The sequence below is a fragment of the Brevundimonas sp. genome (genome assembly GCF_046299535.1).
Classification (GTDB): Bacteria; Pseudomonadota; Alphaproteobacteria; order Caulobacterales; family Caulobacteraceae; genus Brevundimonas.
Genome location: NZ_JBKBIB010000002.1, coordinates 111,810 through 168,244, shown reverse-complemented (window position 1 = coordinate 168,244; position 56,435 = coordinate 111,810). Strand labels below are relative to the sequence as shown.

Annotated in this window: 50 protein-coding genes, 1 tRNA gene and 1 pseudogene (2 of these 52 cut by a window edge); 17 read left to right on the top strand and 35 right to left on the bottom strand. The window is 67.5% G+C overall.

Annotation, left to right across the window (positions count from 1 at the left end):
• The 8 genes from ACK4FB_RS02310 to ACK4FB_RS02275 form a co-directional block, all read right to left on the bottom strand.
• Positions 1 to 656, bottom strand: partial view of a DUF6999 family protein gene (locus ACK4FB_RS02310; RefSeq protein WP_409747418.1) — the 5' portion only. 295 nt of this gene lie to the left of the window's left edge; 656 of the gene's 951 nt are visible here — the first part of the coding sequence; it begins with the start codon at positions 654 to 656; its stop codon lies off the left edge, out of view.
• The gene (locus tag ACK4FB_RS02305) at positions 653 to 1,444 is read right to left on the bottom strand and encodes an iron-containing redox enzyme family protein (RefSeq protein WP_409747416.1); all 792 of its coding nucleotides are present in this window, start codon (positions 1,442 to 1,444) and stop codon (positions 653 to 655) included. The genes ACK4FB_RS02310 and ACK4FB_RS02305 overlap by 4 nt, the downstream gene beginning before the upstream one ends.
• On the bottom strand, positions 1,384 to 2,523 hold the full coding sequence (locus ACK4FB_RS02300) for a beta-ketoacyl-ACP synthase III (protein WP_409747414.1): 1,140 nt from the start codon (positions 2,521 to 2,523) through the stop codon (positions 1,384 to 1,386). The genes ACK4FB_RS02305 and ACK4FB_RS02300 overlap by 61 nt, the downstream gene beginning before the upstream one ends.
• 40 nt (positions 2,524 to 2,563) lie before the next feature.
• The gene (locus ACK4FB_RS02295) at positions 2,564 to 2,962 is read right to left on the bottom strand and encodes a hypothetical protein (protein WP_409747412.1); all 399 of its coding nucleotides are present in this window, start codon (positions 2,960 to 2,962) and stop codon (positions 2,564 to 2,566) included.
• A 52-nt stretch (positions 2,963 to 3,014) separates the two neighbouring features.
• On the bottom strand, positions 3,015 to 4,250 hold the full coding sequence (locus ACK4FB_RS02290; RefSeq protein WP_409747410.1) for a DUF418 domain-containing protein: 1,236 nt from the start codon (positions 4,248 to 4,250) through the stop codon (positions 3,015 to 3,017).
• A gap of 69 nt (positions 4,251 to 4,319) precedes the next feature.
• On the bottom strand, positions 4,320 to 5,108 hold the full coding sequence (locus tag ACK4FB_RS02285; RefSeq protein WP_409747408.1) for an isocitrate lyase/phosphoenolpyruvate mutase family protein: 789 nt from the start codon (positions 5,106 to 5,108) through the stop codon (positions 4,320 to 4,322).
• A 69-nt stretch (positions 5,109 to 5,177) separates the two neighbouring features.
• Positions 5,178 to 6,284, bottom strand: a complete 1,107-nt coding sequence (locus ACK4FB_RS02280; RefSeq protein WP_409747407.1) for an HAAS signaling domain-containing protein — start codon at positions 6,282 to 6,284, stop codon at positions 5,178 to 5,180.
• Between the two features lie 41 nt (positions 6,285 to 6,325).
• Positions 6,326 to 6,625 (bottom strand): PadR family transcriptional regulator, encoded by a 300-nt coding sequence (locus ACK4FB_RS02275; protein ID WP_409747649.1) that lies wholly within the window; start codon positions 6,623 to 6,625, stop codon positions 6,326 to 6,328.
• Positions 6,626 to 6,838: 213 nt separating this feature from the next.
• Here ACK4FB_RS02275 and ACK4FB_RS02270 point away from each other — a divergent pair, with 213 nt between their 5' ends.
• Positions 6,839 to 10,396, top strand: coding sequence for a class I SAM-dependent DNA methyltransferase (locus tag ACK4FB_RS02270; RefSeq protein ID WP_409747405.1), 3,558 nt, complete (start codon positions 6,839 to 6,841; stop codon positions 10,394 to 10,396).
• Positions 10,397 to 10,961: 565 nt separating this feature from the next.
• On the opposite strand, the gene ACK4FB_RS02265 is transcribed toward ACK4FB_RS02270, so the two are convergent.
• Positions 10,962 to 14,033, bottom strand: coding sequence for a TonB-dependent receptor domain-containing protein (locus ACK4FB_RS02265; RefSeq protein WP_409747403.1), 3,072 nt, complete (start codon positions 14,031 to 14,033; stop codon positions 10,962 to 10,964).
• Between the two features lie 777 nt (positions 14,034 to 14,810).
• Positions 14,811 to 15,542, bottom strand: a complete 732-nt coding sequence (locus ACK4FB_RS02260) for an extensin family protein (RefSeq protein WP_409747401.1) — start codon at positions 15,540 to 15,542, stop codon at positions 14,811 to 14,813.
• Between the two features lie 77 nt (positions 15,543 to 15,619).
• Here ACK4FB_RS02260 and uvrB point away from each other — a divergent pair, with 77 nt between their 5' ends.
• Positions 15,620 to 17,950: an excinuclease ABC subunit UvrB gene (gene uvrB, locus ACK4FB_RS02255; protein ID WP_409747399.1), complete on the top strand. Its 2,331-nt coding sequence runs from the start codon at positions 15,620 to 15,622 to the stop codon at positions 17,948 to 17,950.
• Positions 17,951 to 17,953: 3 nt separating this feature from the next.
• Here uvrB and ACK4FB_RS02250 read toward each other — a convergent pair whose 3' ends face one another.
• Entirely contained in the window at positions 17,954 to 19,672 is a 1,719-nt protein-coding gene (locus ACK4FB_RS02250) for a retron Ec67 family RNA-directed DNA polymerase/endonuclease (protein ID WP_409747397.1), read from the bottom strand.
• 442 nt (positions 19,673 to 20,114) lie between these two features.
• Between ACK4FB_RS02250 and ACK4FB_RS02245 the strand changes: the two are divergent.
• From ACK4FB_RS02245 to ACK4FB_RS02225, 5 genes and pseudogenes are all read left to right on the top strand, one after another.
• A pseudogene (locus tag ACK4FB_RS02245) lies at positions 20,115 to 20,291 on the top strand (DpnI domain-containing protein); the annotation flags it as partial.
• Positions 20,292 to 20,338: 47 nt separating this feature from the next.
• Positions 20,339 to 20,926, top strand: a complete 588-nt coding sequence (locus ACK4FB_RS02240; protein WP_409747395.1) for a DpnI domain-containing protein — start codon at positions 20,339 to 20,341, stop codon at positions 20,924 to 20,926.
• A 47-nt stretch (positions 20,927 to 20,973) separates the two neighbouring features.
• Complete coding sequence (locus ACK4FB_RS02235; protein WP_409747393.1) at positions 20,974 to 21,669, top strand: hypothetical protein; 696 nt, start codon at positions 20,974 to 20,976, stop codon at positions 21,667 to 21,669.
• Positions 21,670 to 22,005: 336 nt separating this feature from the next.
• Positions 22,006 to 22,599 (top strand): hypothetical protein, encoded by a 594-nt coding sequence (locus ACK4FB_RS02230; protein WP_409747392.1) that lies wholly within the window; start codon positions 22,006 to 22,008, stop codon positions 22,597 to 22,599.
• A 123-nt stretch (positions 22,600 to 22,722) separates the two neighbouring features.
• On the top strand, positions 22,723 to 23,820 hold the full coding sequence (locus tag ACK4FB_RS02225; protein ID WP_409747391.1) for a serine hydrolase domain-containing protein: 1,098 nt from the start codon (positions 22,723 to 22,725) through the stop codon (positions 23,818 to 23,820).
• A gap of 4 nt (positions 23,821 to 23,824) precedes the next feature.
• Here ACK4FB_RS02225 and gor read toward each other — a convergent pair whose 3' ends face one another.
• The 8 genes from gor to ACK4FB_RS02185 form a co-directional block, all read right to left on the bottom strand.
• Positions 23,825 to 25,207, bottom strand: coding sequence for a glutathione-disulfide reductase (gene gor, locus ACK4FB_RS02220; RefSeq protein ID WP_409747390.1), 1,383 nt, complete (start codon positions 25,205 to 25,207; stop codon positions 23,825 to 23,827).
• A 252-nt stretch (positions 25,208 to 25,459) separates the two neighbouring features.
• Positions 25,460 to 25,735 (bottom strand): hypothetical protein, encoded by a 276-nt coding sequence (locus tag ACK4FB_RS02215; protein ID WP_409747389.1) that lies wholly within the window; start codon positions 25,733 to 25,735, stop codon positions 25,460 to 25,462.
• A 256-nt stretch (positions 25,736 to 25,991) separates the two neighbouring features.
• Complete coding sequence (rpiA, locus tag ACK4FB_RS02210; RefSeq protein ID WP_409747388.1) at positions 25,992 to 26,678, bottom strand: ribose-5-phosphate isomerase RpiA; 687 nt, start codon at positions 26,676 to 26,678, stop codon at positions 25,992 to 25,994.
• Positions 26,675 to 28,015, bottom strand: a complete 1,341-nt coding sequence (glmU, locus tag ACK4FB_RS02205) for a bifunctional UDP-N-acetylglucosamine diphosphorylase/glucosamine-1-phosphate N-acetyltransferase GlmU (protein WP_409747387.1) — start codon at positions 28,013 to 28,015, stop codon at positions 26,675 to 26,677. The genes rpiA and glmU overlap by 4 nt, the downstream gene beginning before the upstream one ends.
• Positions 28,016 to 28,245: 230 nt before the next feature.
• Complete coding sequence (locus ACK4FB_RS02200; RefSeq protein ID WP_409747385.1) at positions 28,246 to 30,135, bottom strand: acetyl/propionyl/methylcrotonyl-CoA carboxylase subunit alpha; 1,890 nt, start codon at positions 30,133 to 30,135, stop codon at positions 28,246 to 28,248.
• 46 nt (positions 30,136 to 30,181) lie between these two features.
• Positions 30,182 to 32,068, bottom strand: coding sequence for a beta-propeller domain-containing protein (locus ACK4FB_RS02195; protein WP_409747384.1), 1,887 nt, complete (start codon positions 32,066 to 32,068; stop codon positions 30,182 to 30,184).
• Between the two features lie 63 nt (positions 32,069 to 32,131).
• Positions 32,132 to 33,181 carry a DUF3667 domain-containing protein gene (locus ACK4FB_RS02190; protein ID WP_409747382.1) on the bottom strand — a complete coding sequence of 350 codons (1,050 nt, stop codon included), beginning with the start codon at positions 33,179 to 33,181 and terminating at the stop codon, positions 32,132 to 32,134.
• Positions 33,182 to 33,203: 22 nt separating this feature from the next.
• The gene (locus ACK4FB_RS02185; RefSeq protein ID WP_409747381.1) at positions 33,204 to 34,103 is read right to left on the bottom strand and encodes an enoyl-CoA hydratase-related protein; all 900 of its coding nucleotides are present in this window, start codon (positions 34,101 to 34,103) and stop codon (positions 33,204 to 33,206) included.
• Positions 34,104 to 34,169: 66 nt separating this feature from the next.
• On the opposite strand from ACK4FB_RS02185, the gene ACK4FB_RS02180 reads away from it, so the two are divergent.
• Complete coding sequence (locus ACK4FB_RS02180) at positions 34,170 to 34,535, top strand: DUF2200 domain-containing protein (RefSeq protein WP_409747379.1); 366 nt, start codon at positions 34,170 to 34,172, stop codon at positions 34,533 to 34,535.
• A gap of 302 nt (positions 34,536 to 34,837) precedes the next feature.
• Here ACK4FB_RS02180 and ACK4FB_RS02175 read toward each other — a convergent pair whose 3' ends face one another.
• Complete coding sequence (locus ACK4FB_RS02175; protein WP_409747377.1) at positions 34,838 to 36,430, bottom strand: carboxyl transferase domain-containing protein; 1,593 nt, start codon at positions 36,428 to 36,430, stop codon at positions 34,838 to 34,840.
• Between the two features lie 194 nt (positions 36,431 to 36,624).
• Between ACK4FB_RS02175 and ACK4FB_RS02170 the strand changes: the two genes are divergently transcribed.
• Positions 36,625 to 36,942, top strand: coding sequence for a hypothetical protein (locus ACK4FB_RS02170; RefSeq protein WP_409747375.1), 318 nt, complete (start codon positions 36,625 to 36,627; stop codon positions 36,940 to 36,942).
• Positions 36,943 to 36,946: 4 nt separating this feature from the next.
• On the opposite strand, the gene ACK4FB_RS02165 is transcribed toward ACK4FB_RS02170, so the two are convergent.
• The 5 genes from ACK4FB_RS02165 to ACK4FB_RS02145 form a co-directional block, all read right to left on the bottom strand.
• Positions 36,947 to 38,275, bottom strand: coding sequence for a glycosyltransferase (locus ACK4FB_RS02165; RefSeq protein ID WP_409747373.1), 1,329 nt, complete (start codon positions 38,273 to 38,275; stop codon positions 36,947 to 36,949).
• Positions 38,276 to 38,338: 63 nt separating this feature from the next.
• Positions 38,339 to 38,413: transfer RNA gene (locus ACK4FB_RS02160), tRNA-Val, on the bottom strand.
• Positions 38,414 to 38,496: 83 nt separating this feature from the next.
• Positions 38,497 to 38,931, bottom strand: coding sequence for an acyl-CoA thioesterase (locus ACK4FB_RS02155; RefSeq protein ID WP_409747371.1), 435 nt, complete (start codon positions 38,929 to 38,931; stop codon positions 38,497 to 38,499).
• Positions 38,928 to 40,061, bottom strand: coding sequence for an iron-containing alcohol dehydrogenase (locus ACK4FB_RS02150; RefSeq protein WP_409747369.1), 1,134 nt, complete (start codon positions 40,059 to 40,061; stop codon positions 38,928 to 38,930). Before ACK4FB_RS02150 ends, ACK4FB_RS02155 begins: the two co-directional genes overlap by 4 nt.
• Positions 40,062 to 40,135: 74 nt before the next feature.
• Positions 40,136 to 41,425, bottom strand: a complete 1,290-nt coding sequence (locus ACK4FB_RS02145; protein ID WP_409747367.1) for a dicarboxylate/amino acid:cation symporter — start codon at positions 41,423 to 41,425, stop codon at positions 40,136 to 40,138.
• A 132-nt stretch (positions 41,426 to 41,557) separates the two neighbouring features.
• Here ACK4FB_RS02145 and ACK4FB_RS02140 point away from each other — a divergent pair, with 132 nt between their 5' ends.
• The 3 genes from ACK4FB_RS02140 (at position 41,558) to pip (ending at position 44,155) form a co-directional block, all read left to right on the top strand.
• On the top strand, positions 41,558 to 41,935 hold the full coding sequence (locus tag ACK4FB_RS02140; protein WP_409747365.1) for a DUF423 domain-containing protein: 378 nt from the start codon (positions 41,558 to 41,560) through the stop codon (positions 41,933 to 41,935).
• Entirely contained in the window at positions 41,932 to 43,044 is a 1,113-nt protein-coding gene (locus tag ACK4FB_RS02135) for a DegT/DnrJ/EryC1/StrS family aminotransferase (protein ID WP_409747363.1), read from the top strand. Before ACK4FB_RS02140 ends, ACK4FB_RS02135 begins: the two co-directional genes overlap by 4 nt.
• Before the next feature lie 136 nt (positions 43,045 to 43,180).
• Positions 43,181 to 44,155 carry a prolyl aminopeptidase gene (gene pip, locus ACK4FB_RS02130; RefSeq protein ID WP_409747647.1) on the top strand — a complete coding sequence of 325 codons (975 nt, stop codon included), beginning with the start codon at positions 43,181 to 43,183 and terminating at the stop codon, positions 44,153 to 44,155.
• 3 nt (positions 44,156 to 44,158) lie between these two features.
• On the opposite strand, the gene ACK4FB_RS02125 is transcribed toward pip, so the two are convergent.
• The 8 genes from ACK4FB_RS02125 to ACK4FB_RS02090 form a co-directional block, all read right to left on the bottom strand.
• Positions 44,159 to 44,596: a DUF6173 family protein gene (locus tag ACK4FB_RS02125; RefSeq protein WP_409747361.1), complete on the bottom strand. Its 438-nt coding sequence runs from the start codon at positions 44,594 to 44,596 to the stop codon at positions 44,159 to 44,161.
• A 9-nt stretch (positions 44,597 to 44,605) separates the two neighbouring features.
• Positions 44,606 to 45,757, bottom strand: a complete 1,152-nt coding sequence (gene rodA, locus ACK4FB_RS02120; RefSeq protein WP_409747359.1) for a rod shape-determining protein RodA — start codon at positions 45,755 to 45,757, stop codon at positions 44,606 to 44,608.
• Positions 45,754 to 47,796, bottom strand: coding sequence for a penicillin-binding protein 2 (mrdA, locus tag ACK4FB_RS02115; RefSeq protein WP_409747357.1), 2,043 nt, complete (start codon positions 47,794 to 47,796; stop codon positions 45,754 to 45,756). Before mrdA ends, rodA begins: the two co-directional genes overlap by 4 nt.
• On the bottom strand, positions 47,793 to 48,299 hold the full coding sequence (locus ACK4FB_RS02110) for a hypothetical protein (protein WP_409747355.1): 507 nt from the start codon (positions 48,297 to 48,299) through the stop codon (positions 47,793 to 47,795). Before ACK4FB_RS02110 ends, mrdA begins: the two co-directional genes overlap by 4 nt.
• Before the next feature lie 8 nt (positions 48,300 to 48,307).
• Positions 48,308 to 49,387, bottom strand: coding sequence for a rod shape-determining protein MreC (mreC, locus tag ACK4FB_RS02105; protein ID WP_409747353.1), 1,080 nt, complete (start codon positions 49,385 to 49,387; stop codon positions 48,308 to 48,310).
• A gap of 144 nt (positions 49,388 to 49,531) precedes the next feature.
• Positions 49,532 to 50,572 carry a rod shape-determining protein gene (locus ACK4FB_RS02100; protein WP_409688305.1) on the bottom strand — a complete coding sequence of 347 codons (1,041 nt, stop codon included), beginning with the start codon at positions 50,570 to 50,572 and terminating at the stop codon, positions 49,532 to 49,534.
• 208 nt (positions 50,573 to 50,780) lie between these two features.
• On the bottom strand, positions 50,781 to 51,401 hold the full coding sequence (locus ACK4FB_RS02095) for a glutathione S-transferase family protein (protein ID WP_409747351.1): 621 nt from the start codon (positions 51,399 to 51,401) through the stop codon (positions 50,781 to 50,783).
• 62 nt (positions 51,402 to 51,463) lie between these two features.
• Positions 51,464 to 51,745 (bottom strand): hypothetical protein, encoded by a 282-nt coding sequence (locus ACK4FB_RS02090; RefSeq protein WP_409747349.1) that lies wholly within the window; start codon positions 51,743 to 51,745, stop codon positions 51,464 to 51,466.
• 145 nt (positions 51,746 to 51,890) lie between these two features.
• Here ACK4FB_RS02090 and ACK4FB_RS02085 point away from each other — a divergent pair, with 145 nt between their 5' ends.
• Complete coding sequence (locus tag ACK4FB_RS02085) at positions 51,891 to 52,565, top strand: DUF1028 domain-containing protein (RefSeq protein ID WP_409747347.1); 675 nt, start codon at positions 51,891 to 51,893, stop codon at positions 52,563 to 52,565.
• Here the strand turns inward: ACK4FB_RS02085 and ACK4FB_RS02080 are convergent.
• The gene (locus ACK4FB_RS02080; protein WP_409747345.1) at positions 52,562 to 53,179 is read right to left on the bottom strand and encodes a hypothetical protein; all 618 of its coding nucleotides are present in this window, start codon (positions 53,177 to 53,179) and stop codon (positions 52,562 to 52,564) included. The two genes, ACK4FB_RS02085 and ACK4FB_RS02080, sit on opposite strands and share 4 nt — an antisense overlap.
• Positions 53,180 to 53,248: 69 nt before the next feature.
• On the bottom strand, positions 53,249 to 53,776 hold the full coding sequence (locus tag ACK4FB_RS02075) for an N-acetyltransferase family protein (protein ID WP_409747343.1): 528 nt from the start codon (positions 53,774 to 53,776) through the stop codon (positions 53,249 to 53,251).
• A gap of 62 nt (positions 53,777 to 53,838) precedes the next feature.
• On the opposite strand from ACK4FB_RS02075, the gene ACK4FB_RS02070 reads away from it, so the two are divergent.
• From ACK4FB_RS02070 to ACK4FB_RS02055, 4 genes are all read left to right on the top strand, one after another.
• Positions 53,839 to 54,756, top strand: a complete 918-nt coding sequence (locus ACK4FB_RS02070; RefSeq protein ID WP_409747341.1) for a histone deacetylase family protein — start codon at positions 53,839 to 53,841, stop codon at positions 54,754 to 54,756.
• Positions 54,757 to 54,880: 124 nt separating this feature from the next.
• Positions 54,881 to 55,489, top strand: coding sequence for a histidine phosphatase family protein (locus ACK4FB_RS02065; protein ID WP_409747339.1), 609 nt, complete (start codon positions 54,881 to 54,883; stop codon positions 55,487 to 55,489).
• An 88-nt stretch (positions 55,490 to 55,577) separates the two neighbouring features.
• Complete coding sequence (locus ACK4FB_RS02060) at positions 55,578 to 56,201, top strand: glutathione S-transferase family protein (protein WP_409747337.1); 624 nt, start codon at positions 55,578 to 55,580, stop codon at positions 56,199 to 56,201.
• A 66-nt stretch (positions 56,202 to 56,267) separates the two neighbouring features.
• A protein-coding gene (locus ACK4FB_RS02055) for an exodeoxyribonuclease VII small subunit (protein ID WP_409747335.1) crosses the window boundary here: on the top strand, positions 56,268 to 56,435 show its 5' portion. Its footprint extends 99 nt past the window's final position; only the first 168 of its 267 coding nucleotides appear in the window; the start codon lies at positions 56,268 to 56,270; the stop codon falls past the right edge of the window.

Below are 56,435 nucleotides of genomic sequence, written 5' to 3'. Positions count from 1 at the left end.
TAGAACTCCACCGCCGTCTGCACGTCCACGAAGTTCAGCGGCCCCTTCGGAAACGCCTCGAAGGCCGGGAATTCATCCGAGATCATGGAGAAATCCACCCGCTCCGGCGGCGTCAGCTCGCGCCCCTGCTCCCTCAGCGCCGCGTTCAGCTCGATGATGAAGTTGAACACGTTCAGATCGTGCTGAAGGAACAGGTCAGCCTCGATGTCCTTCAGCCGCGTCGGCCGCAGCGGATGGCTCGACACCGTCACCGGCCCCGCATTGGCCCGCATGAAGGCCAACAGCTCGGTGCCGATGTGGAAATGCCGCAGAATCAGGGTGTTGGTCTCCGGCGTCCCGAACACCCGCAGCCCCCAGTGAATGGTCTTGTGCAGCAGGCCGTTCAGGTTCGGGAAGCGCGGCGATAGGGCCCGCAACACCTTCACCACGCAGAAGAACAGCAGCACCAGCGGCCGGCTCACCGGAAACAGCCACCGCCGCGACCACGACCGCGCCCCCATCAGCAAGGCCCGCTTGGCCCCGTCGTCGATGGGCAGGCTCTGGTCCAGATACAGCGCCATCCACGGGTCCGGATCCTTCGGGTCGAACCCGGCCGGATCGAACGGATCGGGCCGCGCCCGCCCCCGCTCCACCGCGATACCGTCCGACAGGCTCACGCCGCGATCTCCTCGATCTGCAGCGCATACAGCCGCGCCGTCACCCGGGCGCACATGACGATGCGCTCGGCTGTCCCGGCGTCCGGCAGGACCATGCCCAGCATCTCGCGGAACTCCTCCATGTGCGCGGCGTCGTTCTCTCCGTGATACAGCAGGAACCGCACCGCGTCCTCGGGCAGGTCCAGCCGCTCCTTGACCATCCGCCCCCACGGCGCCGCCTTGATGGACCCCAGCCCCTCGATGATGAACATGGCCCCCAGCAATCCGAAGGGATTGGGCTTCGACGCCTCATGGAACATCCAGGCCGACAGGGCCTCGGACCCCACATTCTTCGGCGCGCCCTGAATCGCCTCCAGCGCCCCGCCCGCCGCCACGAAGTCCTGCTCCAGCAGGCGGAAATCCCGGTGCTCGGTCACCGCGTGCTTCATCAGGGTGGAGCGCAGCTCCAGATGCGCCTCGTCGATGCTGGACGCCGCCCGGCTCATCCACAGCGACCCGTCCTTCACCTGCTGGCGCAGGTTGATGAGGAAGGCGTGATAGTCCGCCGTCTCGAACCGCCCCCGCGTCAGCTTGCGGATCAGGGGCGTCGCCTCCAGCCGCTGCTCGAAGTCGGCGAACACCACCGCCAGCTTGCGCAGGGTGTCGTGCACCATCTCTTCCCCACCCTGTGGGGAGGGGGAACACGAAGTGGTGGAGGGGCTGCCTGCCGTCACACGGTCGTCCGCCATCACACGATCTCCAGCATCATGAATCCGATCATCGCCCGCCCGCTTTCCGGCACGATGCACAGCACCGTCTCGCCCGGCTTGCCCCGCCCCGACTTCAGGAAGGCGTCCAGCATCACCCAGATCGAGGCCGAGCCCACGTTGCCGCTCTCCGGCAGGGTGGTGAACCATCGCTCCTCCGGGATCATGGCCGCCGTATTTTCCAGCAGTCCCACGATCTCGGCCCGCAACGACCGCGCGGAATAGTGACACAGCAGGTGGTCCACCTGATCCGGCGCGATCCGCCCCGCATCCACCTTTCCCAGCCACACCCCGATCCACGCCCGGATCACGATTTTCAGCAGCTCGAAGTCCTGCAGCAGCGCCATGGCCCCCGCCCCATGGGCCGCCGTCGGCCCGGCATGGCTCCAGGCGCTCTTCAGGTCCGCCCGGTCCGCGAAGGTCGACCCCGCCCACATGCACGGGTCGAAGCGCCCGGCCAGCGAGGTCATGTCGATCCAGCGCACTTTCAGGCTCCGTCCCCCCGGCCGCGGCCGGGGCTCCATCACCACCGCGCCCGCCCCGTCCGACAGGGTGAAGCGCAGGAAATCCGCCTCCATCCGCACCCGCCCGCGCCGGTCGGTCAGGGCCGTGCCCTCATAGAACGCGGGCCGGAACCAGCGCGACGAGAACTCCCCGGCGCAGGCGGCGGCCACGTCGGCCTCCCCCGCCCGCACGCTCAGCCAGGCGCCCTTTGCCGCCATCAGGGCGCTGGCGCAGACCGACTGATAGCTGACCGCCTCCAGCGCCGCCGCGCCCAGCTCCGCCTGCACCGCGCTGGCGTGGCCCGGAACCAGATAATCCCCCTGGGTCGTCGCCGCGCCCAGATGCTGCAGGTCCGCGATCCCCAGCCCGGCGTCGTCCAGCGCGGCCTGCACCGCGCCGGCGCACATGGAGGCGTTGGAGTGCAGCGGCGCCCCGTCCGGCGTCAGGGCGTAGTGCCGCCCCTCGATGCCGTTCCAGCGCAAGGCTCTGCGCCCCACCGCCGACGGCCGCCCGCCGACCCGACCGATGAAGTCCTCCATGCGGTCGTTACCGACCCGCTCACCCGGCAGGACCGCGCCCGTCCCGGTGATGAAGACATCGCGCAACGCATCACTCATGGGACCAGTCAGACCGCCCGATCACGGCGGGAGCAAGGCCCTACTGCGCCCGGCGCCCGGCCTCCAGGATTGGCATGCCCGCCTCGGTGGGGATGTAGATCACCTGACGGTCGCCCCGCCCGGCGGTCTCCTGCAGCATGTTGATGTAGGACCAGCGCAGATAGTTCTCCGGCCCGCCCAGGCTGTCGGCCATGATGCGGTTGGCCTCGTTGGTGCCCCGCGCCCGCGCGATTTCCGCCTGGGCCGTCAGCTGCGCCGAGTCCAGCGCCGCCTGCGCCTCCAGCACCCGGATGCGCCGGTCCTGCTCGGCCTGGGCGTAGGCGGCCCGGCCGGCCATCTCCTGGCGATAGACATTGTAGCGCGGCCACCCCACCAGAAAGGCGGTCAGGAGGATCACCCCGATCACCACCAGAACAATCACCGATCCCAGGCCGCGCATCGCAACTCTCCCCGTTCGTCCGCGTCCGTGATGCCCGCCCCGCGCGGGAAAATCAAACCCGGCGTTCGCGCCCGATGGGCTGCAGCCGTCCATGGCTCAGACACCGCCACAGCCACTCGGCCGGGCCGAAGCGGAACACCGCCAGCCACAGGTGGCTCAGCACGATCAGGCCGGCGAACACCCCCAGCGCCACAGCCTCCACCCCGGCTGTGGTCAGCCGCCCCGCCAGACCCAGCCCCCAGGCGTAGGCCAGCCAGGTCCCGATCCCGCACGACAGCAGATAGTTGGTCAGCGCCATGCGCCCCACCGGCCCCAGCAGCCGCTGGATCCAGCCCCACCGCCGGGTCAGGATCAGGGTCCAGACCGCCAGATAGCCGAACGCCATGACCGGCAGGCCCACATAGGCCGCCGTGGCCGCCGCCCGCAGCGTGTTCGGAATCTCCATGCCCGCCGCGAGGGGCAGGCCCACGGCGCTCAGGATCAGGCCCAGCGGCAGGCAGATCCACGCCACCCGGCGCAGCCACGGCCGCCACGCCTCCAGGTTGTCCAGCATCCCCGACCGCGCCGTCCACAGCCCCAGCAGGAACAGCCCCAGCACGCCGATCACATAGACCGCGCGATAGAACAGGTCGCCCCAGAGGCTCAACAGATAGTGCGCCACATTGGCGCGCATGGCGTCCACATAGCTGCCCACGCCCCACACCGACTCAAGGGCGCGGAACCGGTCGTTCATCGCCTCCGGCGACAGGCTGGACAAGTTGCTCACCGGCTCGCCCGCGACCAGAACCGCTGCCCCGTGCGCCAGCGGCGGGACGATGATCAGGATCAGCCCGGCGGCCAGCACCGCCCGCTGGCTCCAGTTCCGGAACAGCATCAGCACCAGCCCCAGCAGGGCGTAGACGATCAGGATGTCGCCCCAGAACAGGAACACCAGATTGGCCATCCCGAACGCCAGCAGCGCCAGCATCCGCCGCACATAGAAGCCGTCGAAGCCGCCGCCCCGCGCCTGCGCCCGCATCAGCAGGATGCCGAACCCCAGCCCGAACAGAAAGGCGAAGCACGACCGCGCCTTGCCCATGATCAGGATGACATTGGCGGTGGCCGTGGCGAAATCCGCCGGCCCGGCGAACAGGGCCTCCCCGACCACCACGATGTGCATCGAGAAATAGTTCATGATGATGACGCCCAGCAGGGCCAGCGCCCTCAGGGTGTCGATCAGGACGATGCGCTCGCCCCCGGCCACGGGACGCGCCGCCGCCCTGGACGCCCCCTCCACCACCGGGCTCATCCGACCCATCTCCCGTTGTCCCGGGAGATTCGATAGCACGGTTATGGAAAACGCGTGAGCGGGTGAAAATCAGGGCCGCGCCATGATCCCGTTCAGCTCGGCCCAGCCCATGGCGCCCTGGCCCAGCGGCGCGGCGTCGCCCGTGGCCAGGAAGTCCCGCGCCCGGTCCCGCACCAGCCCCAGGGCCGCCGCGCTGATCGCCGCCCCGGCGCTCAGCCGCCGCACGCCCAGCGCCGTCAGCGCCGCCGCGTCCGGCAGGCCCGGAACCGCCATCAGGTTCAGCGGCATGTGGATCCCCGCCGCCAGCGCCCGGATGCTCTCCGCCTCCGCCAGTCCGGGCGCGAAGACCCCGTCCGCCCCCGCCTTCCGGTACAGCGCCGCCCGCGCCAGACCCTCGTCCAGCCCGCCCAGGCCTCTCAGCCAGACGTCGCACCGCGCATTGATGAACAGCCCCGGCCCGCACGCCGCCCGGATCGCCGCGATCTTCTCCGCCAGCGCCCCGGGCGTCCCGCCGCCGTCCTCGATGTTGATGCCCACGGCGCCCGCGTCCCACACCGCCCGCGCCGTCGCCGCCGCCCCCTCGGGGGTGTCCGCATAGCCGCCCTCGATGTCGATGCTGACGGGCACGTCCACCGCCCCGGCCACGGCCCGCGCCGTATCCACCAGTTGCGCGACCGGCAGCACGTCCCCGTCCGGCCAGCCGTGGGCCCAGGCCACGCCCGCGCTGGTGGTCGCCGCCGCCCTGGCCCCCAGGCTCTCCATCAGCCGCGCCGTGCCCGCGTCCCAGGCGTTGGGCAGGATCAGCAGCCCGTCCTCATGCAGGCGGTGAAAGGCGGCGGTGCGGTCGGACTGGCTCATGATCATCTCCCCTTCAGGCCGCCACCCTGCCCCGGACCGCCCTCGCCGTCTGGCGGTTTTCGGCCCCGGTCACCCGGCGTGTCTGCGCCCGTCGCGCCCGGTCACGAACCGCCCCGCCGCCCCCAGCAGGGTGAACACCTCCGCGATGAAGGCGACCGCCGTCACCATCATGATCACGGCGGGAACCACCATCTCGCCCGTGGTCCACAGCAGCCGCACGCGGTCCACGAAGCCCTGCGCCGTATCCACCGCGATCACCGGCGCCATGGGCGAGTACAGCCAGAACCAGCCGATGAAGCCCAGGCTGGCGATGCTGAACGCCACATCGCCGAAGGCGGTGAACCGCACCGGCGCCCCCATGGCCGCCCGCATCAGGTGGAACGCCGCCCGCGCCCCGCCGAAGGCCAGCAGGGGCCACCAGATCCACGCCACCGTCTCGTTGACCAGCAGGCCCCAGTCGACCCCGTCCACCATCAGCTCGCCGCCGATGACGCCCGGCCGGATCTCGCGCCCGATCGCCCCGGTCCACCACAGCACAAACACGCCCCAGGCCACCCCGGAGGCCACCGCCCCCGCCGTGGGGGACATGCGGCCCGGCGCCGGGTCCTTGATCCCGTCCGCCCGCTCGCCGCCCACCATGTCCGTAGCCTTGGCCATCCAGGCGCTGGAGAACACCCCCATCTCGAACAGGCCCAGGTCCCGCGCCCGCCATTCGGTCAGGAAGGCGGGCTTGTCCTTCATGCGCTCGATGATGAAGCCCGCCACCGTGGCCACGCCCACGATCATCATGCCGCTCCACAGCAGGCCGTGGATCGCCTGGCCGAACGCCTGACTCGCCTCCACGTCGCCCACCAGAATCCGCACCACCGCCCCGATCACGGTGATCACCGCCAGCACCGTCAGCGCCGTCTTCACCCCGAACAGCCACCACGGATACAGCTCCGGCCCCACCACATGGTGCGGCCCCGCCCCGAAGCGCGCGGCCACCGCCAGCGGATGCCCCATCTCGCGCAGCACCGCCTCCTCCTCCGCCTCGGTCAGGGGTCGGCCCAGCTCCGCCTCCCGGTCCTCCATGCGGCTCATCAGGGCGTCGCGCAGCTCGGCGATCACGTCCTCCCGCCCGGCCGCCGGCAACTGCGCCGCCACCGCCTTCAGATATTTCTCCGTCAGGGTCATGCCCCGCCCTCCACTTCCCGATTGATTGAAATTCGGCCCGCTCACAGCATCCGCTCCAGCGAGGCCGAGATGCCCCGCCATTCGTCCGCCAGCCGCGCCAGCATGGTCTCGCCCAGCGGCGACAGCCGGTAGAACCGCTTCTTCCTCCGGTCCTCCTCGCGCCATTCGCTGGTCAGCAGGCCCTGGGTCTCCAGCCGCCGCAGCAGCGGATACAGGGTGCTCTCCTCCATCTCGATCCCGTCCTGGCCCAGGGCCACGCGCAGCGAATAGCCGTATTGCTCGGTCCTCAGCCGCGCCAGAACCGCCAGCACCAGCGACCCCCGCCGCAGCTCCAGCCGCATCGCCTCAAACAGCTCACCCTCGCCCACGCGCCTGCTCCACTCACGTCACATAGTGTGTGACACACAGTGTATGCGGCATACTGTACGAGGGAGTCAAGCGCCCTCAAGCAGTGAGGCCCCGCGGGCCGAGCGGTAGGGCGACTAAGAATGCCCTCTCCCCCTTGCCACCGCCGCGCTACATGGGCGAAGTGCGCGCCGCAGGGGGAGGACGGCTTGGACCTCGAGGATTTCATCGGCAAATGGAGCGCGGCCCGGGGCGGGGCCGAGCGCGCCAACTATCAGATGTTCCTCGGCGAGCTGTGCCTGGCCATCGGCGTCCCCTCGCCCGATCCCGCCGGCCACGACACCGCCCGGAACGATTATGTCTTCGAGCGCGGCGTCAAGCGGCGCGACTCCGAGGGCATGGCCTCCACCCTGCGCATCGACCTGTACAAGCGCGGCTGCTTCATCCTTGAGGCCAAGCAGTCCCGCGCCGAACACCGCGACGAGCATCAGCAGGCCCTGTTCCGCGAGGACGAGACCACCTCCGTCGCCGCCTCACAGGGCAAGTGGGACGTGCTGATGCGCAACGCCCGCCGTCAGGCCGAGGATTATGTCTTCCGCCTCGACGCCGACCATCCGGCCCCGCCCTTCATCATCGTCTGCGACGTGGGCTACGTCTTCGAGATCTACGCCGACTTCTCCGGCTCGGGCCGCGCCTACACCCACTTCCCCGACCGCAAGAGCTTCCGCATCCGGCTGGAGGACCTGCGCGATGACAAGGTGCGCGACCGCCTCGTCGCCATCTGGACCGACCCGCAGGCGCTCGACCCGTCCCGCGAAGCCGCCCGCGTCACCCGCGAGATCGCCAAACGGCTGGCGGAGGTGTCGAAGACGCTGGAGGCGAAGCACCCGCCCGAGGAGGTCGCCCACTTCCTCATGCGCTGCATCTTCACCATGTTCGCCGAGGACGTGGACCTGCTGCCGAGGGGTCAGTTCACCGCCCTGCTGGAGGACTGCCTTGATGGTCCCGACAGCTTCGCGCCCTTGCTGGAGGAGCTGTGGCGCAAGATGGACGCGCCGGACCACAAGGACCGGTTCTATTCCCTGTTCAAGGCGCACCTGCGCCACTTCAACGGCAGCCTGTTCAAGGACGCCCGCGCCTTCCCCATGGGGCGCGAGGAGATCGGCGAACTGCTGGCCGCGTCGAAACACGACTGGCGCTATGTGGAGCCCGCCATCTTCGGCACCCTCGTGGAGCAGGCGCTGGACCCGTCGGAGCGGCGCAAGCTGGGCGCCCACTACACGCCGCGCTCCTACGTCGAGCGTCTGGTCCAGGTCACGGTCATGGAGCCCCTGCGTCAGGACTGGGCCGACGTTCAGCTGCGCGTCACCGACGCCAAGGAACGGGGCGAATCCAGGGAGGCCGTCGCCGCCGTCCGCGCCTTTCACCACCAGCTCTGCACCACCCGCGTGCTGGACCCCGCCTGCGGCACCGGCAACTTCCTCTATGTCTCGCTGGAGCTGATGAAGAAGCTGGAAGGCGAGGTGCTGGAGGCCCTGGCCGAGCTGGGCGAAACCGAAGGCATCGGGCTGGAGGAGGTCGACCCCCACCAGTTCCTCGGCATCGAGCTCAACGTCCGCGCCGCCGCCATCGCCGAACTGGTGCTGTGGATCGGCTACCTGCAACAGCACTACCGAAACCGCTCCGAACACCCCGCTGAGCCCATCCTGAAAGCCTTCGGCAACATCCAGCAGAAGGACGCGGTCCTGACGTGGGACGGCTATCCGGAACTGCAGTTCGAGATCACTCCTCCCCCGTCGGGGGAGGGGGACCAGCCGAAGGCTGGTGGAGGGGGCGGCCCCGCCCCGGTGTTTCCCAACGCCCGCCGCCCCGACTGGCCGGACGCCGAGTTCATCGTCGGCAACCCGCCGTTCATCGGCGGAGCCATGCTGCGCTCACGCATGGAGCCCGGATACGCCGAGGCGCTGTGGGCGGCGCACAAACACATGAACGAGAGCGCCGATTTCGTCATGTACTGGTGGGACCGCGCCGCCGAGTTGCTGACCCGCAAGAAGACGCCCCTGCGCCGCTTCGGTCTCGTCACCACCAACTCCATCAGCCAGGTATTCCAGCGCCGCGTGATGGAACGCCATCTGAACGCCAAGGCCCCGGTCTCGATCATCTTCGCCGTGCCCGACCATCCGTGGACGAAAGCGACGAGGGACAGTGCGGCAGTGCGGATCGGGATGACGGTTGCCCAAGCCGGACCGCACGAGGGCGAGTTGCGAGAGGTGATGTCTGAGTCTGGCCTCGACACCGACGATCCGTCGCTGACGTTCCTGTCGAGAGTGGGCAAGGTCAACTCGGACCTGACCGTTGGCGTGGATGTGACCAAGGCGGGTCCGCTACTGGCCAACGAAGGACTCTGCTCACCGGGCGTGAAGCTGCATGGTTCCGGCTTCATCGTGACACCCCAACAGGCAGCGCACTTGGGCCTCGGCCGTCGTCGGGGGCTGGAGCAGCACATCCGCCATTACCGCAACGGCCGCGACCTCGCGTCCAAGCCCCGTCGCGTTATGGTCATCGATCTCTTCGGTCTCTCAGCAGAAGAAGTGAGACGAGACTATCCGGAGGTCTACCAGCACCTCCTCGACACAGTGAAGCCTGAACGTGACGCCAACAATCGGGCGACATACCGCGACAACTGGTGGATCTTTGGAGAACCTCGCCGAGAGCTCAGGCCCGCGCTTGAGGGCCGCCCGCGCTATATCGCTACCGTTGAGACGACGAAGCACCGGGTATTCCAGTTTCTCGATGCCAGCATCCTGCCAGATAATATGGTCATCGCAATCGCCGATGCTGACCCTTGGCTGCTCGGCGTCCTTTCCAGCCGGGTCCACACTACGTGGGCGCCCGTCCTTGGCGGCTGGCTCGGCTACGGCAATGACCCGCGCTACTCCAAGTCCCGCTGCTTCGACCCCTTCCCCTTCCCCGACCCCGACGAGGCGATCCGCGCCACCCTCCGCGCCCTCGGCGAGGAACTGGACGCCACCCGCAAGACGGTGCAGGCCGAGCATCCGGACCTGACCCTGACCGGGCTCTACAATGTGCTGGAGAAGGTCCGCGCCGGGGCCGACCTCACCGATGCTGAGGCCGATGTGAAGGCGCGCGGCCGGGTCCTGATCCTCAAGGACCTGCACGACCAGATCGACCGGGCGACTTTCAAGGCCTACGGCTGGGACGACCTTCTCGAGCCCTTCCCCCTTGATGGGGGAAGGGTTGGGATGGGGGTGAAGGCGGTCGGAGCAGATGGCTCTGACGGCGCTTCATCCGAACAGGCCGCCACCCCCAACCCCGGCCCTTCCCCCATCAAGGGGGAAGAGAGCAGGGACGAGATCATCCTCGAACGCCTCGTCGCCCTCAACGCCGAGCGCGCGAAGGAAGAGGCCGCCGGCCAGGTCCGCTGGCTGCGCCCCGACTACCAGATCCCCCGCTTCGCCAGGGGGCCCGCCGCCAAATCCGGCGAACTGGATCTGGGCGCAACCGTCGTCGCCATCGACAAGGCCTTGCCCCCCTTCCCCAAGGACAAGGGCGAACAGGTCATGGCCATCCGCGCCGTGCTTCAGGCCTCGGGCCGTCCCATGGACGCCGCCGCCGTGTCCCGCGCCTTCAAGAACGGCGGCAAGAAGATCGAGCAGCGCGTCGTCCAGGCCTTGGCCACCCTCGTCCGCTACGGCGACGCCACCCCCCTCCCCGCCGGAACCTTCGCCGCCCGCCGCGCGGCGTGACCTGTCGCCGTCATCCTCGGGCTTGACCCGAGGATCCAGAGACTCCGTCCGTCCGGGCCCCGCGCGGACCGTTCGGCGTGTCTGGATTCCCCGCTCAAGGCGGGGAATGACGGCAGGGCCTGCTCCCAATCCCCCCATTTCCCGCCCCCCAATCCCTTCCCCCGCAACGCCCCGCCGATTTTTTCCGCCTTTTTGCGCCCACCCCTTCCGGGCGCCCTTATCCTGTCCGGTCATCCTCAACCGTCTGAGGGAGGGCCATTGCACCCTTGCACCCCGTTGCACTGTTTTTCAGGCGCGCGGAGATGGGCCCCCGTTGCACTCCCGTTGCACTGTTTTTCGCGCCCGGGGATGCAAGGCGGCGCCGTTGCACTGTTGCACTGCCCTTGCACTGTTTTTTCCGGGGCGCGGCGGCGGAGCGGCGTTGCACCCCCCTTGCACTCCGGTTGCACTGTTTTTTCGCCCGGACCGGTTTCGCACAATTCGGACTCTGTTTTTCCCGGCGCCGCGCATGAAAAAGGCGGAGCGCATGGCGCCCCGCCCTTTCCATCTGTGGTTGTGAACCGGATCAGAACCGGGCGGTGAGGCCCAGCTGGTAGAAGCGGCCCATCAGGTCGTAGGTGCCGACCCCGACGGTGTATGCCGGCGGCTCCACGTCGAAGACGTTGCGCACGGCCAGGCGCGCGGTCACGTCGCCCATGCCCAGGCGCTCGCCGAAGCGGTAGCTGAAGGACACGTCGTTCAGGTAGTAGTCCTGCACGCTCAGGGGCTGGCGCTGCTCGGGGCCGTCGGTGTTGCTGAACACCGACTTGCCGATGTAGCGGGTCGACCACAGCATCGAGAAGTCATCCAGCTGATAGCTGGTGTCCAGCTTCCAGCGGTTGTCCGCGTTGCCGATCAGGTTGCGCTGGTCCACCTCGTCGAAGCCCAGGCCCGTCACCGACACGTTCTGGTTGAGAACGCGGAACATGTCGAAGTCGAAGCCGATGCGGCCGGGGTTGTCGACGCCGTAGAACAGGCCCGGCAGGTCCGCCAGGTCCAGCACATAGTCGATGCCCAAGGTCCAGCCCTCGAAGTTGCGGTAGCCGGCGTTCACATAGCCCGTGGTCGGGCCCGTGCCGTTGGCCGCATCCGCCGCGCCGAGGATCTGGCCCGCCTGCGCGCCCGTCGTGCCCCGCTCGAAGCGGCCGCAAACGTCCGCCGGGGGCTCCGGCGAGTCGTAGCAGACCTGCAGGATCGAGGTCAGGTTGAAGCTCTCGATCGAGTTGCTCAGTTCAACCTGAACCCAGTCCGCCGTCAGGGCCAGGCCCGGCACGAAGCTGGGCTGATAGACGAAGCCGATGGTGGTCTGGTCGGCCAGTTCGTTGACCAGGTCCAGGTTGCCCGAGGTGGTGCCCTGGACGGTCGCCGCCTGGACATTGGAGGTCAACTCGAAGTCCGTGGGCAGGCCCAGGGCCGCGAACTCGGCCTGACAGTTGGCCCGACGCGCCGCCGGGTTGGGCCCGGCGTCGATGTTGCGGAAATCGCAGGGATCCGTGGCCGTCATGAAGCTGGTGGCCTGGGGCAGGAACAGCTCGGTGATGGCCGGGGCCCGGAACGACTTGCCCTGGGTGGCCCTGATCATCAGATCGTTGATCGGGCGCCAGCGCAGGCCATAGGAATAGGCGTCATCGCCCCCGGCCAGCGAGTTGTCCACGTCGCGGTACGAGCCCTCGAACTCCAGGCTGCGCATGCCCGGGAACGACAGGTCGCCCCCGAACACCGGGACCAGCACCTCGGCGTACCACTCGCGGGTGGTGTACTCGCCCTGCAGGGGCGTGATCGCTGCGCTGCGGCCGATGCCCTGTTCCTGCGCCTCGTTGGGCTGGAACGAGGACTCTTCCTTGCGATACTCATAGCCCACGTTGAAGCTGGCCGTTCCGGCCGGAAGCCGGATCAGGTCGCCGCCGAAGTTGGCTTCATAGACCGTCTGCTTGATCTCGAAGTCGCTGCGGAACTCCACCCCGACCCAGTCAAGGGCCGCCTGGTCCGGCGCCCCCTGGCCGAACAGGTTCAGCGGCACGCATCCGGCGGCGCGGGCGTCCGGATCGGCGCAGCGCGGCTGGCCGTCAGGACCCGTCTCCACAGCGATCGCCTGGACGAAGCGGCTCTGGATGACGTTGGGGCTGGTGAAGAAACCGTCCACCACGCCGTGGTTGGCGCCCACGTTCCAGAAGAAGTTCCGGTCCGCCGCCTGGAAGTCGCCCGCCAGGTTGATGACGCCGCGCACGGTGTCATTCTCCGAGCTCGTCTGGTTGTTGCCGATGTCCACCGACGCGCGCGACAGGCTGAACAGCACGTCGCCCGGGTTCAGCGGGTCGGCCTCCAGCGGAACCGGCTGGGCCAGGATCTGGGCCCGCGTCTCCGGGGACAGGAACGGGTTGGCCGTGGACATGCGCAGCATGCCCGAGGGCGCGCCTACCCCGCCGAACAGGCCGGCGTTGTAGATCGGCTGGTTGAACGGCTCGACCGCCTTGCTGCGGTTGAACCACAGCTCGCCTTCCAGACGCACGTTGTTGGTGATGTCATACCGGCCGAACAGGGTCGCCACATGACGATCCACCGGCGAGACCAGCGAGGTCAGCTCCGCCAGGTTCATGCCGTCGCCGCCCGAGGCCACCGACGCCGCGTAGAACACGCCGGTGTCATACGGGACCAGGGTGCCGTCTGGCGCAAACTGGGCCGCGATCCGCTGGCCCGGATTGTTCGGGTCCTCGATGGTCAGGATTTCCGACAGCCCGATGCCGCCCGCACGGAACGGCAGGCCGCCCAACGTCACTTCGGGAATGCGGCGGTCGGTGATGGGGGCGGACGCGGGACGCCCATCGTCCGGACCGGTGTTGAACGGATTGACCGTGTTGATGAGCTGCAAGGAGGTGCGGGCGCGGTCCGTGTACCCCAGGGCGCTCGTCTCGGAATACTCATAGCTGCCGGCCAGATTGGCGCGGCCGTCCATGAAATTCCGGCCGGCCGTGACGCGGGCGCGCCACTGGTCGCCATCGCCGCGCTCCGACACGCCGTACTCGGTGTTGAACTCCAGCCCGTCGAAGTCGGTGCGCATGATCACGTTCACCACACCCGCCACGGCGTCAGAGCCATAGACCGCGCCGCCCGTCGCCTGGACGGTTTCCACGCGATCGATCAGGGCCGAGGGAATGACGTTGAAGTCGACCTGCCCGCCCGGCGCCGCGCCAGTGAACAGCGATGCCGCGTTGCCGCCGACAAAACGGCGGCCGTTGACCAGCGTCAGAGTCCGCTGTGTGCCCAGATTGAACAGGTTCACATAGTTCCGACCGACGCCGAACGAGCCTTGGTCGCCCGATGCGTTGATGGGCGTGCCGGTGATCGGCAGCTGGCTGATGGCGTCGCCCACATTGACGATGCCGCGCTCCTGAATGTTGTCGCCGCCCAGCACCTGGATCGGCGCCGTCGCGGTCAGGTCCGATCTGCGAATCCGCGAACCGGTGACGACGATCTCGTCAACCTCCGTGACGCCCGGCCCTTCGGCCTGCTGCGCCATGGCGGCCTGCGGCGCCAACGTCGCCAGAGTCAGGCCCGCAACTATAGTGCCGCTAAGCAGGAAGCTTTTATTCGTTCTCATTAAATTCTCACACAACAGAGCTATCTACGCTTCAGTATGAAGCGAGAGATGGCGCAACTTCGCCTCATCCGTAGCGCTATCGTGCAGTCTATAACCCACCCTGTTCAACCATATATGGGCCGGGAATCTGTCGTCATATTGTCACTGGTTACAAATATACAACATTATCAATGGCAAAGCTTGACCATTTAGATGACATCATGTCGCCTCATATAATATATCGTCGATTTTTTCGTCCCAATTTTCTTAAATCTTTCATGCGCCTGCCATTGCCTGGCGGCGCACTCTTTGCCCAAAAAGTCCGCCAATTTTTTGAACCATTTGAAATTTCAGCGATTTGTTCCCTAGCCGGCGGCGATTAATTTCAGCCTGTTTTTCGACGTGTTTGGTCAGGTCGCCAACCGTCCGAACCCGCCAACCTCCGCAGACACACCGCGTCCAAGCCGCACGATTCCAGCGCCTTGACGATTTTCCACAGAGACTTTCGCCCACGCCTTCGGCGAGGTCCCATCCTGTCCGTCCCCATCAAGCCACAGGAGGTGCATGAAACGCGGAGGCCGTGACTGGACTGATTTCGAGTCGTCGTCTCACCGACTGCCGCCCTGGCGGGCCAGCCTTGCCATGCCGGTCCGTTGCACCCCGTTGCACTGTTTTTCGCATCCGGAGTGCAACGTTAGCATTGGCCTCCCCCCTCCCGGGGAGGTCCGCCCCCGCCCGCCGGATTCCAGCAATTCAGACAATTCAGACACTCTTTTTTCCGGTGTCAGGGTCTGAAATCTACCGGCAGAACGCGCGCCCGCCCGTCGCCTCCAGGTGCAGGTGGTCGTGGTGGAAGGCGTTGTAGTCGGGGCTCAGGACGGTGCCGAAGATGCGGCAGGCGTCGTCGCGGATGCGGCGCAGGAAGCGGGCTTCCGGGCCTGTTCCGCTCCAGTCGCCGGACACGGTGATGCGGCGCCCGTCCCTCAGGCGCACGCCAGAGAAGTCCAGGGCGGCGGCCAGACCGTGGGCGCTGGGCCGGTTGCCCGCCACATTGTTCACCGGGCGGCAGGCGTAGGTGCCGAAATGGTCAATGGATACAACGTCTTGACCGAAGATTTCGCGGGCGGCGGGCTCCACCGACTGGCGCCGCCAGATGCTGATGGCCAGGGCCGTCTGGCAGGTCACGGTCGGGTCGCCCGGGGTCATGCGCGCCACCGTGCCCATGTCGGGCCCCAGGGTGCCGGCGTCGTACAGGCCGCAGCTGCCGGTGGTGGCCCGGTCCGGCTGGGGGCTGAAGCGCACATTGGCCGCCGACAGCTGGGCCAGGCAGCGCCCCAGGTTCGCCCCCTCGCCCAGCACCGCGTTCCGGGTCCGCCCGTCGATGGGCCGGTCGATCAGCACCTCGCTGATGGACGCCGGCGGCGCCCCTGACGGCGTCGGCGCCGGGCGCGGCGGCGGGGTCCCGTCCGACAGCAGCCGGCTGCATCCGGCCAGGGCCAGCAGCAACAGCAGGGGAAGGGACGCGCGCATGAAACCTCCGGGAGTGAGTCGGGTGCAGCTTACCATCCCCCTAGCCGTCCGCCTCCCGGGTCACTACCTTGGCGTTCATGGCCCGTTCTCGTTCCAAATCCGCCAAGCCCGTCCACGCCCCGGGGGTGTCTGACATGTCGGGGACCTTCGTGCACGACGCGTCGAAGAAGCGTGGCAAGGACCCGATGTTTGCACCGATCACCGGCCCGCGCCTGACGGCCGAGATCGCGCCCGGCGTCGACGCCGACTGGACGCCCCACCGCCCCTCGCGTCCCGACAAGCGGGTGAAGACGCCCTTTCGCATGGTCGCGCCCTTTGAGCCCGCCGGCGACCAGCCCGCCGCCATCGCCGAGCTAGTCTCCACCGCGGAATCCGGCGAGCGGGACCAGGTGCTGCTGGGCGTCACCGGCTCGGGCAAGACCTTCACCATGGCCAAGGTGATCGAACAGACCCAGCGTCCCGCCCTGATCCTGGCCCACAACAAGACCCTGGCCGCCCAGCTCTACTCCGAATTCAAGAGTTTCTTCCCGGATAATGCGGTTGAATACTTTGTATCGTATTACGATTATTATCAACCAGAAGCATATGTTCCACGAACAGATACATATATTGAGAAGGACTCAAGTATAAATGAGCAGATCGACAGGATGCGGCACTCGGCGACGCGGTCGATCCTGGAGCGGGACGATGTGATCGTGGTGGCGTCGGTGAGCTGCATCTACGGCATCGGCTCGGTGGAGACCTATACGGCCATGACCTTCGACCTGAAGGTGGGCCAGACCATCGACGAGGCCAAGCTGCGGGCCGACCTGATCGCGCTGCAGTACAAACGCAACGACGCCGCCTTCGACCGGGGCATGTTCCGCAAGCGCGGCGACACCCTCGAGATCTTCCCGGTCCACCAGGAGGACCGCGCCTGGCGCGTCAGCCTGTTCGGCGACGAGATCGAGTCCATCGCCGAGTTCGACCCCCTCACCGGCAAGAAGACCGCCGACCTGGAGGAGGTCACCGTCTATGCGGCCAGCCACTATGTGACCCCGCGCCCGACGCTCAACCAGGCCATCACCGGCATCAAGGCCGAGCTGAAGGAGACCCTCGACTGGATGGTCGAGAACGGCAAGCTGCTGGAGGCCCAGCGCCTCGAACAACGCACCCGCTTCGACCTGGAGATGATGGAGGCCACCGGCTCCTGCGCCGGCATCGAGAACTATTCCCGCTGGCTGACCGGCCGCAGCCCCGGCGAGCCCCCGCCCACCTTCTTCGAATACATCCCCGACAACGCCCTGCTGTTCGTGGACGAGAGCCACGTCACCATCGGCCAGATCAACGCCATGTTCCGGGGCGACTACCGGCGCAAGGCGACCCTGGCCGAATACGGCTTCCGCCTGCCGTCCTGCATCGACAACCGCCCGCTCAAGTTCGAGGAATGGGACGCCATGCGGCCCCAGACCGTCCACGTCTCCGCCACCCCCGGCCCGTGGGAGCTGGACCGCACCGGCGGCGTCTTCACCGAACAGGTCATCCGCCCCACCGGCCTGATCGACCCGCCGGTGGAGGTGCGCCCGGTCTCGAAGGACGGCTTCTCCCAGGTGGACGACGTCATCGCCGAGGTGAAGGACGTGGCCCGCGCCGGCTACCGCTCCCTCGTCACCGTCCTGACCAAGAAGATGGCCGAGGACCTCACCGAATACATGCACGAACAGGGCGTGCGCGTGCGCTACATGCACAGCGACGTGGACACCATCGAGCGCATCGAGATCCTGCGCGACCTGCGCCTGGGCTCATTCGACGTGCTGGTGGGCATCAACCTGCTGCGCGAGGGCCTGGACATCCCCGAGTGCGGCCTGGTCGCCATCCTCGACGCCGACAAGGAAGGCTTCCTGCGCTCGGAGACCTCCCTGATCCAGACCATCGGCCGCGCCGCCCGCAATGTGGACGGCCGCGTCATCCTCTACGCCGACCGCATCACCGGCTCCATGGAGCGGGCCATGGCCGAGACCGACCGCCGCCGCGAGAAGCAGCAGGCCTGGAACGCCGAACACGGCATCACGCCCGAAAGCGTCAAGTCCAACATCAAGGACATCATCGAAAGCCCCTACGAGTCCCGCGCCCTGGACAAGCTCACCGCCCCGGGCGTCAAGGAGGACTCAAAGCCCTTCGTCGGCACCAACTTCCAGGCCGCCCTCAAGGACCTGGAATCCCGCATGCGCGAGGCCGCCGCCAACCTGGAGTTCGAACAGGCCGCGAAGCTGCGCGACGAGATCAAGCACATGAAGCTCATGGACCTGGAATTCGCCAACGAGGCCCTGACGGGGGCGGGCGAAACGGTGGACAAGGACGCGCCGAAGCGGGACCGCGCTGCGGCGCGCGCGGCGTCGGCGGAGGCGTTCAGGAAGGGAAGGTTGTAGGGGTTATCGCCAACCGTGGGCCTGATAATCCGCCTGCACGGCTACGATTGCATCGAGGACGGCCACAAACTGGCTGAAGTCGACCGCACCTGGGGGCTGCTTGGCGACGTAATCCGCCAGCTTGGCCTTCCCGAAATGGGTGGCTGGATTGAGTCCAGTGTTACCCTTGTGGAACTTTTTGCCGTTCAGGATGACGCCCGTGACCGCAGGCTTGAGGAAGGACTCAATATCAGTCATCGCGCCCCCCTGCAGAGGAAGCGGCACCACGTATAGGTTTCCGTGGATGTGATAAAATTGGGCGGTGCCGTCCACCTTGGTAGCTTTGGTGACCGTGCGGACAACACTGAAAACCGGGCGAGCTCCGGTGTCATTGTCAACAAGGATGATGGCTGGTGCCGTCGGACGCGGCGCGGAAAACGCCAAAGTTGAGGACTTGTATCGCGGGATTAACGTCTGCAACTCGCCCGTACCACCGCCGAGTTCCTGAACCACTCTCGTGGTTTCATTACGCTTGAACAAATGGGGTATTAATGCGGTATTGCCTGCAGCAGTTGTTGCTAGGCTCGGGTAGGAGCCGGCTAGAGCCCTAATCGCGGCCCGCAAGTAGACGTTGTCAGTCTTGCCTTCTGCGAGAATCGTCGGCCGCTGGATCCCATAGAAATATTTATAGTCTAGGAACTGCCTATATAGGCGATATAGGCTAGGCGGTTTCTCGTTCCTCCAGTCATACGATGGCCTGTTCCCATCCTCGTCCTTTGGAAATTTAACATTAAACGCGTAGGACAGCCTTCCGTGCAGGGGTTCAAGCGCCCGACTTGCGTTCGGCGTCTTGGTGCCAAATGAGTAATCGTATTTTCCAGTTCGGAATAGCCTATCGCACATCGCGCGAGTTTGCTTTGAATACTCTTCCGGGACGTTCACGATCTGATTGACTATCAATCCAGTGACCATCTGTCGTGAATCACGCATCGACATTCGTGACTTCGCGGGATTCAGGTCAAATCCTGCCCGCCGTATGCGAGATTCAAGCTCTGCACCGGCCGTCCAACGTCCCGAACCGCTGGGGTCAGGTCTTGCGATCGCAAAAGGGAAACTTCTTAGGTTCGTTGAAAAGCTCAAGTCGTCTGCATATCGCGTGTATGTACAGCCGTGGCGGGAAGCCAAATTCGCAAGATGAACGTCGAGGATGTTGCCTATCAGATTTGATATTACCGGAGATGACGGACTGCCTTGGGGCAACTCGCCATTGCGGCAAGCTATCTGAGCTAGGATCGTCGCGACCTTAATCGGGAGTTGAAAGTCGCGATTATGACTAAAGTAGCCCCGGACCCGTCCAAAATTTATTGATGGAAAAAATTCAGCGAGATCAGCGTTAAATACGAAGCGCCGATTTCTATGGCGCTTTGCGTTTGTGACGATAGAGAACCCTTTTCGAAATCCGTGGGATAGAACGCATTGATCTTCTATCTCCTTTTTCTCTGTAATCTCTCGAAGGCAGAGCGTCAGATGTTCAGCGAGCCTCTTTTGGACGAGCTTGAGTTCTTCGATCGGCGCGTGGATGGTTCGAGTTCCTCCACTTCGCTTTGGGATTTCAAACTCGTAGTATTTCGCTTGGTCATCAATCTTGTAGATTACGTACGATAACCCGGATGGCTTGAAGCCTAGCAGGAGGGCCACGTCCGCCAAAGTCGAGCACCGCCGAAGGCGATCTAGAGCTGTCATTTTCAGTCTTGGAGAAAGGGCTTGCGGATACTCGTTGGCAAACCAAGGGTTTACATAGAAAGCGTATCGTCGCGTAGGGCATTCAGTGGAACGTCCCGATCAACTGCCCCGAAGCAGGGCAGCAAAATCTATCCGCAAGCAGTCGCTACCCTAGGTGGCGATTCTCGATATGTCACCCACTGAGCGGCAATCTGTAGGTTGTCGGCGTGCCTGCCGACGTCGCGGCGCGCCTGCCTTGCCGCAGCGCCCGCCGAAGCGGCACTCCCTGACCACTCGCCCCTCACCCTTTCGCGCAGAGAGCAGGCGGGGCTGACCCCTGACCTGCGACCCGCTACGGTGGGAGATGGGGCAGGACGACAATCACTGGTGTGAGCTGGGCTTCGCCGAACCGGCCGTCGCCTTCAGGGGGCCGACCCAGACCGCGTGATCCGTCACCGAGGCGTGGATGGCGCTGCACGGCTTCTGTCCCGCCTGCGCCGCCGACCGCCTGCCGCAGTTGCCGAACAACGCGCCCGTCGCCGACTTCCGCGGTGACGACTGCGGCGAGGAATATGAGCTCAAGGCCAAGCGCGGAAAGCTGGGGCGCTCCATCCCGGACGGCGCTAGGCCGAAATCGTAGATTTCGGCCCACTCAAAGAGCCGATTTCCGAGGAAATCGGCCGCGCCATGACGGCCCGACTGGCGGCGGCGAACAACCCGAACCTGTTCGCCATGAGCTATGACCGCGCCGCCGGGCGGGTGACGGACCTGATCCTGGTGCCCCGTCATGTCTTCACACCCGCGATCATTCAGGCCCGCAAGCCGACCCACCCGAAGGGGCGGAGCAATCCCTGGGTGGGCTGCAACATCCTGATCGGGCAGGTCCCGGCGTCCGGCCGCATCAGCCTGATCCGGGGCGGCGTCCCGGCGCCCAGGGCCGAGGTTCGCGCCGCCTGGGCCGCCACGGGCTTCCTGCGTGACGCAGACCTGAAGGCGCGCGGCTGGCTGCTGGACGTGATGCGGTGCGTGGAGGACCATACCGCCCGCGCCGGCCGCCCGGACTTCGTTCTGAACGACATCTACGCCTTCGAGGCCCGGCTGTCGGCGCGGCATCCGGCCAACCGGCATGTGCGGCCGAAGATCAGGCAGCAGCTGCAGGTGTTGCGGGCTCCCGGGTCAGACCCGGGACGGCTGGCTGGCGTTCGGGGAGCGGCGCGGGACGTATCGGCGGTCCTGACCCTTTCCCGAAGAACATTGTTCATTGACGTCGCCTGAGTCGGCGAGCAGCCTCCGTTCGGGAGGAGAACCACATGCACAAACTCTTGCTCGCCGCCGTTTGCGCGATCGCCGCCGCCGCCCTGTCCGGCTGCGGCACGCTGGCGCCGTTCAGCCCCTATGAAATCGGCGCCAGGATGAACGGCGAATATCTTGAAGCCGACGGGGCCTGGCGCGACCGTTTCAACAGCGCCTCGACGGCGCAAGACCGCGCCAATCTCGCGCGAGAGCTCGCCTTCATGCTGCTCGGCCGGAGCGACCGGAAATGCGAAAACTACCTTGTCGGCATCAGCTCGGGCCGCAACGCCTTCGGGGGCTCGCTCGACCTGCTTTCGATGGGGCTGGGCGTCGCCGCGACCGGCGCTTCCAGCCTCGGCTCGGCCACCGAACTTGCCGGCGGATCCAGCTTTATCCAGTCGCTGCGCCAGACCTCGGACTCGCGCCTGTTCGCCAACCACGACACTGGCACGATCTACAGGGTGGTGCATCAGGGCCGTGCGGTCGAGCGCCAGGCCCTGATGACGGCCATCGCTGGCGGCCGCTTCGACACCTGGGGTCCCGAGGCGATCGCCGCGGTGGTCAACGCCTATGACGTCAAGTGCGGGGTCAACTACGCGAACAGCCTGATCCGCGAGGCGGTCGAAAACAACGCCGGAAACCTCCAACCCGCAATCCTGCTCCCCGGCGACGAGGCCGGCGGGGCAGTCCCGGAGACCGAAACCGAAGTGAACGACGACGCCTGAAACCTCTTCTCTTCCTTCCACCTTGACCGGGAAATAGCGCCCCGTGCACCGGAGCCAGGCGGAGGTTCTGTGCGCGGGGGGATGAGGGGTGGCGACCACCGGGCCCTCACCCTGCGCGCGCCCCGGTGAAGGGAAACCACGCCAATCCTCCCCCATGGGGTTCGCCGAGCCCTCCCCACCCGACCGGCGCTGCGCGCCGACCACCCTCCCCGAATGGGGAGGGAGAAGGGATCGGGGATGCGGATACACCCCCTCCACCATGCTGCGCATGGTCCCGTCGTCGGATCGGCTCCGCCGCTCCTCCTCCACCCCCAGAGGGGGAGGATACGTCCGGTTTTGACGTTTCGGCGCCCCAGCCTGACCGGCATGGACGATCCGTACGACATGCCCGGGCGCAGGCCCCACAAGATCCGGTGCGAGGAGACCTGGGCCGAGATCCGGCGCGGGTGGGAGCGCGGGGAGACGGGCGCGTCGCTGGCGCAGCGGTATGACGTGGGGCTGGCCAATCTGTGGCGGCGGCGGGCCTCCGAAGGTTGGCGGCGGCAGCGGCCCGAGGACCCCGCGCCGGAGCCGGTGGAGGGCTGGGACAAGCGGGCGCAGCGGGCGATGGAGGCGTTCCTTTATCAGCGGGAGGAGACCCGGAAGCTGGCCGTCAAGCTGGCCGAGGCCATGCAGGGCGGGCCGCTGGACGATGTGCCCCTGTGGCATGCGGGCTTCGTGCTGGACTGGCGCGCCGAACGGCTGGGGCCCGAGGTCGCGGCGGCGGACCGGGACTATATGAGCAAGCACGAATGGACCCAGGCGTTCTGGGATCAGGAGGGCCGGCTGAGACACCTGTTCCGGCTGGACGAGGCGACCCTGGAGGCCAATCGGGAGGCGTGGCGGGAGGATCAGGGAATTCCGCCGGGGAAGGCGGAGGCGTGGCCGTGAGTGTCGCTTCCTTCTCCCCCTGAGGGAGAAGGGAGGGTCTATGAAACCGCCGGGCGAACCGGTGCGTAGATGAGGTGTTGTCCACGGGGCGCGCGCCGGCGCGGCCGATGTGAAGGATCGCCCATGCCCCGACTGTTTCCCACCCCCTGCCCTGCCCTGATGCGCCGGTTGCGGCGCGGGCTGGCCGTGGCGGCGGGAGGCGTGCTGATGGCCTGTTCGCCGGGACCGGCGGACGGTCAGGCCGATCGGACGGAGGCGGCGCGGCCGGACACGCGCGGGCTGGACGCGGCCATGGTGGAGCGGGCGCTGGTTGAGGCGCGGGGGCTGGACCGGCTGCATGCGGTGATCATCGCCCGTGACGGCGAGGTGCTGGTGGAGGAGCGGCTGCGCGGGCCGGGGCTGGACACGCCGGTGAACATCAAGTCCGCGTCCAAGAGCGTGCTGTCGGCCCTGACCGGGATCGCCATCGAGCGGGGCGTGCTGGAGGGGGTGGACCAGCCGGTGGCGCCGGTGCTGGCGGCCGATCTGCCGGCCTCGCCCGACCCGCGACTGTCGGATCTGACCGTGGGGCACCTGCTGTCCATGCGGGCGGGCTTGGGGCGCACCTCGGGCGACCAGTACGGGCGCTGGGTGACCAGCCCCAACTGGGTGCGGCATGCGCTGGCGCGGCCGTTCGAGGATGAGCCGGGCGGCCGCATGATCTATTCCACCGGCACGTCGCACCTGATGTCGGCGGTGCTGACCCGGGCGTCGGGGCGCAGCACCCACGCCCTGGCGGTGGACTGGCTGGGCGAGCCGCTGGGCGTCCGCATCCCGCCGTGGCCGCGGGATCCGCAAGGGGTCTATTTCGGCGGCAACGACATGCTGATGTCGCCGCGGGACCTGCTCAGGTTCGGCGAGCTGTACCGGCTGGACGGGGTGATCGACGGGCGCCGCATCCTGCCCGAGGGCTGGGTCGAGGAGAGCTGGCGCAGCCGGGGCGTGTCGCCGTGGAGCGGCAACGGCTACGGCTATGGCTGGTTCACGCGGCGGTCCGGCGGGCGCGACGTCCACTTCGCCTGGGGCTATGGCGGGCAGATGCTGTTCATCGTGCCCGGCCTGGACCTGACGGTGGTGATGATCTCGGACCCCAATCCGCACCCCCGGGCCGAAAGCCACCTGCCCGCCCTGCACGCCCTGATGGACCGGGACATCATCCCGGCGGCGGTGCGGGGCGCCTGACGGCTCAGCCGGCGGACATGCTCTCGGGCCTCTGCTTCTCGCGCATCGTGACCAGCTCCTCGGCGGCGGAGGGGTGGACGGCGCAGGTGGCGTCCCACTGGGCCTTGGTCAGGCCCGCCTTCACCGCGATGCCCGCCAGCTGGATCATCTCCGGCGCGTCGGGGCCGACGATGTGACAGCCGACGACCCGGCCGGTGGAGGCCTGGACCACCAGCTTCATCAGGGTGCGCTCCTCGTCGCCGTAGAAGGCGGTCTTCATGGGGCGGAAGCGGGTCAGATAGACGTCGATCTCGCCGCAGACCTTGCGGGCCTCGGACTCGGTCAGGCCCACGGTGCCCACGGGGGGCTGGCTGAACACGGCGGTGGGCACGGCCTCGTAGTCGAAGGCCTGGGGATTGTCCTTGAACACCGTCTCGTGGAAGGCGACCGCCTCGCGGATGGCCACGGGGGTCAGGTTCATGCGGTCGGTGACGTCGCCGATGGCCCAGATGTTGTCGGCGGTGGTCTTCGAGTGGCCGTCCACCTTGATGGCGCCGTGCTCGGTCAGCTCCACGCCCGCCTTGTCGAGGCCCAGGCCCTTCACGTGGGGGATGCGGCCGGTGGCGAACATGATCTGGTCGGTCTCCAGCGTCATGCCGCCCGCCAGATGGCTGACCAGACCGGCGTCGGTCTTCTCGATGGACTCGTGCTGGCAGCCCAGCACGACCTTGATGCCGCGCTTCTCGATCTCGCCCGCCAGATGGGCCCGCACGTCGTCGTCGAAGCCGCGCAGGATGTTGGGGCCGCGATAGACCAGGGTGGTCTCGACGCCCAGCCCGGCGAAGATGCCCGCGAACTCGACGGCGATATAGCCGCCGCCGGCGATCATGATGCGCTTCGGCAGCTCGGGCAGGTGGAAGGCTTCCTCCGAGGTGATGGCGTGCTCGACGCCCGGCAGATCCTCGGGGACCCAGGGACGGCCGCCGGTGGCGATGAGGATTTTCTCGGCGGTGACCACGCCCTTGTCGCCCATGTCGATGGTGTGGGCGTCCTTCAGAACGGCGCGGGCGTGGAACGCATCCACCCCCGCCTTGCCCAGATTGGCGGCGTAGATGCCCGACAGGCGCGCGATCTCTACATCCTTGGCCTCAAGGAAGGTCGGCCAGTCGAAGGTCGGGTTCTCCACGGTCCAGCCGTAGCCACGCGCGGTTTCGAAACTGTGTGAAAATTCAGAGGCGTATACCATGAGCTTCTTGGGCACGCAGCCACGCACCACGCAGGTGCCGCCGTAGCGGTATTCCTCGGCGATCCCGACCCGCTTGCCCCCCAGCGCCGTCAGCCGCGCCGCCCGCACCCCGCCTGAGCCCGCGCCGATGACAAAGAGGTCGTAGTCGTAGGTCTCGGGCATCCGGGGCTCCTGGTTTCAGACCGGAAAAAACAGTGTCTGAATTGTCTGAATTGTTGGATTCGCAGTCTGCGCTCCGCCTAGGGTGAGGTAGGCAGCCAAGTGATCCCTAGCAAGGCGCGGGCGTTCCAAACACCTGCTGTCGGCTGCGGTCTTGTCATGCAGTCACCGCCCGAAGCCCGCTCTGTCGTGTCAGCCAGTATGAAAAAGGGCCGCTCCCGTGAGCGGCCCTTCGTACCTTTTCGCAGGGTTGTGTCACCAATCCGGCGGCAACCACGGCCCCATTTCAGTGCAAACGTACATCGGATAGGCGTCATAGTAGGGTGACGGCACGTTCGCCCGCACGACATAGACAAAGCTGCCTGATGAGCCGCAGCCATAGTCAGAGATTTCTCCTTGATACTGGGTTTTCGCCGCGTCGGCATAGTAGACGTAGTGGTAGGCGATCAGTTCCGGATTGTAGGACTGAGCCCAGACTGCAGTAGCGCCAGCCATCAGCAGAAGACCGGCCCCTACGGCGGTGGATTTCATCCCTCTGGTCATGAGTATCCTCCCTCCAGCGCAAAAATGCGCAAGCCAAGGTGAGGCGACGAAAACAAGAAGCACAACTCACGACTGTGTGATGAATTATCACTCCCCGTGACTCAGAATAGTTAATGACTACTATAAGTTATTAAAAATCGAGACTTTGATAGAAACCCACGACTGTCCGCTCAAAACACTCGCCAGCTTCTTTATAAGCACCACGCACCAGTTCTGGCGCTGCTATCGACCGGTTGAGTCGACGCTATGGCGTCAGGGTCTCTACCCCGGCGTCCGTGCCGATGATGGCCTCCTCGGCCAGGTCGAGGAACAGGCCGTGCTCGACCACGCCGGTCAGGCTCTTCAGGTCGGCGGCCAGGCGGGCGGGATCGGCGATGACGCCGCAGGCCGCGTCATAGATGACGTTGCCGCCGTCGGTGCGGACGATGCCGCGATCCGCGGTGCGCAGCCGGGCGGGCATGCCGATCTCGTGGTCGGCCAGCACGTCGGCGATGCGGTTGGCTGTGGTCTTGTGGCCGAAGGCGACCACCTCGATGGGCAGGGCGAACCTGCCCAGGGCCTTCACCACCTTGGCGGCGTCGGCGATGACCACGCAGCGGTCCGACGCCTCCCAGACCAGCTTCTCGCGCAGCAGGGCCGCGCCGCCGCCCTTGATGAGTGCGAGACCCGGCCCGACCTCGTCGGCGCCGTCCACGGTGATGTCGATGCGGGCCACGTCCTCCAGCGTCGTCAGGGGCAGGCCGAGCGACCGGGCCAGATCGGCGGTGGCCTCCGACGTGGGGACGCAGCGCAGGTCGACCAGATTGCGGGCGGCCAGCGCCTTGACGAACCAGGCGGCGGTGGAGCCGGTGCCGAGGCCCACGGTCATACCGGGCTGGATGATTTCAGCGGCGGCCTCGCCGGCGCGCTGTTTCTGGAGGTCGGCGCTCATGCCTTTTTCGCCTTCTTCGCGCGCATCGCATCCATGAAGCGGGCGGCCCAGCCGGGCTTGTGGGTCTGGGGCGCGCGGGCCAGGGCCAGATCGCCCGGGGCCACGTCGGCGGTGATGACCGAGCCGGAGCCGACCATGGCGCCGGCGCCGATGGTCACCGGCGCCACCAGCGAACTGTTGGAGCCGACGAAGGCCCCCTCGCCCACCGTGGTGCGGTGTTTGAAGAAGCCGTCGTAGTTGCAGAAGATCGTCCCCGCCCCGATGTTGGCCTTCGCCCCCACCTCGCCGTCGCCCAGATAGGCCAGATGGTTGGCCTTGGCGCCCGCGTGCATGGTGACGTTCTTCACCTCGACGAAATTGCCCACCTTGGTATTCTCACCCAGCGAGGCGCCGGGGCGCAGGCGGGCGTAGGGCCCGACCTCGGCGCCGTAGGCCACCGCGGCCCCCTCCAGATGCGAGAAGGCGCGGATGCGGGCGCCCGAGGCGATGGTGACGCCGGGGCCGAAGACCACATTGGGCTCGATCAGCACGCCGCCCTCGACGGCGGTGTCCCAGGCGAAATGGACCGTGTGCGGGGCGGGCATGGTGACCCCGGCGGCCAAGAAGGTTTCGCGCTGGACCTGCTGGAACAGGCGCTCGGCCTCGGCCAGTTCGGCCTGGCTGTTGACGCCCATGACCGCGGCCTCTTCGGCGAAGACGGCGCGGGTCGCGTAGCCGCCCTTGCGGGCCAGGGCGACGATGTCGGTGAGGTAGTATTCGCCCCTGGCGTTGTCGTTGCCCACCTGATCCAGCAGCTGGAACAGAAGGTCCGCCTCCACGGCCATGACGCCGGAGTTGCAGGCGGTGACGGTCAGCTGGTCGGGGGTGGCCTCCTTGGCCTCCACAATGGCCTCGAGCGCGCCGTCGTCACCGACGATCAGGCGGCCGTAGGCGGCGGGGTCCGCGGCTTCGAAGCCCAGCACGGTGACGCCCTCGGCGCCGAACACCGGTGCGATGTGGTCGGCCTTGAGCAGGGGCACGTCGCCATAGGTGACGACCACCTGACCGGAGAAGCCGTTGAGCGCCTCGCGGGCGGCCAGCACGGCGTGGCCGGTGCCCAGCGGCGGGTCCTGCACGGCTATGGCGGCGGCGCCCAGACGCCTTTCCACGTGGTCGCGGACCTCGGGGGAATGGGTTCCCACCACCACCACGATGCGCTCGCAGTTCAGGGCCTCGGCGGCGTCGATGGCGTGGTCCAGCATGGCGCGGCCGCCCACCGGGTGCAGCACCTTGGGCAGCGGGCTCTTCATGCGCGTGCCCTGCCCGGCGGCGAGGATGACGGCGGCGCGTGAGGTCATGAGGCGGTCTCGTGCTGGCGGAATCGTCTGGTTCGTCTAGCCGAAAGCGGGGCGTCGGGACACATGGGCCGGCAGATTTCCGACCACGTCCGTGCAACTCCGCTCACCCCAGCGAAGGCTGGGGTCCAGATGGCGAACTCGGACCCTGCCAGTTTGAGAGCGCCCTTGGCCCCAGCCGTCTCCGCCTTATGATCTGGACCCCAGCCTTCGCTGGGGTGAGCGGCAGAAGACTAGGCGGCGCCTTCCGACGCCGTGATGACAGCCAGCACCGCGCCGTCCGTAACCTGATCGCCCACCGCGACGCCCAGCTCGCCCACCACCCCGTCGAAGGGCGCGGTCAGGGCGTGCTCCATCTTCATGGCTTCCAGCACGACGATGGACTGACCTTTGGCGACCGACTGCCCGGGCTCGGCCGAGACGGCGACGATCTTGCCGGGCATGGGGGCGCGGAGCGAGCCGTCGCCCCCTTCGGCCGCCGCGCCTCGCGGCGCATGACGAGAAGCCGTATGCGCTTCACCGTTGTAAAATATGACGAAGCCCCCATCGATCTCGGGGCCATAGCCGACGACCGGATGGCTATGCTGATAGTCAGCCTGCTGACTTACCCCATCGACGAAGAAGGTGTGCCGCAGCACGGCGGGGCCGTTCAGACGAAAACCGGGCGCACCATATTCCGAGTCCCAAACGTCGTCGGGATCGACGCTTCTAGCTCGCCACAGGAGATTGCCAGCCTCCTGGATAACTTCCTCGGTCAGGTCGACACTGGCGAGCGTCTCCTCCTCCGCCCCAATGAACCCCGTGTCCACGTCGCCGGAGACGAAGCGGGGATGGTCGAGGCATCGGGCGAGGAAGGCGGCGTTGGTGCGCACCGGCCAGACCTCCACCTCGCAGCAGGCGTCGGCCAGACGGGCGGCGGCGGCCTCGCGGGTGTTCTCGTGCACGATCAGCTTGGCGATCATGGGGTCGTAGTGCTGGCTGACCTCGCCGCCCTGTTCGACGCCGGTGTCGACGCGCAGGTCGTCGGGCAGCTGGAAGTGATCCAGACGGCCGATGCTGGGCAGGAAGCCGTTGTCGGGATCCTCGGCGTAGAGCCGCGCCTCCATGGCCCAGCCGTCCAGCTGGATCTCGTCCTGCTGCAGCGGCAGGGGCTCGCCCGCCGCGACGCGGAACTGCCATTCCACCAGATCGACGCCGGTGACGGCTTCGGTGACCGGGTGCTCCACCTGCAGGCGGGTGTTCATCTCCATGAACCAGATGCGGTCAGGCTTGAGGCCCTCGGAGGCGTCGGCGATGAACTCGACCGTGCCGGCACCCACATAGTTGACCGCCTTCGCCGCCCGCACGGCGGCGTCGGTGACGGCCTTGCGCGTTTCCTCATCCATCCCGGGGGCGGGCGCTTCCTCGATCACCTTCTGGTGGCGGCGCTGCAGCGAGCAGTCGCGCTCGTACAGGTGGACCACATTACCTTGAGAGTCGCCGAACACCTGCACCTCGATGTGGCGCGGGCGGGTGATATATTTCTCGATCAGGACGCGGGGATCGCCGAACGAGGCCTCGCCTTCCCGCTGGGCGCCCGCGAGGCCGGCGGCGAAGTCGGCGGACCGCTCGACCTTCTTCATGCCCTTGCCGCCGCCGCCGGCGACGGCCTTGATCAGCACCGGATAACCGATGGCGTCGGCCTCCTTCTGGAGGCGTTCGAGCGACTGGTCCTCGCCCAGATAACCGGGGGTGACGGGCACGCCCGCCGTGTCCATCAGGGTCTTGGCCGCGTCCTTCAGGCCCATGGCGCGGATGGCGGCGGGCGGCGGGCCGATCCAGACCAGCCCGGCGGCCATGACCGCCTCGGCGAAGTCGGCGTTCTCGGACAGGAAGCCGTAGCCGGGGTGGATGGCTTCGGCGCCGGTCTCCCTGGCGGCGGCCAGCACCTTCGCTGCATCCAGATAGGATTCGCGGGCGGCGGCGGGGCCGATCAGCACGGCCTCGTCGGCCTCGCGCACGTGGAGGGCGTCAGCGTCGGCCTCGGAATAGACGGCGATGGTGCGCACGCCCATGGCGCGGGCGGTGCGGAAGACGCGACAGGCGATCTCGCCACGGTTGGCGACCAGAACGGATTTGAACATGGGGCGACCCTATCCCAGACCACGCGATCTGGCGAAAGCCCTGTCGTTACTCCGCGACCGGGACGGACGGGGCGAAGTCGGCCCGGCGTACCTCCTGAACCCCATCGCCCTCCAGACGACCCTCGACAATCTCGTAGCCCATCAGGGAGAATATCCGGTCGCCGAGGAAGATCGGGCGGGCGTTGCCGTACCAGTCCACGCAGGACACGCGGCAGCCGTCGTTGCGGACGCCGTCCCCGGACGCGTCCAGACGGCCCAGAGGCGACAGCGCGCGCGCCTCACGCCGCAGGAACAGCATGGCCGCGTGGGGGGTCCACTCCCCCCAGTCCTCCTCGGGCGGCTGATGCGACAGGACAGGCAGGCCCAGCAGCCCGTCCTCGCCCCCCGCGTCGGGCCGGAAGAAGAAGGCGTGGCTGCGCGACTCCGCCTGGCTGGCCCGGGCCTGAACGTGACGGGGGCCGAGCACGGGCGAGCCCGACGACAGGTCCAGGGTGGTGAAGGTGACCTCTTCCTGTCCGCCGACCGCGAGGGCGTCGCCCCCGACCTGTTCGATGCGCGCCACACCGTCGGGCAGGTCGAAGAGCACGGGCTCGCCGGGCGCGATGGGGACCGCCACAAGCTGGGCGGGCATGGTGACTGCCGGCTGGCCATAATAGGCGCTGGGCCCTGTGGTCGTGCTGTAGAAGGCCCAGTCGCCGATGAAGCGGTGGGCGGTGATGAGGCTATGGTAGAGGCCCTGGCCCGGCGTGAACTGGTAGTCGGACAGCAGCGGTGCCCGCGAGCCGTCGCCGAAGCGCGCCGTGGGCAGGCGCAGCAGGGCCACGCCCGTGGGCTGATCACCCCATTGCGGTATGGATCCGCGCGCCGCCAGGAGCAGATCCAGGCGACCCGCCTCTGTATTGGCGTGGAAAGCCAGAGGCCCCAGCGGCGCCTCCCAGACCTGGGCGGCGGTGACCGGACCGCCGTCATGGCCGAAGCGATAGACGAAACCGAATTCGCCGATCTCGTGGGCGACCTCATTCCAGAGATAGGCGGCGTTGTGCGACACGAAGAAGGTCGCGTAGTCGTCGCCCATGACCATGGTCGCGGCGCAGTCCAGCTCGACCGCCGCCAGGTCACAGCGATAGACCACATGCATCATCGCGACATATTCGGCCCCGGCGCGCTGCAGGACGCGCGGCATGTAGACATCCTCGCTGCGGGCGATGCGCCGGAACGCCGGCTCGTCCTGACCCTCGATCCACCGGCTGATCCCCGGCAGGCTGTCCAGAACATCGTCCTGGCCATAGCCGAAGCGCAGCGGTGAATAGACGATCAGCTGCGTTCCGATGAGGCGCGCGGCGTAGTTGCTGTACGAGAAATAGTCGCTGGCCCGCAGCTGATGGCTGTCGACGAAGGTGAACCGGCCCTCGGGCGACAGGCGGAAGCGGTTGATCTCGGTCCCGCCGCGCGAATAGCTGAAGCCGATCACCGTCACCATGTCGCCGACGACCAGCATCTCGTCGTACCAGGTGTGGTTCGGATCGACGCCCGGGGCGAAGGCGTCGATGGCGTCCACCGGCGCCAGCGCGCCGTCGGCCATGGAAACGCTGAACACCCGGCCCCGGCGCAGGATCACCAGATGCTCGCCGGACACCTTGACGATGCCGCCCTCGTCGATGCCGACCAGCTGGGTGTTGGTGATGGAGGGCGCGTTGGGCGTGGCGGGCTGGGCGCCCGGCGGAGGCGGCGCGGCGGGCGGCGGCGGGGGCGCATGGGGCGGCGGCGCCCGGACCACCAGATAGCCTTCGCTGTCGGTCAGAAAGCGCCGCAGATCGTCGTCGGACCGAAAATTCGGCACGGACTGGGCGGCGGCCGAACCGGCGACCCCCGCCACGACGACGCCGAGCAAGGCGGCGACAACAGCCGCAAAGACCGGATGAAATGAACGCATGACCCCCTCCTGTCCCCCGCCGCCGCCACTGTGGCGAACAGCGTTCATTCAAGCAAGTCGAACTCAGCCGCGCATCTCGTTGAAGGCCAGGAACAGCCACAGCAGCAGCATGAAGCTGGCCGCGATATTGGTCAGGATGAACAAGGCGGACATGCGGACCAACGTCATCACCGCGTTGCTGCGATACGCCTCGCGCATGTGGATGAAGAGATGCACGGGCGACAACCAGAGAAGACCCCACGCCCACGGCCCCAGCCAAAAGGCCAGGGGAATGACGCTCGTCAGCAGAAGAAGCTGGAACGTCAGGGAGTGCATCGAGAAGATCACGTGATCGAAGACGAAGACGTCCCGCCGCCAGAAGAACAGGCACGTCAGGATCATGGCCGACACCGGCAGGGCCAGGATCGCCACCCTCTGGGCCCACATGCCCAGCAGCAGGGCGAACCGGCGGGGCTCCTCCTGGGTGGCGCGGACGCGGTCGCCCAGCCACGCCTCGAAGGCGTTCTGACCCGACAGGTTTTCCTCAAGCGTCTGCCCGGACCGGGCCAGTTCCTCTTCCCGGGCCTCGCCCACGGCGCGCGCGACACCGGCCCAGTCGCTCTGCACTGCGGAGATTGCGGCGCGCCGTTCCGCCTCCGTCAACGTTTCGTCCGCCTCGATTTCAGCCAGGGCGGTGTTGCGGGCGCCCTGTGAGGCGATGCCGGCCGGGTCCCCGATGCCCCATTCCTCGATCTGACGCCCAACGGTGCACTGGCCCACCAGGAAGGTCAGGAGCAGCACGACCAGGAACATGCGCAGCGGCGGCACCTGAAAGGCCCGCTTGCCGTCGACATAGTCGCGAGTCAGCCGCCCGGGCCGCAGGATCAACCGGGGCAGCGTTCGTGCGAGCCGGCCGTCCAGATGAAAGAAGCTCTCCAGCGCCTCGCGGCCCAGTTTCCATATGGACTTGTGGAAGTCCTCGGCCAGCTGCCCGCAGGCGTGGCAATAGGTCCCCGCCAGCGGCGTGTCGCAATTAGCGCAGGGCGTGCCGGGCGGGATGTCCGCCTGCTTGCGCCGCCAGCGCAGCCAGCCGCCCGCAGAGGCGCCGGCCGCCGTCTCCAGTTCGTTGGTCATTCCCCCTGCCCCCGTGTTTGGTCTACTTGGCCCAGTTGGGCTTGCGCTTGTCGAGAAAGGCGCGGACGCCCTCCTGGCCCTCGACGCTGACGCGGGCGCGGGCGATCAGGCGGGCGGTGTCATCCATCAGGCCGGAGTCGATGCGGTGGTTGGCGACCAGATGAACCACGCGCTTGGCTTCGCCCATGGCGCCGGGGGCGCAGGCGGTCAGGGTGCCGGTGATCTGATCGATGAAGCCGTGCAGGGCGTCGGCGTCCGGCACCACCGCGTCCACCAGCCCCACGTGGGCGGCGTAGTCGGCGTCGAACGCATTTCCGGTCAGGAACAGCGCCCGGGCCCGGCGGGGCCCCACGGCCTCGACCACATAGGGGGCGATGGTGGCCGGGATCAGGCCAAGCTTGACCTCGGAGAAGGCGAAGGTGGTCCCCTTGACCGCCACGGCCATGTCGCAGGCGGCGACGATGCCCGCCCCGCCGCCCATGGCCGCGCCCTCGACCAGGGCCACGGTCAGGGCCGGGATGTCGTAAAGCGCCTTGAGCATGTGGGCCAGGCCCATGGCGTCGTCGCGATTGTCGCTCTCGGACCAGTCGGCCGCGGCGCGCATCCAGTTCAGGTCCGCGCCCGCGCTGAACCTCCCGCCCGCGCCGCGGATGAACACCGCCCGCACATGGTCCGCGCCGTGCAGGGTCTCGAACGCCTCGCGCAGGGCGGCGATGGTGGCGGCGTCAAAGGCGTTCTTCTTCGCCGGCCGGTTGATGGTGATGAACACCATGCCGTCCGGGGTGGAGTCGATCACCGCCAGCTGGTCATTGGCGTCCGGCGCCGCGCCCGCCACCAGCGGATGGTTGATGCGGTTCATCTCGGCGGCCTCGGCGTCGGTGACGTCCAGGGCGTTGAGGTCGGGATCGGTGGGTTCGGCCATGGTGGTCTCCTGAAGCTTCAACCCCTATAACGCATGGCGGGTCGAACGGAACATGGGGCTGTCGTAATGGCGCTCAGCGCGAATGACCGCATCCGCCGGATGAGTGTGGCGAGCGTCTACCCTCACTACATCGCCAAGGCCGAGAAAAAGGGCCGGACGCGGGCGGAGGTCGATCAGATCATCCTGTGGCTGACGGGCTATTCGGCGGAGGCGTTGCAGGCGCATCTGGAGGCGAAGGCCACCTTCGAAGCGTTCTTCGCCGAGGCCCCGGCCATGAACCCGAACCGCTTCCTGATCACCGGCGTGATCTGCGGCTATCGCGTCGAGGAGATCGAGGACCTGTTCATGCGCGAGGTGCGCCATCTGGACAAACTGGTCGACGAGTTGAGCAAGGGCAAGGCGATGGAGAAGATCCTGCGGACCTTGCGATGAGTTTGGCGTCCGACAGCGCCACTGCCGTCAACGGAATAGCGTCCCTGCCTTAGCTTCGGCCAGAAGCCGAGCCTTTTGCTTCGGCATGAGCTCGAATTCGCCCTCTACTTCAATTCCGAAAATACCAAGGTCAATGTCAGCGCTTCGGCGCGTGGGAAACCCGTCGCCGAGCAGCCAAGGATTTCTCCGGACGATGCGGCGCAGGACAAACATGGGAAGGGGGACCCTCACTACCGACTGTGCTTGCATGATACCTCGGCCCTTTGCTCAGAGATGACGTACGCCCGTTCAAATACCATAACTCACATCCTGAACACGCCGAAGGTGGTGTCCGGTATCGGGGCGTTCAGGCTGGCGCTGATGGCCAGGCCGAGGACGTCGCGGGTCTGGGCCGGGTCGATGACGCCGTCGTCCCACAAACGCGCGGTGGCGTAATAGGGGTTGCCCTCGTCCTCGTATTTCTGGCGGATCGGAGCCTTGAAGGCCTCGGCGTCGGCCTCGGACCAGGTGTCGGCGTCGCGGTGGACGGTGGCCAGGACGCTGGCCGCCTGCTCGCCGCCCATCACCGATATGCGGCTGTTGGGCCAGGTGAACAGGAAGCGGGGCGAATAGGCCCGGCCGCACATGCCGTAGTTGCCCGCGCCGAAGCTGCCACCGATCAGGACGGTGAATTTGGGCACCTCCGCCGACGCCACCGCCGTCACCAGCTTGGCGCCATGCTTGGCGATGCCCTCGGCCTCGTATTTGCCGCCCACCATGAAGCCGGAGATGTTCTGCAGGAACACCAGCGGGATCTTCCGCTTGCAGGCCAGTTCGATGAAGTGGGCACCCTTCTGGGCGCTTTCGCTGAACAGCACCCCGTTGTTGGCGAGGATGGCCACCGGCTGGCCCCAGATGCGGGCGAAGCCGCACACCAGCGACGTTCCGTACAGCGCCTTGAATTCGTCAAAGGCGGAGCCGTCGACGATGCGGGCGATGACCTCGCGCACGTCATAGGGGGCGCGCACGTCGTCGGGGATGATGCCGTAGAGCTCCTCCGGGTCGAAAGCGGGCTCCACCGGCTCGGCCAGATCCAGGTCGACGCGCTTGACCGTGTTCAGATTGGCGACGATGTCGCGCACGATCTGCAGGGCGTGCTCGTCGTTCTCGGCCACATGGTCCACCACGCCGGACAGGCGGCCGTGGGTCTCGGCGCCGCCCAGTTCCTCGGCCGAGATGACCTCGCCCGTGGCGGCCTTCACCAGCGGCGGGCCGGCCAGGAAGATGGTGCCCTGATTGCGCACGATCACCGTCTCGTCCGACATGGCCGGCACATAGGCGCCGCCGGCGGTGCAGGAGCCCATGACGCAGGCGATCTGGGGAATGGACCGGGCCGACATGCGGGCCTGATTGAAGAAGATGCGGCCGAAGTGGTCGCGATCAGGAAACACCTCGGCCTGGTGCGGCAGGTTGGCGCCGCCGGAATCCACCAGATAGACGCAAGGCAGATTGTTCTGTTCGGCGATCTCCTGGGCCCGCAGGTGCTTCTTCACCGTCATGGGGAAGTAGGCGCCGCCCTTCACCGTGGGGTCGTTAGCCACGATCATGACCTCGCGGCCCGAAACCCGGCCCACGCCGCAGATCATGCCCGCGCCGGGGGCCTCGTCCTTGTACATGCCGTTGGCGGCCAGTTGGCCCACCTCGAGGAACGGCGAGCCGGGATCCAGCAGCCGCTCAACCCGGTCGCGGGGCAGCAGCTTGCCGCGCGAGACGTGCCGCTCGCGGGACTTCTCGGACCCACCCAGCGCGGCTTTCGCCACCTTGTCGCGCAGCTCGTCGCGCAGGCGACGGTTATGGGCGTCCAGCGTCTTGAAGGCGGGGGAATGGGCGTCGATGGCCGAGGTCAGCTTGGGCATGGCGCAGGCATAAACGGCGCCGGGCTCCGGGGAAAGGGCGTGCGTAAACCCGGACCTGTGCCAAGGCGGAACAGGGTCTGATGCATGTCCGCCACAGTCCGGCCCCAATTCGCTCAAGCGAGGTTCATCCGTCAACGGCCATGCTTCGTCTGCTGTCGATTCTGCGTCAGCATCGTCGTGAAGGAGCGATCATCATGGCCGGCAAAGGCAAGACTGAACCGAACCTGCGCGTGGTGAACGCCGAGGCCGAGGTCTATGACCTGATGCGCAAGCCCGAGAGCACGGGCGAGCGGGTCAGGCGTCTGCAGATGGAAGCCCGCGCCCTCGCCGTCGAGCAGGTCGAAACGCTGGAGCGCCTGCTGTTGGAAGCCGTGGCGTTGTCGAAAGAAATCGCCGAAGGCGGCGACGCCTATCCGGTGGGCGCCCGCGAGATCGCCTCCCGCTTGGCCGCCGACCTCCCGACCCGGGTCGAGACCATGAAGCAGATCATCGGCCGGATGCCGGTGAAGTAGGGCCTCAGAGCAGGATTTTCTTCGGTGACCGGAACGGCTGCTCGCCCGGCTCGAGGCGCAGGGCGCCGGGCGTGCGCAGGTTGCGGGCGTGCCAGAAGGACCACCGTTCCCAGTAGATCAGCCGGTCCAGATTGAAGCCCCCGGCGCCGAAGCCGCTGTCCTTCGCCCCCGTCAGGGAATCCGCACGCCAGGCGCCCAGAATCAGCGGCGTGCGCGAGATGGCGGCGCGGCGCGGGCCGAACAGCTGCACCAGCCGCCACCAGTATTCATTGTCGGCGCCGCTGAGCACCTGATGGAAATAGCCGGCGCGCCTCATGACCGGTTCGCGCTCGAACATCAGGGTCGACGGGGCCCAGCGGGTCAGGGGCCAGACGCCCCGGGCGTGGATTTCGCCTTCGGCGTCCACGCGCAGGCTGCGGCCGGAATGTGCGGTCAGCTTGCGCGCCCGCATCTCGGCGACCTGACGGGCCAGCCGGTCAGGGTGGGCCCATTCATCGGAGTCCTGAACCGCCACCCAGTGGCCCTTGGCCCGGGCCAGCGCCGCGTTGCGGGCGGTGTAGGCCCCGCCCCGCTCGGATTGGCGGATCAGGGTGAAGCGCGGATCGCCGTCGGCGGCCGCCAACGCCCGCTCGGCGTTGTCGTCGGTGGAGGCGTCGTCGACGAAAAGGAATTCCAGATTGCGCCAGCTCTGGTCCAGCACCGAGCGCACCGCCGAGGCCACCCAGCGCGAGGCGTTCCTCGACGGCATGATGACGCTGATCAGCGGGCCGTCGACGGCGGGCGAAGGCTCGGCGCGGGCGTTGGTGACGCTGACCGGAAGGGCCAGATCGACGGGCTCGGGAGGCGACAGGCTCCAATCGCCGAAGCCCTCGTACCATGCGAGGTGGGCCTTCGCCGGATCGCGGCGGTCCAGCGAGGCGCACAGAAAGCCGGCCTGCGGGCCAGAGGCGGTCTCGAGGGCGCGGCGAGCGTCGTCCTCGCGCCCGGCCGCCAGCGTCAGCGCGGCGCGCAGGGACGCGTCCGGACCCGCATATTTGGTCAGGGCCAGAGCCGGGTCGAAGGCGCTGAGGGCCAGCGCCAGGTCGTGTTCCAGCCGGGGCGCGAGGGTGCGGGCGAAATCCAGCGCCTCCCCTGCCCGCCCGGCGGCGGTCAGGGAGCGGATGCGCTCCACCGGAAAGGCGCGGGCGGCGTCCGGGTCGCGGTCAAAGGCGCGGGCGGCCAGCCGGTGCAACTCCAGCCGCGACAGGGCGACGGGATCATGCATCGCCCCCATGGCGAGGGCGGCGGAGCGGCGGCGTTGTCGGATCAGGAGGCGGGCGATCGGGTTATTCAAACCGGATGTCTCCCGCTATCCTTCGCGCGCAGGGTTGGCGGGACGGCTGCGCGCAAGAAAGAATGGTGGATGCGACAGGGATTGAACCTGTGACCCCCTCGGTGTGAACGAGGTGCTCTCCCGCTGAGCTACGCATCCATCCGGACCGGGTTCGAAGGCTCGAACCGTCGGGAGGCGCGGACATAGCCCGGTCGCCGGGCGGGCGCAAGACCCGTGCGTGGTCAGGCGACGACCAGCGCCTCCAGCACCTTTCGCACGGCGTCGGGGATGGGGACCGGGCGGCGGGTTTCGCGGCTCACATAGACGTGGGTGAAGTGACCGAAGGCGGCGGCGTCCTCATCGTCATTGCGGAACAGGCCGACCTCGTAGCGCACGCTGCTGGTCCCGATGCGGGCCACGCGGACGCCGGCGTCCACCCGGTCGGGAAAGGTGATGGGGGCGGCGTAGCGGCAGCCGGTCTCGACCACCAGGCCGATGACGGGGCTGGTCGCGGGATCCAGCACGCCCTGCTCGATCAGGTGCGCGTTCACCGCCGTGTCGAAGAAGCTGTAATAAACCACATTGTTCACATGACCGTAGACGTCGTTGTCCATCCAGCGCGTGGTGATGGACCGTATGGCCGGGAAGTCGGCGCGGGTGGGCAGAGGCTCGCTCACAGGGCTTCCTCGTACAGGGTGCGGGCGTCGGAGAGGGTCACCTCGCGCGGATTGTTGATGAGCAGGCGCTGCACCTGCATGGCGTCGTGGGCCAGACGGTCCAGATGCTGGACTTCCACGCCGAGCTCGGACAGGCGCTGCTCCATGGGCATTTCGGCCGTCAGGGCTGCGATCTCGTCCACGAAAGCGGCGGCGTCCGGCTTCAGCCCGATGGCGGCGGCCAGCTCGGCGTACAGCGGCGCGGCGGCAGGCAGATTGAACCGCAGCACCGGGCCCAGCACCAAAGCGTTGGACAGGCCGTGGGGCGCATGGAAGATGCCGCCGATGGGATAGGCCAGGGCGTGAACGGCGGCGACGGGCGCATTGGCGAAGGCCATGCCCGCCAGCAGCGAGCCCTGCAGCATCGCCCGGCGCGCGGGCAGGTCGGAGCCGTCGGCGATGACCCGGCGGATGTTGGCGTGCAGCAGCTTCAGCGCCGCGATGGCCAGACTGTCGGACACCGGGTTCTTCTTGTGCCGGGAGGTATAAGCCTCGATGGCGTGGACCATGGCGTCGATCCCGGTCATGGCCGTGACGCGCGGCGGCAGGCCCGTGGTCAGGGTGGCGTCAAGGATGGCCGAGTCGGGATAGAGCAAGGGCGAGACCACGCCCTTCTTTTGGTCGTCAGGGGTGGTGACGATGGCGATGTTGGTGACTTCCGATCCGGTGCCCGCCGTGGTCGGAACCTGCACCAGCGGCAGGCGCGGGCCCTTCGCCAGGCCGATGCCGTAGATGTCGGGCAGGGCCTGATCGGTCCCCGCCAGCAGAGCCACCAGCTTGGCCGTGTCCAGCGACGAACCGCCGCCCAGCCCCACCACGCCGTCGGCCCCCGCCCCGCGCGCCGCCGCCACGGCCGCCATGACCGAGGCCTCGGGCGGATCGGCCAGCACCTCGCTGAACACCGACGCGGCAACGCCCGCCGCGCTGAGGGCGTCAAGAATCGGCTGGACCACGCCCGCGCCGACCAGGCCTGCGTCAGTGACGATGAACGGGCGGCTCACGTCCATGCCGTTCAGGAACGCCGCCAGCTTCAGGGCGGCGGCGTCCTCGCATAGAATTCTCGGCGTGGTCTCAAACGAAAAGCCGGTCATGGTCGTATCCTCCGCCACCCAGCCAAGCGCGGATGACGGACGGCCGCAAGATCACCCTGGGTCAGCTTGCGGGTTCATATGCCTGAGGCGCGGACGGCGTCAGGGTCTTCCGCGTCCGGGTCGCCGGGCAGCCAGGCGACGCGACCATCATAGATGTCGCGGTTCAGGATGCCCTCCTCGCGCGCCACCAGCACCGGAACCAGCATCTGGCCGGTGACATTGGTGGCGGTGCGCATCATGTCGATGACACGGTCGATGGCGATGATGTAGCCGATGCCTTCCAGCGGCAGGCCTGCGGTCGACAGAACCAGCGTCAGCATGACGATGGACGTGCCCGGCACGCCTGCGGTGCCCAGGGACCCCAGCACCGCCGTCAGGCCGATCAGCACGTACTGCGTCAGGGTCAGTTCGATGCCAAAATACTGCGCGATGAAGATAGCGGCGATGGCCGGATAGATCGCTCCGCAACCGTCCATCTTGACGTTGGCGCCGAGGGGCACGGCGAAAGCCGCGTAGGCTTGCGGCACGCCCAGCCGCTCAACCGTCTGCCGCAGGGTGATGGGCAGGGTTCCTAGCGACGACGAGGTGGCGAAGGCCGTCTGCTGGGCGGCGAAGGCGCCGCGGAAGAAGCTGGTGATCTTCAGGCCGTGCAGCTTCAACAGGCCCGAATAGACGATGAGGATGTGGAACAGGCACGCCGCATAGATGGCGATGATGAACTTGCCGAGCGGCAGCAGGGCCTCCCAGCCGTAGCCCCCCACAACGCCGGCGATCAGGCCGAACACGCCGAAGGGCGTCAACTGGATCACCCAGCGCGTGATCCGGAAGATCAGGGCGGCGCCCTCGTCCACCAGACGCCGGACCCCCTGGGCCCGGTCGCCAAGGGCCACCAGCGCGGCGCCGATCAACGCCGAGAAGAAGATCACTTGCAGGATGCGGCCCTCGGCCATGGCGGCGAAGGGATTGGCCGGGACCACGCTGATCAGCACCTGAAGCGGCGTGGGGATGTCGCGCTCACGCACCTCGCCCAGCGGAAGTTCGGCAAGGCCCAGGCCCGGATTGATCAAATGGCCGAAGGCGAAACCCACCAGCACCGCCAGCAGCGAGGTGATCGCGAACCAGACGATGGTGCGCACGCCCAGCCGCGCGGCGTTGGTCTCGCCCCCCAACCGGGCGATGGAGGACGCGATGGTGAAAAGAACCAGTGGCACGACCACCATGCGGATCAGGTTCAGATAGACCTCGCCCATCCACCCGAACCACACCGGCGCCTGTTCCCGCAGGATCAGGCCCGCCAGGATCCCCAGGCCGAAGCCGACGAAGATTCTCTGCCAGAGAGGAATGGAAAAAGCGCGTCTGAGCATCGGCTGTCCGTTTCAGTGTAGCCCGCCAAGATGTTGGCTGGCCTCTCCACGTTCAACGGCAGAGTTTCTAACAGCGACGGCCATGCGCGCTAACAGGCGCCACACTCCGCGAATCCATGGCAAGCTGTCGGTATGACCGCGCATCGCCATCTGATTGTTTTCGCCGCCGCCAACGGGGCCATGGCCGTGATGCTGGGCGCCTTCGCCGCACACGGGGCGGGCCCGGTTGTGAAGACACTGCTGACCACCGGGGCGCAGTACCAGATTGTCCACGCCGTGCTGGCCGTGGCCTGCGCGCTTTGGAGCGATGGCGGACGACTGGCGCGGGTCGCCGGCTGGCTGGCGGCGGCGGGCGGGCTGGTCTTCTCGCTGGCCCTGTCCATGATCGCCCTGATGAGCCTGCCGGCCATGGGCATGGTGGCCCCGGTGGGCGGGGTTCTGATGATCGCCGGCTGGGTGGTTCTGCTGGTCACCGCCCTGCGCCGCGGCGACGCCCGGTCCGCCCCATGATCCCCCTGTCGGCGCCCGAGGTTGGCCCACGGGAGCAGGCGGCGGTGGCGAAGGCCCTGGCGGCCGGCGACGTGGCGATGGGGCCGCAGGTCGCCGCGTTCGAGGGGGCGTTCGCAGAGTTGACCGGACGGTCCCACGCCCTGGCCGTATCGTCGGGCACGGCGGCTCTGCACCTGGCCCTCAGGCTGCTGGACCTGAAGCCGGGCGAGGCGGCGATCTGCCCCACCCTGACCTTCATGGGCGGGGTGGCGCCGGTGATCTATCAGGGTGCCACGCCCATCTTCGCCGATGTGGACCCGGTCGCCTGGGGTCTGGACCCGGCATGCCTGCCCGAGGCGTTCGACGTGGCGCGGGCGCGGGGCCTGACGGTTCGGGCGGTGGTCCCGGCGGACCTGTACGGCCAGTGCTGCGACATCGGGCCGATCCTCGATATCGCGGCGGACCGGGGCGTGCCTGTGATCCTCGACTCGGCCGAAGCCGTCGGTGCAACGCTCAACAGGCGCCACGCCGGCGCCGGGGCGCTGATGGCGGCCTATTCCTTCAACGGCAACAAGATCATCACCACCGGCGGCGGCGGCATGCTGGTGAGCGACGACGCGGCCCTGATGGAGCGGGCGCGCTATCTGTCCACGGCGGCCCGGCGGCCCGCAGTCCACTACGAGCATGACGAGGTGGGCTACAACTACCGCCTCGGCGCGGTGGCCTCTGCCATTGGCCTGGCGCAACTGGAGACGCTGGAGGCGCGGGTGACGCGCCGCCGGGCTATCTTCGAGACCTATCGTGCGACCCTGTCCGATTTGCCCGGCGTCGCCTTCGCGCCCGAAGGGCCGGGACGGCTGCACACCCGCTGGCTCAGCGTCATGCTGCTGGGCCCCGACGCCCGTGCTACCCCCGAGACCCAGCGGCTTGCGCTTCAGGCCGCAGGGATCGAGAGCCGTCCGGTGTGGAAGCCCATGCACCTGCAGCCGGTGTTCCGGGACGCGCCCCGCGTGGGCGGCGCCGTTGCCGAATCGCTCTTCGCCCAAGGGCTGTGTCTGCCGTCCAGCACAACCCTGACCGAGGCCGATCAGGCCCGGATCATTGCCGTCATTCGCGCCGTCTTGGCCTGATTTTGCAGGGCTTTTCCAGCGACCGATCTGGAAATGACTCTCAACAGGCGAATGAGTTGGATTCACTCTCCGCGCCCGCTACCCATGAAGAACAAGCCAAGCTTGGCTGTATGAAGTCAAAGAGAGTATCGTGCGTATGACGATTTTCGCGGATCAGCCCGACCGTCGCACCCTGTATCCCGAGATCGAGCCCTTCGCGTCCGGCTTCATGGCCACCGGCACGGCGCACGAGATTTACTATGAGGAGTCCGGCGCACCCGACGGCAAGCCGGTTCTTGTGCTGCACGGCGGCCCCGGGGGCGCGGTCAATCCGACCATGCGGCGCTATTTCGACCCGGCGCGCTACCGCATCATCATGTTCGACCAGCGCGGCTGCGGCCGGTCACGGCCCAACGCCAGCCTTGAAGACAACACCACCTGGGATCTGATCGAGGACATCGAGCGGCTGCGCGAACGCTGCGGCGTGGAAAAGTGGTCGGTGTTCGGCGGCTCCTGGGGCTCCACCCTGTCGCTGGCCTACGCCATCACTCATCCGGAGCGGGTCGAAAGCCTGATCCTGCGCGGCATCTTCCTGCTGACGAAGAAAGAGCTGCACTGGTTCTATCAGGACGGCGCCTCGATGATCTTCCCCGACGCGTGGGAAGCGTTCCTCAAGCCGATCCCGGAAGCCGAGCGCGGCGACCTGATGGCCGCCTACCACAAGCGTCTGGTCAGCGATGACGTGGCGGTACGCAACGAGGCGGCGGTGGCCTGGTCGAGCTGGGAAGGCGACACGGTCAGCGTCGAGGGCCCGTCCGCCCGGCCCGAGAAGTTCGCGGAGCCGGAGTTCGCGGTCGCCTTCGCCCGCATCGAGTGCCACTATTTCACCAACGGCGGCTTCTTCCCCGAGGACGGCTGGATCCTGAACAACATCGAGCGCATCCGGCACATCCCCACCTGGATCGCCCAGGGACGATTCGACGTGGTCACCCCCATGTCCGGGGCCTGGGCCCTGCACCGCGCTTTCCCCCAGGCAAAACTCGACGTGGTGGGCGACGCCGGCCACGCCTCCAGCGAGCCGGGCATCGTGGACAGCCTGATCCGCGCAACGGACTGGGCGGCGGGGCTTTAACCCCTACCCTTCCTTGTCGCGCACCATCTCGTCGAGGCGAAAGCCGATCCGACGGGCGGGCTTTTCCGCCTCGGGCTTGGGTTTGGCTGACAGCACCACGTTCAGGCGGCTGACGTGCTGGAGCAGGGTCACCGGCTGACCGCCGGGATCGCGCCCGAAGAACATCAGCAGGTCCGGCCCCCAGAACCCCAGGTCGTGGATCATCAGCACCCCGTCGCCCGGCATGCCGACGCCGCGCACCCCGACCTCGTCGTCGGGGTCCAGGCGCGACTCGAACTCCTTGATCAGGCGGGACAGACGCACGAAAGCCCATTCGGCGGGATTGTCGGTCTGATGCAGACCCTCGGCCAGAGCGGCGGCTTCCTCGGGAGTCTTCTCAGAGGTGACCGGCTTCGGGCACGGGGCGAACATGGCCGGATCGGCCTTCACGGGCTTTGACATGCTTCGAGTCTAGAACAGTCCGCGCCCCTTGGGCAGCTCCAGATAGCGATGCACCCGCACGGCCTGGATCAGGCCGAAGCCTACCATCACCGTCAACAGCACGGTGCCCCCGTAGGACAGCAGCGGCATGGGCACCCCCACCACCGGCGCCAGCCCCATGACCATGGCGCCGTTGATCAGGATGTAGAACGCGAAGGTCGCCGTCACCCCCGCCGCCGCCAGACGTCCGAAATGGCTGTGGGACAGGGATGCGATGCGCAGGGATATCAGGATGATCGCGGCGAACACGGCCAGCACTGTGAACGAGCCCACGAAGCCGAACTCCTCCGACAGGGCCGCGAAGATGAAGTCGGTGTGCTTCTCGGGCAGGAACTCAAGCTGGCTCTGGCTGCCGAGACCATATCCCTTGCCCAGAAATCCGCCCGAGCCCATGGCGATCTTGGACTGCATGATGTGATAGCCGGCGCCGGAAGGATCGGCTTCAGGGTTCAGGAAGGTCAGAATGCGCTCGCGCTGATACTCGTGCAGCACGAACAGGACGAAGGGCGGAACGGCCGCGACGAAGGCCGCGCCGGCGGCCAGGATCAATTTCCAGCTGAGGCCGGCCATGAACATGATGGCCGCGCCGGTCAGGGCGATCAGCATGGCGGTGCCCAGATCCGGCTGGTGCGCCACCAGAAGCACCGGCGCCCCGATCATGACGATGGGAATGAGCAGCTTCCACGACAGCCGCGCATCCTGGGCCGAGGTTCCATGGTACCATCTCGCCAGGGCCAGAACGATGCCGACCTTCATGATCTCGGAGGGCTGGAGCCGCATGAAGCCCAGGTCCAGCCAGCGCTGCGCGCCCATGGCGGTGTAGCCGAACAGCTCCACCCCCACGAGCAGCACCAGCCCGCCCAGATAGACAGGATAGGCCAGGGCGAACCACAGCCGCAGGTCGACCAGGGCGAGCACCAGCATCATGACAAGACAGAAGCCGACCCGGATCAGGTGATTGGCGGCCCACGGCTCCCACGACCCTCCGCCCACGGAGTGCAGCATCATGGCCCCGACCCCGGCGACGAGGCACAGCAGGCCGACAAGCCGCCAGTCGATCTCGGCCAGCTTGACGGGCAGACGCTCACGCTGACCGGGACGTGTCAGGGCCGAGGCGGTCACTGGGCGCCGCCCGGTGGCAGATAGGGCTGAGGTCCGGATGGAACCGGAGCTGTTCGGGGGGGAGACGCCGGCCCCGGCGCAGCGGGCTCAGGAGCCGCGATGGCCGCAGGATCCTCCTCCTCCAGCGGTCCGACCGGTTCGGGCGGCAGGGGCCGTTCGATGCGCGTGCGCATGTCCGGATCCTTGAGCAGGGTCACGCGCATGACCTCACGCGCCTTCTCCGCCGCCAGACGGGATCCGCCGCCGTGCTGAATGACCACCGCAATGGCGTAACGGGGCGCGTCATGCGGGGCGAAGGCGACGAACAGGCCGTGGTCGCGACTCGACCAGTCCACGGTGGTGCCCCGACGCAGGCCGCCCCGCGCCTGGGCCGTGCCGGTCTTGCCCGCCATCTGGATGTCCCCCAGGCCCAGCTGGCTGACACGGTAGGCCGTGCCGGTCACATCGTTGGCCACCGCCGCCATGCCGGCGCGCACGATGTCCAGATGCTGGACAGAGAACGGCAGGTCCGGAACCGCGGCCCCGGACGGACGGTCAACCCCGCCTACGGACTTGATGAGGCGCGGCTCGATCGCCTTGCGGCCATTGGCGATGCGGGCCGTCATGACGGCCAGTTGAAGCGCGGTCACCTCTGTCGCGCCTTGCCCGATGGCCACCGACAGCGTCTCGCCAGGGTACCAGTTGCGGGAATCCGGATTGGGGTTGTTGCGAAACGCGTGCCGCTTCCATTCCGTGGATGGCATGGTGCCCTCCCGCTGGCCCGTCAGCCCGAAGTCATAGGTGCGATGGAAACCCAGGGCCTCTGCAGTGCGCGCGATGCGGTCGACGCCGGCCCGATTGCACATGTGGTAGAAATAGACGTTGCACGAGTTCTTGATGGCGTCGTGCATGTTCTGGGGGCCGTGGCCGCTGGCCCTGTGGCAGCGGAACGTGCGGTTGCCGAACCGGTAGCCCCCGCCGCAGGTCACCCGTTCGTTCGGGTCTACGCCCGCGTCGAGGATCGCCAGGGCGGTGGTCATCTTGAAGGTCGAGCCCGGCGGGAAGGTGCCGTAGATGGTCTTGTCCAGCATGGGCCGCCGTTCATAGTCGGCCCACGCGCGGTAGACGCTGCCGGGCACGCCCGAGACGAACAGGTTCGGGTCAAAGGCCGGGGCCGACATCATGCAAAGGACGTCCCCGTTGCGGATGTCCATGACCACGCAGCCGCCGGATTCCTCGCCGAACACCTCAAGCGCCCGGCTCTGGATATCGGTGTCCAGCGTCAGCACCACATCCTTGCCGGGGGTCGGCGCGACCGAGCCCTCCACGTCTTCGCCCACGATGCGGCCCCGGGCGTCCACCTCGACTCTCTGGCCGCCCTGAGTCCCGCGCAGATCCGGGTCCAGGGTGCGCTCCACCCCCTGACGGCCGATGCGGAAGCCGGGGTGGTACATCAGGCTCGATATGGTCTCGCCACGCTCACGGGCCGCGATCACGTCCTGATCCGACACCTTGGCGACATAGCCGACCGTATGGGCGAAGACGCCGCCGTGCGGATAGAAGCGCGCCTCGTTCATGTCCGCCATGACGCCGGGCAATTCGTTTGCGTAGAGATTCACCCGGGCGAACTCATCCCACGTCAGGTCGCTCTTGACCGGCACCGGGACGAAGCGGGGCGCGGCGTTGACGTCTCGCACGATGGCCCGGCGGCGCTCCAGCGTGTCCGGCAAAAGTTGGCCCAGAAGATCCAGCGTCTGGTCCAGATCGCGGGTCTCATCGCGCACCACCATCACGCGGAAACTGGGCCGGTTGCCGGCGATGACCACGCCGTCCCGGTCCAGGATGCGCCCGCGCGGCGGAGGAATCAGACGGAAATTGAACTGGTTGTTGACGGCCAGGGTCGCGTACTCGCTCGCCTGCACCACCTGGAGCTGGCCCAGCCGTCCGCCCAGCGCCAAAAGACCGACCGCCGTGGCGCCGCCCAGCAGAAAGGTGCGCCTGAGGAACGAGCCCTGCCGCTCATTGACGTCGGAAAAGAAGATCGATGGTTCGCTGCTCATCGGAAACGCACATCCCCGTCGTCAAAACGCTCGATCATCCAGCCCGCGACGGGGAACAGGGCCAGGGTCGGAAGCACTTGCCAGAAAAGGGACAGAAGGCTGGGCGCGTTGCCCGCGATCAGGCTGACGATCATGTAGGCCAGAATGAAGGCCAGAATGGTGCACGCCGAATACCAGGCGAAAAGCATCCGGGCGTCCTGCCCGGCCAGCAGACTGCGCGCAGCCAGAACCACGCCGTAAACCGCCAGCAGGGACAGGGGCCACATGCCCATGGGGGCGTACCAGAAGATATCCAGAAACAGGCCCAGACCCAACAGCATCAACGGCGCCAGGACCGAGGGCCGGATCAGGGGCCACGCGAACGCCAGGGCCAGGGGCAGGATCGGCTCGGGCAGACTCAGGCCGAACAGGTGCGCCGGTGTGGCGAGGATCACCGTGCCCGCAACCGCGATCAGGGCGGGCCAGACCATCCACTGCATCGGCCCCACGACCCGCACGGCCATCGACCGTCTCACTCCTGAACCCCCTCTGGAGCGGGCTGGACCGGGGCTGGGGTCTGCGCGTCCGCAGCGGCGGCCGCGTCGCGACGGCGCTGGGCCTCGGCCTCGGCCACGCGACGGACTTCCTCTTCCTCGCGGGCGCGGCGACGGGCCTCCTGATCCGCGATGCGGGCGGCGGTCTGGGCGTCTGGCGGCGGGGCGGTGGTCGCCGCGGCCAGCGGGGGCGCGTTCAGAGCCTCCGGATCAGCCAGTTGGGCGAAGTCCTGGAACAGCAGCACGCGCACATAGTCTATGGGGCCGCGGTCCGTGAACAGCTTGACCCGCCAGGTGCCGTCAATGCCTCGCGCCGCCACGCCGACGGGCAGCCCCCGCGGAATGCCGCCGCCGTCGCCCGAGGTAATGACCCGGTCGCCTTCACGAACAGCGTCCTCGCCACGGACGTAGTCCAGCCGGGGATTGCCGCTGCCGTCTCCGGTCAGCATGGCGCGCGCGTCGGTGCGGTCGATGAGGACCGGGGTTCGGCTGGCCACATCCGTCGCCAGCAGGACGCGGCTCACCCCGCCGGTGGCCCCCACGACCCGACCGATCAGACCGTGTTCGTTGATGACCGGATTGCCCACGCGAACACCCCGGTTGCGCCCGACGTCGATGAGGCGGGCGTTGACGAACGGCCCACGGGATTCCGACACCGAGCGCGCGGTGACCATATCCACCGGAGGCTCGACGCGAAGGCCCAGCATGGATTCATAGCGGGCGTTGACGTTCTTCAGCGCGATGGCCTGATCGCGCCAGGGCTCCAATTCGGCCAGTTGGGCGCGCAGGCGTCGGTTCTCGGACACGGCGAAGAAATAGCCGCGCACATAGTCGCTGGCGTGTCCGACCCAGCGCACCGGGGCGGCGAACACGCCGCCCACGGGAGCCGCGACCGTATCCACACTTGCCCGCGCAAGGGAGTAATTCGGGTCATCCACATCGCGCCGGTCAGCCAGCAACAGCACGATGGCGGCGATCGCCGCGAGAATCACCGCCCCCGCCGACACCCAGGCCAGCGGAGCCTTCAGATTATCAAACGGTCCGTCGCGAAACGCCACGGCGCGCCTTCCTGGGCTTTCAGGCCCGTCATCGGATTGGAATCAGCGGGACGCCCCACGCCGACATGCCAGCCTATCGCAAAATCCGGGCCGGAATGAAACGACGATCACGCGGGAATTATCCGGCTCGCGCGGAGCCGTGGATCAGAGCGTGGCTTCCAGCACGCCCTTCATCCAGCGCGGATGCTCCAGCACCCGGCCGCAGCCGACCGCCACGCACGAAAGCGGGTCGTCGGCGACCGAGACAGGCAGGCCGGTCTGATCGCGGATTTCCGTGTCCAGGCCGCGCAGCAAGGCGCCGCCGCCGGTCAGCATGATACCTTTATCGGCGATGTCGGCGGCCAATTCCGGCGGGGTGGCTTCCAGAGCCACCTTGACCGCCTCGATGATCTGGCTGACCGGCTCGGCCAAGGCCTCGGCGGCCTGGCGTTCCGAGATGCGCACCTCGCGCGGCACGCCCTGCATCAGGTCGCGGCCCTTGACCTCGATGCCCAGGCCCTCGCCGTCCGGCGGGATGCGGGCAGTGCCGATGTCCTTCTTGATACGCTCGGCCGTGGTCTCGCCGATCAGCAGGTTGTGGTTGCGGCGCATGTAACTGATCAGTGCCTCGTCCATCTTGTCACCGCCCACGCGCACCGAGCGCGAATAGACGATGCCCGACAGGGACAGGACAGCCACCTCGGTGGTGCCGCCGCCGATGTCCACGACCATGGAGCCGGTGGGCTCGTGGATCGGCAGGCCGGCGCCGATGGCTGCGGCCATGGGTTCGTCGATCAGGCCGACACGGCGGGCGCCGGCGTTCAGGCAGGAGTCATTGATGGCGCGGCGCTCGACCGCCGTGGCGCCCGACGGCACGCACACGATCACCTTGGGGTTCACGAAGCCCTTGCGGTTGTGCACCTTGCGGATGAAGTGCTTGATCATCTCCTCGGCCACTTCGAAGTCGGCGATGACTCCGTCGCGCATGGGGCGGATGGCCTCCATATGGCCGGGCGTGCGGCCCAGCATCTGCTTGGCCTCGATGCCCACGGCGTGGACGATCTTGCGCCCGCCGACGTTTCTCAGCGCCACCACCGAGGGCTCATTGAGCACGATGCCCTTGCCCTTCTGGTAAATCAGGGTGTTGGCGGTGCCGAGATCGATGGCGATGTCGTTGGAGATGGCGCCGAAAAGGGAAAAGCTCATGGGCGTTAGGGTACCGTGGCTGTGCGGCTTGAAAAGGGCTTGTCTGCGGTCAGTCCGCCTCAGCGAAGCCCTGGCGGAGCGCGCATCCCGTCACGCACCGCACCCTGATCGTCTTCGGCCGACCTGACGGCCCGTTTGCCCCTCAATCGGAAGGATTACAAGCCCTCATCCGAGGGCTTGTGGAAAGCCTGCGGTGGGCGACCAGGGGTCAGCCGCCGACGGGCTCGATCCCCTGGGCCTTGAGCGCGCGCTGAACGGCCGGGCGCGCCTGGACCTGGTCCAGATGGGCGTTGAGTTTCGGATAGCGACCCTCGTCCAGAATGCCGGCCTGGCGGCACCAGCGAGTAAAGACAGAGAGATAGCCGTCCGCCACCGTGTACTGATCGCCCATGACGAACGGGCCTTTCAGCAGATGTTGTTCTGCCAGAGTCAGCTTGTCGTTCACGACCTTCAGCGCGGCCTCTTTGGCGTCGCCCTCGACAGGCGGGCGCGAAAACATCAGACGGCTGAGGGCCGGGTGCAGAGACGCAGCGGCCCAGCCGTTGAAGGCGTTCATCCGGGCCCTGGCGAAAGGCTCGGCGGGAACAAGGTTTTTCTCCGGATGCCTGTCTGCGATCCACGGCATAATGACGGCGTTTTCGGTCAGCACGCCCTGATCCGTCTCCAGCGCCGGGGTGACGCCCGCCGGATTGACCGCCAGATATTCCGGGGTCTTTTGCTCACCCGCCTTCAGGTCGATCTTCACCGCCTCATAATCCGCGCCGGCTTCCTCGAAGGCGATGTGCGAAGCCAGAGCGCAGGCGCCGGGGGAATAATAGAGCTTCACCATGGTCTTCATCCTCGATCAGGCATTGAGTTCAACAATCAAGGTGAGAAGCCCGCGCGACCGTTTCAAGCCACCTTTGCCCGTGATGGCCATTCATTCAGCGGTACAAGACGCTCCGCTTCCCGGTCAAAGGCGTCCTCGGCCTCCGCCAGATCGTGCAGGATACGCGGCCCGCGCGGGCCGGTCAGCCGAAAATAGGCGGTCACCTCGCGCCCGCCCAGATCGATCTCCGCCACCTTGTGCAGCACGACGCCGCCCTGACTTCGCAGGGTGGAGGAGAAGGCCGCGCGGCTGATGCCGTCCGCGCCTGATGTGATGTCCGCAATGTCTGCATCCCCTGCAATCATGGTCCGTCTCCAGTTTCCGCGAGACGCCAACCGGATCCGGGTGCGGAAGGTTCCAGCCTCGCCATAAAGCGGGATGATGTCGCGCAACCGCCGGACGCGCTGCTCGTTTGGCCCGGACCCTTCCCCCGCCGGAGTCCCCTTGCCCATGACCTTTTCACTGGTGGCGCGCTGCGCCCGTACGGGACAGTTCGGGGTCGCTGCGGTGACCGGCGTGCCCGCGGTGGGCAAGCTGCTCACCCACGCGGCGGCGGGGGTGGGGGCTGTCGCCACCCAGGCGCGGGTGAACCCCTATCTCGGCATCGACGGACTGAACCTGCTGCGTCAGGGTCTGCCTGCCGGGGCTGTGCGCGGGGCGCTGCTGACCACCGATCCCGCCATTCGTTTTCGTCAGTTCGCGGTGATCGACCGTGAGGGCCGAACGGCGACCTTCACCGGTGAATCGTGCCTGGCCTGGTCCGGCGCGCTGCAAGGGGATGGCCTGAGCGTTCAGGGCAACCGGCTGGCGGGTCCCCATGTGCTCACACGTGCCGCCGTGCGTTTCGAGGCCATGCCGGACGAGCCCCTGGCCGACCGCCTGCTGGAGGCCCTTGCCGAGGGCGTGGCCGCAGGCGGCGACGCGAAGGGCGAGGTCTCGGCCACCGTCTATGTCATGGACACGGAGGACTATCCGCTCTGGGACATCCGGGTGGACGACCATCCTGAGCCGATCAGGGAATTGCGCCGCCTGCACGATGTGTTCCGGGACAAGGTCGTGCCGGAAATCAAAACCATGCCCACCCGCGACAATCCTGCGGGCGAGGAAGGCGAAGTTCCGATCTAGGGTTCGGGGCGGACATCGCCCAGGGCGTTCATGAACATCATTCCTCCCATGAGGCCCGCCGTAATGGCGTTATCGCCCGTCTGCGTGCCCCTCATCTTGTAGCTCCACGCGCCCTGATGCTGCACCAGAACAAAGGTCACGGACGGCGCATCCGCAACCGTGACCATGAAGACGGCATGCGCCGGAGGCTCGTCCTGATCCGGGGTCGTGAGCAGAGGAAACCCGTCCTCATAAGCCTGCGCCTCAGGCCAGCGATGGCGAATTGCGACGACGGCGTCGTCCCGCACCTCCGCAGCGGAATATTCCTCGGCGTAGCGCGTTGCATAGACCGTCACGTCCATGTCCTGGCCGCGAGTGTTGCAGCCCACATTGTCGCCCCGGCCCAGTCCCTGGGTTTCGGGATAGACCGTCACGGAATTCGTCGCCGCGCCCGGCGTGAAGTGACACGTCAGCCCGCTCTGCACATGGCGCAGCGTCGGGACCGTGTCTGCGGTGACGTTCTTGAACACCCCCTCCGCCCCCGCCCCCGCGATCAGGGCATCCGCCTCGGCGCGCGCCGAGGCCGCCGGATCATCCTGAGCCGCCAGCCCAGCCAGAAGAATCATCCAGATCATCGCCTATCTCCCGTTTCGCCCTGAACGTCAGCAGAGGACGGCGCGCCCGTCCATCCACGATCCCTGAGATCAGCCCCGGCGCAGGATGAACTCGTCGTCTCGCCAGGCCCCGACCGGATACCGATACTCGCCCGCCTTCTCGAACCCGTAAGCAGCGTAGAGCTTCTGCGCCTTCAGATTGCCGCTCCAGACCCCGATCCACAGCGGCCCTTCCGAGTTGGCCTCCATCCACTCCAGAGCGATCTTCAGCAGGGCCGTCCCGACGCCAAGACCTTGGGCGGCCTTCGACACGTACAGCCGGTGCAACTCTGCATGGCTCGCCCGAGCGTCCGGATGCGGCAGGCCGCAGCGGCCTGTATTGGCGAAGCCCAGGATCTCGCCATCGCGCTCGGCCACCCAGTAGTGATGATCGGGACCGGTCAGACGTGCACGCGTCGTCGCCTCGCTGAAGGTCTCGTCCAGAAACGGCTCCAGATCCTCGGGCGGATAGGGAATGCCGAACCCGTTCACGAACGTCTCGATGAAGGTCGCGCGCCCCAGCGCGGCCAAGGCAGGGGCGTCATCGGGGGTGGCGGGACGGATGGCGAAAGCGGTCATGACGGCGGCATAGCTTTCCCAGCGCGTGACGCAAGCCCCGCCGCCTCGCTAGACTGCGACTCATGACCCTGTTCATCACCCACCCCGACATGCTGGCCCACGACACCGGTCAGGGACATCCGGAGCGCTCCGCCCGGCTGGCGGCCGTTCTGGACGCCGTGGATGACGCGGGCCTGTCGCTGGACCGGCGCGAGGCGGCGGAGGCGGAGGTGCAGGCCTTGGTCCGCGTCCATCCCGAGGCCCATGTTCAGAGAATTCTGGAGGCCTCGCCCTCAAGCGGCGTCGTGGCGCTGGACCCGGACACGGTGCTGTCGCCGGGCAGCGTGCGGGCCGGGCGGCTGGCGGCGGGGGCGGCGATCCAGGCGGTGAGGGCCGTGGCGGCCGGCGAGACCAGCCGCGCCTTCGCCGCCGTGCGCCCACCCGGCCACCATGCGGAGCCGGCCAGGGCCATGGGCTTCTGCCTGTTCTCCAACGTGGCCGTGGCCGCTCGCGAGGCCCAGGCGCTGGGCCTCTCGAAGGTGGCGGTGATCGACTTCGACGTGCACCACGGCAACGGCACCCAGGCGGCCTTCGAGAACGACGCCAGCCTGTTCCTCGGCTCCATCCACCAGATGCCGCTCTACCCCGGCACCGGCGCGGCGGACGAGACGGGCGTGGGCAACATCGTCAATGCGCCAGTGCCGCCCCACGCGGCGCGCGAGGCGTGGCGGGCGACTTTCTCCGGCGGCCTGATGCCGGCGCTGGACGCCTTTGCTCCCGACCTTGTGATTATCTCGGCCGGATTCGACGCGCACCGCCGCGATCCGCTGGCACACCAGTCGCTGGAGGCGGAGGATTTCGCCTGGGCCACGCGGGCGGTGATCGAGGTGGCCCGCACCCGGTGCGGCGGCAAGGTTGTCTCTTCGCTCGAGGGCGGCTACGACCTGACCGGACTGGGCCTGTCGGCCGTCGCCCACCTGCGGGCGCTAGGGGAGGAATAGACGCGCGAACCCTTTGGCTGCAAAGGCCCGCGTCCGGTCATGACGATCCAGAACCTCTCGATAGAATCGTCTTCCCCAACGGGGGTGCCCGCAACCGCCGGGCGCGCTCACGTGGGCGCGCCCTATGCCCCCACCCCCTGTGCCCCCCCACCGCCCCCCCCCCGGCGCCATAACCCTTGCGCGTCACGGCCGCCCGGCCCTGTCCCGCAAGGTCCTGCTGACCTCGCAGGGCTATCGGGACTGGTGGGCCGCCTATGAAGTGGGCGGGCTTTGCAAGAAGCAGACGCCGCCGCCGGGCCTGCTGGAGACCGCCGCCCGCGCCGACGCCATCTTCGTCTCCACTCGCCCACGAGCTCTGGAGACCGCGGGCCATGTGGCGGGCGAGCGCGACCTGAACATCGATCCGGTGTTCATCGAGGCGCCCCTGCCCCCGCCCGCCTTCCCGGACTGGGTGAAGCTGTCGCCCCGCTGGTGGGGCGTGGTCTCGCGCATCTGGTGGTGGGCCTTCGATTTTCACGACGAGGGCGAGGAAAGCCGCGACATGGCCCGCGCCCGCGCCGTGAAGGCCGCCGACGTCCTACTGGCGCGCGCGGAGCGGGGGGAAGACGTGCTGGTGCTTGCGCACGGATTCTTCAACGCCATGATCGGCCACCGTCTGAAGGCGCTGGGCTGGCGCTGCACTCGCGACCAGGGATTCAAATACTGGTCCAGCCGCCGCTTCGAGAAGCCCTGACCCGACCGGTCGCTGTCGCGCAGGTTTCACATGACGCGGCGCTCCCGTTCTGCTTATGTTCTTGCTTAGTCGCAAACGGAGACCGCCCATGGCCCACGATCTGATGCTCTACACCAACCCCATGTCGAGGGGCCGTATCGCGCGCTGGATGCTGGAGGAGACGGGCGCCGACTACGCCGAGACGGTGCTCGACTACGGCACGACCATGAAGGGCGCCGACTATCTGGCGATCAATCCCATGGGCAAGGTGCCGACCATTCGCCACGGCGATCAGGTGATCACCGAATGCGCGGCTATCTGCGCCTATCTGGCCGACGCCTTTCCCGAGGCGGGCCTCGCGCCTGCGCTGGACCGGCGCGGCGCGTACTATCGCTGGATGTTCTTCGCCGCCGGCCCCCTGGAGACCGCCGTCACCAACCAGGCGCTGCAGGTGCAGGTGCCGGCCGACAAGCAGGGCTTCGTGGGCTACGGCTCCATGGCGGCGGTGCTGGACGCCGTTTCGGGCGCAGTGAAGGCCAGCCCGTATATCGCCGGCGACCGCTTCACAGCAGCAGACGTCTATGTGGGCGCCCAGATCGGCTGGGGCCTGCAGTTCGGCACCATCGAGAAACGCCCCGAATTCGCTGACTACGCCCACCGGGTCATGGACCGCGACGCCTGGCGCCGCGCCACCGAAAAGGACGACGCCCTGACGCCGCCGCCGGTCGCCTGACCATTTTTTGGATTCAGGCCGTTCCGGCATGGGGCGGATATGGTCTAGGGTCGCCCGACTCTCCGGATGCGCGAAAAGACCATGGCCGACGACCCCAAGACCATTCCAGCCGATCTCAGCTTCGAGGACGCCCTGGCGCAGCTCGAGCAGATCGTCTCCGAGCTCGAGTCCGGCCAGGCCCCGCTGGAGCGGTCCATCGCCATCTATGAGCGCGGCGCCGCGCTGAAGGCCCAC

Bases quoted from the DNA above. Each gene is read 5' to 3' on its own strand.
- ACK4FB_RS02300 (WP_409747414.1), bottom strand. From the start codon at position 2,523: ATGAGTGATGCGTTGCGCGATGTCTTCATCACCGGGACGGGCGCGGTC.
- ACK4FB_RS02295 (WP_409747412.1), bottom strand. From the start codon at position 2,962: ATGCGCGGCCTGGGATCGGTGATTGTTCTGGTGGTGATCGGGGTGATC.
- ACK4FB_RS02290 (WP_409747410.1), bottom strand. From the start codon at position 4,250: ATGAGCCCGGTGGTGGAGGGGGCGTCCAGGGCGGCGGCGCGTCCCGTG.
- ACK4FB_RS02285 (WP_409747408.1), bottom strand. From the start codon at position 5,108: ATGAGCCAGTCCGACCGCACCGCCGCCTTTCACCGCCTGCATGAGGAC.
- ACK4FB_RS02280 (WP_409747407.1), bottom strand. From the start codon at position 6,284: ATGACCCTGACGGAGAAATATCTGAAGGCGGTGGCGGCGCAGTTGCCG.
- ACK4FB_RS02275 (WP_409747649.1), bottom strand. From the start codon at position 6,625: ATGCGGCTGGAGCTGCGGCGGGGGTCGCTGGTGCTGGCGGTTCTGGCG.
- ACK4FB_RS02265 (WP_409747403.1), bottom strand. From the start codon at position 14,033: ATGAGAACGAATAAAAGCTTCCTGCTTAGCGGCACTATAGTTGCGGGC.
- ACK4FB_RS02260 (WP_409747401.1), bottom strand. From the start codon at position 15,542: ATGCGCGCGTCCCTTCCCCTGCTGTTGCTGCTGGCCCTGGCCGGATGC.
- uvrB (WP_409747399.1), top strand. From the start codon at position 15,620: ATGGCCCGTTCTCGTTCCAAATCCGCCAAGCCCGTCCACGCCCCGGGG.
- ACK4FB_RS02250 (WP_409747397.1), bottom strand. From the start codon at position 19,672: ATGACAGCTCTAGATCGCCTTCGGCGGTGCTCGACTTTGGCGGACGTG.
- ACK4FB_RS02240 (WP_409747395.1), top strand. From the start codon at position 20,339: ATGACGGCCCGACTGGCGGCGGCGAACAACCCGAACCTGTTCGCCATG.
- ACK4FB_RS02225 (WP_409747391.1), top strand. From the start codon at position 22,723: ATGCCCCGACTGTTTCCCACCCCCTGCCCTGCCCTGATGCGCCGGTTG.
- gor (WP_409747390.1), bottom strand. From the start codon at position 25,207: ATGCCCGAGACCTACGACTACGACCTCTTTGTCATCGGCGCGGGCTCA.
- ACK4FB_RS02215 (WP_409747389.1), bottom strand. From the start codon at position 25,735: ATGAAATCCACCGCCGTAGGGGCCGGTCTTCTGCTGATGGCTGGCGCT.
- rpiA (WP_409747388.1), bottom strand. From the start codon at position 26,678: ATGAGCGCCGACCTCCAGAAACAGCGCGCCGGCGAGGCCGCCGCTGAA.
- glmU (WP_409747387.1), bottom strand. From the start codon at position 28,015: ATGACCTCACGCGCCGCCGTCATCCTCGCCGCCGGGCAGGGCACGCGC.
- ACK4FB_RS02200 (WP_409747385.1), bottom strand. From the start codon at position 30,135: ATGTTCAAATCCGTTCTGGTCGCCAACCGTGGCGAGATCGCCTGTCGC.
- ACK4FB_RS02195 (WP_409747384.1), bottom strand. From the start codon at position 32,068: ATGCGTTCATTTCATCCGGTCTTTGCGGCTGTTGTCGCCGCCTTGCTC.
- ACK4FB_RS02190 (WP_409747382.1), bottom strand. From the start codon at position 33,181: ATGACCAACGAACTGGAGACGGCGGCCGGCGCCTCTGCGGGCGGCTGG.
- ACK4FB_RS02185 (WP_409747381.1), bottom strand. From the start codon at position 34,103: ATGGCCGAACCCACCGATCCCGACCTCAACGCCCTGGACGTCACCGAC.
- ACK4FB_RS02180 (WP_409747379.1), top strand. From the start codon at position 34,170: ATGGCGCTCAGCGCGAATGACCGCATCCGCCGGATGAGTGTGGCGAGC.
- ACK4FB_RS02175 (WP_409747377.1), bottom strand. From the start codon at position 36,430: ATGCCCAAGCTGACCTCGGCCATCGACGCCCATTCCCCCGCCTTCAAG.
- ACK4FB_RS02170 (WP_409747375.1), top strand. From the start codon at position 36,625: ATGGCCGGCAAAGGCAAGACTGAACCGAACCTGCGCGTGGTGAACGCC.
- ACK4FB_RS02150 (WP_409747369.1), bottom strand. From the start codon at position 40,061: ATGACCGGCTTTTCGTTTGAGACCACGCCGAGAATTCTATGCGAGGAC.
- ACK4FB_RS02145 (WP_409747367.1), bottom strand. From the start codon at position 41,425: ATGCTCAGACGCGCTTTTTCCATTCCTCTCTGGCAGAGAATCTTCGTC.
- ACK4FB_RS02140 (WP_409747365.1), top strand. From the start codon at position 41,558: ATGACCGCGCATCGCCATCTGATTGTTTTCGCCGCCGCCAACGGGGCC.
- ACK4FB_RS02135 (WP_409747363.1), top strand. From the start codon at position 41,932: ATGATCCCCCTGTCGGCGCCCGAGGTTGGCCCACGGGAGCAGGCGGCG.
- pip (WP_409747647.1), top strand. From the start codon at position 43,181: ATGACGATTTTCGCGGATCAGCCCGACCGTCGCACCCTGTATCCCGAG.
- ACK4FB_RS02125 (WP_409747361.1), bottom strand. From the start codon at position 44,596: ATGTCAAAGCCCGTGAAGGCCGATCCGGCCATGTTCGCCCCGTGCCCG.
- mrdA (WP_409747357.1), bottom strand. From the start codon at position 47,796: ATGAGCAGCGAACCATCGATCTTCTTTTCCGACGTCAATGAGCGGCAG.
- ACK4FB_RS02110 (WP_409747355.1), bottom strand. From the start codon at position 48,299: ATGGCCGTGCGGGTCGTGGGGCCGATGCAGTGGATGGTCTGGCCCGCC.
- ACK4FB_RS02100 (WP_409688305.1), bottom strand. From the start codon at position 50,572: ATGAGCTTTTCCCTTTTCGGCGCCATCTCCAACGACATCGCCATCGAT.
- ACK4FB_RS02095 (WP_409747351.1), bottom strand. From the start codon at position 51,401: ATGGTGAAGCTCTATTATTCCCCCGGCGCCTGCGCTCTGGCTTCGCAC.
- ACK4FB_RS02090 (WP_409747349.1), bottom strand. From the start codon at position 51,745: ATGATTGCAGGGGATGCAGACATTGCGGACATCACATCAGGCGCGGAC.
- ACK4FB_RS02085 (WP_409747347.1), top strand. From the start codon at position 51,891: ATGACCTTTTCACTGGTGGCGCGCTGCGCCCGTACGGGACAGTTCGGG.
- ACK4FB_RS02080 (WP_409747345.1), bottom strand. From the start codon at position 53,179: ATGATCTGGATGATTCTTCTGGCTGGGCTGGCGGCTCAGGATGATCCG.
- ACK4FB_RS02075 (WP_409747343.1), bottom strand. From the start codon at position 53,776: ATGACCGCTTTCGCCATCCGTCCCGCCACCCCCGATGACGCCCCTGCC.
- ACK4FB_RS02070 (WP_409747341.1), top strand. From the start codon at position 53,839: ATGACCCTGTTCATCACCCACCCCGACATGCTGGCCCACGACACCGGT.
- ACK4FB_RS02065 (WP_409747339.1), top strand. From the start codon at position 54,881: ATGCCCCCACCCCCTGTGCCCCCCCACCGCCCCCCCCCCGGCGCCATA.
- ACK4FB_RS02060 (WP_409747337.1), top strand. From the start codon at position 55,578: ATGGCCCACGATCTGATGCTCTACACCAACCCCATGTCGAGGGGCCGT.